The 55,362-nt window shown below is 68.4% G+C and carries 59 protein-coding genes and 1 pseudogene (1 of these 60 only partly in view); 26 read left to right on the top strand and 34 right to left on the bottom strand.

Going from position 1 to position 55,362, the window contains the following annotated elements; genetic code table 11:
• Window positions 1-295: 295 nt before the first annotated feature.
• Together ACFLIM_RS32780 and ACFLIM_RS32785 are read left to right on the top strand one after the other, a co-directional pair.
• On the top strand, window positions 296-751 hold the full coding sequence (locus ACFLIM_RS32780) for a hypothetical protein (RefSeq protein ID WP_393172129.1): 456 nt from the start codon (window positions 296-298) through the stop codon (window positions 749-751).
• A gap of 192 nt (window positions 752-943) precedes the next feature.
• Window positions 944-1,687: an SDR family NAD(P)-dependent oxidoreductase gene (locus tag ACFLIM_RS32785; RefSeq protein WP_393172131.1), complete on the top strand. Its 744-nt coding sequence runs from the start codon at window positions 944-946 to the stop codon at window positions 1,685-1,687.
• Window positions 1,688-1,776: 89 nt separating this feature from the next.
• On the opposite strand, the gene ACFLIM_RS32790 is transcribed toward ACFLIM_RS32785, so the two are convergent.
• The 3 genes from ACFLIM_RS32790 to ACFLIM_RS32800 all read right to left on the bottom strand — a co-directional run bounded on the left by ACFLIM_RS32790 (window position 1,777) and on the right by ACFLIM_RS32800 (window position 4,155).
• Window positions 1,777-2,205, bottom strand: a complete 429-nt coding sequence (locus ACFLIM_RS32790) for a hypothetical protein (protein WP_393172132.1) — start codon at window positions 2,203-2,205, stop codon at window positions 1,777-1,779.
• A gap of 118 nt (window positions 2,206-2,323) precedes the next feature.
• Entirely contained in the window at window positions 2,324-2,968 is a 645-nt protein-coding gene (locus ACFLIM_RS32795; RefSeq protein WP_393172134.1) for a class I SAM-dependent methyltransferase, read from the bottom strand.
• 5 nt (window positions 2,969-2,973) lie between these two features.
• Window positions 2,974-4,155: a cytochrome P450 gene (locus ACFLIM_RS32800; protein WP_393172136.1), complete on the bottom strand. Its 1,182-nt coding sequence runs from the start codon at window positions 4,153-4,155 to the stop codon at window positions 2,974-2,976.
• A gap of 92 nt (window positions 4,156-4,247) precedes the next feature.
• Between ACFLIM_RS32800 and ACFLIM_RS32805 the strand changes: the two genes are divergently transcribed.
• Window positions 4,248-4,871 carry a TetR/AcrR family transcriptional regulator gene (locus ACFLIM_RS32805; protein ID WP_393172138.1) on the top strand — a complete coding sequence of 208 codons (624 nt, stop codon included), beginning with the start codon at window positions 4,248-4,250 and terminating at the stop codon, window positions 4,869-4,871.
• Between the two features lie 163 nt (window positions 4,872-5,034).
• On the opposite strand, the gene ACFLIM_RS32810 is transcribed toward ACFLIM_RS32805, so the two are convergent.
• From ACFLIM_RS32810 to ACFLIM_RS32825, 4 genes are all read right to left on the bottom strand, one after another.
• On the bottom strand, window positions 5,035-5,190 hold the full coding sequence (locus ACFLIM_RS32810; protein ID WP_393172140.1) for a hypothetical protein: 156 nt from the start codon (window positions 5,188-5,190) through the stop codon (window positions 5,035-5,037).
• 403 nt (window positions 5,191-5,593) lie between these two features.
• Complete coding sequence (rph, locus tag ACFLIM_RS32815; RefSeq protein ID WP_393172142.1) at window positions 5,594-8,191, bottom strand: rifamycin-inactivating phosphotransferase; 2,598 nt, start codon at window positions 8,189-8,191, stop codon at window positions 5,594-5,596.
• Between the two features lie 405 nt (window positions 8,192-8,596).
• Entirely contained in the window at window positions 8,597-8,833 is a 237-nt protein-coding gene (locus ACFLIM_RS32820) for a hypothetical protein (protein ID WP_393172144.1), read from the bottom strand.
• 59 nt (window positions 8,834-8,892) lie between these two features.
• The gene (locus ACFLIM_RS32825; RefSeq protein ID WP_393172146.1) at window positions 8,893-10,338 is read right to left on the bottom strand and encodes an MDR family MFS transporter; all 1,446 of its coding nucleotides are present in this window, start codon (window positions 10,336-10,338) and stop codon (window positions 8,893-8,895) included.
• 206 nt (window positions 10,339-10,544) lie between these two features.
• Between ACFLIM_RS32825 and ACFLIM_RS32830 the strand changes: the two genes are divergently transcribed.
• Window positions 10,545-10,838 (top strand): hypothetical protein, encoded by a 294-nt coding sequence (locus ACFLIM_RS32830; RefSeq protein ID WP_393172148.1) that lies wholly within the window; start codon window positions 10,545-10,547, stop codon window positions 10,836-10,838.
• Between the two features lie 381 nt (window positions 10,839-11,219).
• On the opposite strand, the gene ACFLIM_RS32835 is transcribed toward ACFLIM_RS32830, so the two are convergent.
• From ACFLIM_RS32835 to ACFLIM_RS32865, 7 genes are all read right to left on the bottom strand, one after another.
• Entirely contained in the window at window positions 11,220-12,695 is a 1,476-nt protein-coding gene (locus ACFLIM_RS32835) for a glycoside hydrolase family 130 protein (RefSeq protein WP_393172150.1), read from the bottom strand.
• Window positions 12,692-13,696: a glycosyltransferase gene (locus ACFLIM_RS32840; RefSeq protein ID WP_393172151.1), complete on the bottom strand. Its 1,005-nt coding sequence runs from the start codon at window positions 13,694-13,696 to the stop codon at window positions 12,692-12,694. Before ACFLIM_RS32840 ends, ACFLIM_RS32835 begins: the two co-directional genes overlap by 4 nt.
• On the bottom strand, window positions 13,693-14,832 hold the full coding sequence (locus ACFLIM_RS32845) for a glycosyltransferase (protein WP_393172153.1): 1,140 nt from the start codon (window positions 14,830-14,832) through the stop codon (window positions 13,693-13,695). Before ACFLIM_RS32845 ends, ACFLIM_RS32840 begins: the two co-directional genes overlap by 4 nt.
• A gap of 193 nt (window positions 14,833-15,025) precedes the next feature.
• Window positions 15,026-16,033, bottom strand: coding sequence for a glycosyltransferase family 4 protein (locus ACFLIM_RS32850; RefSeq protein ID WP_393172155.1), 1,008 nt, complete (start codon window positions 16,031-16,033; stop codon window positions 15,026-15,028).
• A 58-nt stretch (window positions 16,034-16,091) separates the two neighbouring features.
• Window positions 16,092-16,358 (bottom strand): hypothetical protein, encoded by a 267-nt coding sequence (locus tag ACFLIM_RS32855; RefSeq protein ID WP_393172156.1) that lies wholly within the window; start codon window positions 16,356-16,358, stop codon window positions 16,092-16,094.
• Between the two features lie 304 nt (window positions 16,359-16,662).
• Window positions 16,663-17,586: a UBP-type zinc finger domain-containing protein gene (locus tag ACFLIM_RS32860; RefSeq protein ID WP_393172158.1), complete on the bottom strand. Its 924-nt coding sequence runs from the start codon at window positions 17,584-17,586 to the stop codon at window positions 16,663-16,665.
• A 177-nt stretch (window positions 17,587-17,763) separates the two neighbouring features.
• Window positions 17,764-18,003, bottom strand: coding sequence for a DUF5994 family protein (locus ACFLIM_RS32865; protein WP_393172159.1), 240 nt, complete (start codon window positions 18,001-18,003; stop codon window positions 17,764-17,766).
• Between ACFLIM_RS32865 and ACFLIM_RS32870 the strand changes: the two genes are divergently transcribed.
• The 10 genes and pseudogenes from ACFLIM_RS32870 (at window position 17,942) to ACFLIM_RS32915 (ending at window position 24,202) form a co-directional block, all read left to right on the top strand.
• Window positions 17,942-18,205, top strand: coding sequence for a hypothetical protein (locus ACFLIM_RS32870; protein ID WP_393172379.1), 264 nt, complete (start codon window positions 17,942-17,944; stop codon window positions 18,203-18,205). The two genes, ACFLIM_RS32865 and ACFLIM_RS32870, sit on opposite strands and share 62 nt — an antisense overlap.
• A 170-nt stretch (window positions 18,206-18,375) precedes the next feature.
• A complete protein-coding gene (locus ACFLIM_RS32875; protein WP_393172161.1) occupies window positions 18,376-18,783 on the top strand; it encodes a histidine kinase in 408 nt (135 codons plus the stop codon).
• A gap of 244 nt (window positions 18,784-19,027) precedes the next feature.
• Window positions 19,028-19,288: pseudogene (locus ACFLIM_RS32880) on the top strand (DUF5994 family protein); the annotation flags it as partial.
• A gap of 165 nt (window positions 19,289-19,453) precedes the next feature.
• Window positions 19,454-19,777, top strand: coding sequence for an STAS domain-containing protein (locus ACFLIM_RS32885; protein ID WP_393172163.1), 324 nt, complete (start codon window positions 19,454-19,456; stop codon window positions 19,775-19,777).
• Between the two features lie 4 nt (window positions 19,778-19,781).
• Window positions 19,782-20,858 carry an acyl-CoA desaturase gene (locus tag ACFLIM_RS32890; protein ID WP_393172165.1) on the top strand — a complete coding sequence of 359 codons (1,077 nt, stop codon included), beginning with the start codon at window positions 19,782-19,784 and terminating at the stop codon, window positions 20,856-20,858.
• A 286-nt stretch (window positions 20,859-21,144) separates the two neighbouring features.
• Window positions 21,145-22,164: an NAD(P)-dependent alcohol dehydrogenase gene (locus tag ACFLIM_RS32895; protein ID WP_393172167.1), complete on the top strand. Its 1,020-nt coding sequence runs from the start codon at window positions 21,145-21,147 to the stop codon at window positions 22,162-22,164.
• Window positions 22,165-22,237: 73 nt separating this feature from the next.
• A complete protein-coding gene (locus tag ACFLIM_RS32900; protein ID WP_393172169.1) occupies window positions 22,238-22,408 on the top strand; it encodes a hypothetical protein in 171 nt (56 codons plus the stop codon).
• 582 nt (window positions 22,409-22,990) lie between these two features.
• Window positions 22,991-23,179: a hypothetical protein gene (locus tag ACFLIM_RS32905; RefSeq protein ID WP_393172380.1), complete on the top strand. Its 189-nt coding sequence runs from the start codon at window positions 22,991-22,993 to the stop codon at window positions 23,177-23,179.
• Window positions 23,172-23,423: a universal stress protein gene (locus ACFLIM_RS32910; protein ID WP_393172376.1), complete on the top strand. Its 252-nt coding sequence runs from the start codon at window positions 23,172-23,174 to the stop codon at window positions 23,421-23,423. The genes ACFLIM_RS32905 and ACFLIM_RS32910 overlap by 8 nt, the downstream gene beginning before the upstream one ends.
• A 617-nt stretch (window positions 23,424-24,040) precedes the next feature.
• A complete protein-coding gene (locus ACFLIM_RS32915; RefSeq protein WP_393172170.1) occupies window positions 24,041-24,202 on the top strand; it encodes a hypothetical protein in 162 nt (53 codons plus the stop codon).
• Between the two features lie 24 nt (window positions 24,203-24,226).
• Here the strand turns inward: ACFLIM_RS32915 and ACFLIM_RS32920 are convergent, their stop codons facing one another.
• Window positions 24,227-24,607 (bottom strand): STAS domain-containing protein, encoded by a 381-nt coding sequence (locus ACFLIM_RS32920; RefSeq protein ID WP_393172172.1) that lies wholly within the window; start codon window positions 24,605-24,607, stop codon window positions 24,227-24,229.
• Between the two features lie 1,243 nt (window positions 24,608-25,850).
• On the opposite strand from ACFLIM_RS32920, the gene ACFLIM_RS32925 reads away from it, so the two are divergent.
• Window positions 25,851-26,276 (top strand): group II intron reverse transcriptase/maturase, encoded by a 426-nt coding sequence (locus ACFLIM_RS32925; protein ID WP_393172377.1) that lies wholly within the window; start codon window positions 25,851-25,853, stop codon window positions 26,274-26,276.
• 33 nt (window positions 26,277-26,309) lie between these two features.
• Here ACFLIM_RS32925 and ACFLIM_RS32930 read toward each other — a convergent pair whose 3' ends face one another.
• On the bottom strand, window positions 26,310-26,570 hold the full coding sequence (locus ACFLIM_RS32930; RefSeq protein WP_393172174.1) for a hypothetical protein: 261 nt from the start codon (window positions 26,568-26,570) through the stop codon (window positions 26,310-26,312).
• 565 nt (window positions 26,571-27,135) lie between these two features.
• Window positions 27,136-27,582, bottom strand: coding sequence for a LysR family transcriptional regulator (locus ACFLIM_RS32935; RefSeq protein WP_393172176.1), 447 nt, complete (start codon window positions 27,580-27,582; stop codon window positions 27,136-27,138).
• Between the two features lie 329 nt (window positions 27,583-27,911).
• Between ACFLIM_RS32935 and ACFLIM_RS32940 the strand changes: the two genes are divergently transcribed.
• Window positions 27,912-29,693: a SpoIIE family protein phosphatase gene (locus tag ACFLIM_RS32940; protein WP_393172178.1), complete on the top strand. Its 1,782-nt coding sequence runs from the start codon at window positions 27,912-27,914 to the stop codon at window positions 29,691-29,693.
• Between the two features lie 512 nt (window positions 29,694-30,205).
• Here ACFLIM_RS32940 and ilvA read toward each other — a convergent pair.
• Window positions 30,206-31,417 (bottom strand): threonine ammonia-lyase, encoded by a 1,212-nt coding sequence (gene ilvA, locus ACFLIM_RS32945; RefSeq protein ID WP_393172179.1) that lies wholly within the window; start codon window positions 31,415-31,417, stop codon window positions 30,206-30,208.
• 206 nt (window positions 31,418-31,623) lie between these two features.
• Here ilvA and ACFLIM_RS32950 point away from each other — a divergent pair, with 206 nt between their 5' ends.
• Window positions 31,624-31,935: a hypothetical protein gene (locus ACFLIM_RS32950; RefSeq protein ID WP_393172181.1), complete on the top strand. Its 312-nt coding sequence runs from the start codon at window positions 31,624-31,626 to the stop codon at window positions 31,933-31,935.
• 458 nt (window positions 31,936-32,393) lie between these two features.
• Here ACFLIM_RS32950 and ACFLIM_RS32955 read toward each other — a convergent pair whose 3' ends face one another.
• The 4 genes from ACFLIM_RS32955 to ACFLIM_RS32970 form a co-directional block, all read right to left on the bottom strand.
• Window positions 32,394-32,660, bottom strand: coding sequence for a hypothetical protein (locus tag ACFLIM_RS32955; RefSeq protein WP_393172183.1), 267 nt, complete (start codon window positions 32,658-32,660; stop codon window positions 32,394-32,396).
• Window positions 32,661-32,997: 337 nt separating this feature from the next.
• Window positions 32,998-33,354, bottom strand: coding sequence for a hypothetical protein (locus tag ACFLIM_RS32960; RefSeq protein ID WP_393172185.1), 357 nt, complete (start codon window positions 33,352-33,354; stop codon window positions 32,998-33,000).
• Between the two features lie 560 nt (window positions 33,355-33,914).
• Entirely contained in the window at window positions 33,915-34,670 is a 756-nt protein-coding gene (locus ACFLIM_RS32965) for a DUF4389 domain-containing protein (RefSeq protein ID WP_393172187.1), read from the bottom strand.
• 275 nt (window positions 34,671-34,945) lie between these two features.
• Window positions 34,946-35,506 (bottom strand): DUF5994 family protein, encoded by a 561-nt coding sequence (locus ACFLIM_RS32970; protein ID WP_393172189.1) that lies wholly within the window; start codon window positions 35,504-35,506, stop codon window positions 34,946-34,948.
• Window positions 35,507-36,135: 629 nt separating this feature from the next.
• Between ACFLIM_RS32970 and ACFLIM_RS32975 the strand changes: the two genes are divergently transcribed.
• Window positions 36,136-36,987: a universal stress protein gene (locus tag ACFLIM_RS32975; protein WP_393172190.1), complete on the top strand. Its 852-nt coding sequence runs from the start codon at window positions 36,136-36,138 to the stop codon at window positions 36,985-36,987.
• Here ACFLIM_RS32975 and ACFLIM_RS32980 read toward each other — a convergent pair.
• The 9 genes from ACFLIM_RS32980 to ACFLIM_RS33020 form a co-directional block, all read right to left on the bottom strand.
• Complete coding sequence (locus ACFLIM_RS32980; RefSeq protein ID WP_393172192.1) at window positions 36,951-37,241, bottom strand: hypothetical protein; 291 nt, start codon at window positions 37,239-37,241, stop codon at window positions 36,951-36,953. The genes ACFLIM_RS32975 and ACFLIM_RS32980 overlap by 37 nt on opposite strands.
• A gap of 38 nt (window positions 37,242-37,279) precedes the next feature.
• Window positions 37,280-37,858 carry a hypothetical protein gene (locus tag ACFLIM_RS32985; protein ID WP_393172194.1) on the bottom strand — a complete coding sequence of 193 codons (579 nt, stop codon included), beginning with the start codon at window positions 37,856-37,858 and terminating at the stop codon, window positions 37,280-37,282.
• Window positions 37,859-38,079: 221 nt separating this feature from the next.
• The gene (locus ACFLIM_RS32990) at window positions 38,080-38,391 is read right to left on the bottom strand and encodes a hypothetical protein (protein ID WP_393172196.1); all 312 of its coding nucleotides are present in this window, start codon (window positions 38,389-38,391) and stop codon (window positions 38,080-38,082) included.
• Between the two features lie 276 nt (window positions 38,392-38,667).
• Window positions 38,668-39,639, bottom strand: coding sequence for a LysR family transcriptional regulator (locus tag ACFLIM_RS32995; RefSeq protein ID WP_393172197.1), 972 nt, complete (start codon window positions 39,637-39,639; stop codon window positions 38,668-38,670).
• Window positions 39,640-39,893: 254 nt separating this feature from the next.
• Window positions 39,894-40,067, bottom strand: coding sequence for a hypothetical protein (locus ACFLIM_RS33000; RefSeq protein ID WP_393172199.1), 174 nt, complete (start codon window positions 40,065-40,067; stop codon window positions 39,894-39,896).
• 407 nt (window positions 40,068-40,474) lie between these two features.
• Complete coding sequence (locus tag ACFLIM_RS33005) at window positions 40,475-41,476, bottom strand: acyl-CoA desaturase (RefSeq protein ID WP_393172200.1); 1,002 nt, start codon at window positions 41,474-41,476, stop codon at window positions 40,475-40,477.
• Window positions 41,477-41,495: 19 nt separating this feature from the next.
• Window positions 41,496-41,780, bottom strand: coding sequence for a UBP-type zinc finger domain-containing protein (locus ACFLIM_RS33010; RefSeq protein ID WP_393172202.1), 285 nt, complete (start codon window positions 41,778-41,780; stop codon window positions 41,496-41,498).
• A 277-nt stretch (window positions 41,781-42,057) separates the two neighbouring features.
• A complete protein-coding gene (locus ACFLIM_RS33015; protein WP_393172204.1) occupies window positions 42,058-42,378 on the bottom strand; it encodes an integrase core domain-containing protein in 321 nt (106 codons plus the stop codon).
• A gap of 168 nt (window positions 42,379-42,546) precedes the next feature.
• Entirely contained in the window at window positions 42,547-43,185 is a 639-nt protein-coding gene (locus ACFLIM_RS33020) for a GNAT family N-acetyltransferase (RefSeq protein WP_393172206.1), read from the bottom strand.
• A 333-nt stretch (window positions 43,186-43,518) separates the two neighbouring features.
• On the opposite strand from ACFLIM_RS33020, the gene ACFLIM_RS33025 reads away from it, so the two are divergent.
• Window positions 43,519-43,728, top strand: coding sequence for an ATP-binding protein (locus ACFLIM_RS33025; protein ID WP_393172208.1), 210 nt, complete (start codon window positions 43,519-43,521; stop codon window positions 43,726-43,728).
• Between the two features lie 217 nt (window positions 43,729-43,945).
• Window positions 43,946-45,850: a CocE/NonD family hydrolase gene (locus tag ACFLIM_RS33030; RefSeq protein WP_393172210.1), complete on the top strand. Its 1,905-nt coding sequence runs from the start codon at window positions 43,946-43,948 to the stop codon at window positions 45,848-45,850.
• Window positions 45,851-46,327: 477 nt separating this feature from the next.
• Here ACFLIM_RS33030 and ACFLIM_RS33035 read toward each other — a convergent pair whose 3' ends face one another.
• Genes ACFLIM_RS33035 through ACFLIM_RS33045 form a run of 3 tightly spaced genes read right to left on the bottom strand, consistent with a single transcriptional unit; the run spans window position 46,328 to window position 50,246 of the window.
• A complete protein-coding gene (locus ACFLIM_RS33035; RefSeq protein WP_393172212.1) occupies window positions 46,328-47,623 on the bottom strand; it encodes a glycosyltransferase in 1,296 nt (431 codons plus the stop codon).
• The gene (locus ACFLIM_RS33040; RefSeq protein ID WP_393172214.1) at window positions 47,620-48,636 is read right to left on the bottom strand and encodes an NAD-dependent epimerase/dehydratase family protein; all 1,017 of its coding nucleotides are present in this window, start codon (window positions 48,634-48,636) and stop codon (window positions 47,620-47,622) included. The genes ACFLIM_RS33035 and ACFLIM_RS33040 overlap by 4 nt, the downstream gene beginning before the upstream one ends.
• Window positions 48,633-50,246 carry a CocE/NonD family hydrolase gene (locus ACFLIM_RS33045; protein ID WP_393172216.1) on the bottom strand — a complete coding sequence of 538 codons (1,614 nt, stop codon included), beginning with the start codon at window positions 50,244-50,246 and terminating at the stop codon, window positions 48,633-48,635. The genes ACFLIM_RS33040 and ACFLIM_RS33045 overlap by 4 nt, the downstream gene beginning before the upstream one ends.
• A 155-nt stretch (window positions 50,247-50,401) precedes the next feature.
• Here ACFLIM_RS33045 and ACFLIM_RS33050 point away from each other — a divergent pair, with 155 nt between their 5' ends.
• The 6 genes from ACFLIM_RS33050 to ACFLIM_RS33080 form a co-directional block, all read left to right on the top strand.
• Window positions 50,402-50,872, top strand: a complete 471-nt coding sequence (locus ACFLIM_RS33050; RefSeq protein WP_393172218.1) for a GbsR/MarR family transcriptional regulator — start codon at window positions 50,402-50,404, stop codon at window positions 50,870-50,872.
• A 137-nt stretch (window positions 50,873-51,009) separates the two neighbouring features.
• Entirely contained in the window at window positions 51,010-51,504 is a 495-nt protein-coding gene (locus ACFLIM_RS33055; RefSeq protein WP_393172220.1) for a GbsR/MarR family transcriptional regulator, read from the top strand.
• Window positions 51,498-52,370, top strand: coding sequence for a class I SAM-dependent methyltransferase (locus ACFLIM_RS33060; RefSeq protein WP_393172221.1), 873 nt, complete (start codon window positions 51,498-51,500; stop codon window positions 52,368-52,370). Before ACFLIM_RS33055 ends, ACFLIM_RS33060 begins: the two co-directional genes overlap by 7 nt.
• A 917-nt stretch (window positions 52,371-53,287) precedes the next feature.
• Window positions 53,288-53,650 (top strand): hypothetical protein, encoded by a 363-nt coding sequence (locus ACFLIM_RS33070; protein WP_393172225.1) that lies wholly within the window; start codon window positions 53,288-53,290, stop codon window positions 53,648-53,650.
• A 71-nt stretch (window positions 53,651-53,721) separates the two neighbouring features.
• Window positions 53,722-54,759: a PLP-dependent cysteine synthase family protein gene (locus ACFLIM_RS33075; protein WP_393172227.1), complete on the top strand. Its 1,038-nt coding sequence runs from the start codon at window positions 53,722-53,724 to the stop codon at window positions 54,757-54,759.
• A protein-coding gene (locus ACFLIM_RS33080; RefSeq protein ID WP_393172229.1) for an MDR family MFS transporter crosses the window boundary here: on the top strand, window positions 54,759-55,362 show its start. It continues 629 nt past the right edge of the window; the window shows 604 of its 1,233 coding nt (coding positions 1-604); its start codon is at window positions 54,759-54,761; the stop codon falls past the right edge of the window. The genes ACFLIM_RS33075 and ACFLIM_RS33080 overlap by 1 nt, the downstream gene beginning before the upstream one ends.

Below are 55,362 nucleotides of genomic sequence, written 5' to 3' on the forward strand. Positions count from 1 at the left end.
GATCCTGACGCCCGCTTCGACGATCTCGGCCCTGACTTCTACGACCTGCACATCGACCCTCAACGCAGAACCCGCAGCCTCATCCGCGAACTCGAACGCCTCGGACACAAGGTCACCGTGGAACCGAACCAGAGCACCTGACTCATATCGCACCCCATAAGCCCGACCATGATCACCAGGTCGAGGTTCGCTGCCGCCTGCCCAGTGACCGACCGATCTTCGAGTCAGTCCCGGGATCCCCGACGGGTGGCTGTACGCCGTCGGGGACGTCAACGGGCGTAACCTGCTCACGCACATGGGCAAATACCAGGCCCGTATCTGCGGCGACGTGATCGCGGCCCGCGCCAAGGGCCTGCCGGGCGACGGGCCGGCGCATCGCGACACCGCCAATGATCGGGGCGCACCTCAGGTCATCTTCACCGACCCGCAGGTCTGCGCGGTCGGGCGCACCGAGGCCCAGGCCCGCGCCGACGGCTTCGCAGTACGCGCAGTGGAGTACGACCTGGGCGCCGTGATCGGTGCAAAGCTCCAAGCCGAGGGCTACACCGGCTGGGCGAAACTGGTCGTCGACGAGGACCGCCGGGTGCTCCTGGGCGCCACCTTCGTCGGCCCGGCAGTGGTCGATCTCCTCCACTCGGCCACCATTGCGGTGACCTCCGAGGTACCCCTGGACGAACTCTGGCACGCCGTCCCCGTCTTCCCCACCACCAGCGAGATCTGGCTCAGCCTCCTCCTGGAATACGGCCTGTAGCTTGGCACGGCCGTAGGTAGGTCAGGGAAATGCAAGGAGGTCCCGCAGAATCGCGGCGCTTATCGCGGCCATAAATTCCTTCAATAGATCAATGGGAAGTCTCAAACCCGTGGACGGCTTTACATCCCTGTGCGGTCGGAACACGTCCGTCCGAGCCGCGATTTCGCGGAACAGAGATTCAAGGTGCAGAAAATGATGAAACTGCAGGAAAAGTCGGCACTGGTGACCGGTGGCACCAGCGGCATCGGGCGGGCGGCCGCCATCGCGCTCGCCGAGCTCGGTGCGCACGTGGTGATCTCCGGCCGTGACACGGTGCGCGGTGAGCGAGTGGTCCAGGAGATCCGTTCGGCCGGGGGGCAGGCGGACTTCGTGGCCGCCGACCTGCGCGACGAGTCCTCCGCCCGATCCCTGGCCGCACAGGCCAGAGACCTGGTCGGACACGTCGACGTCCTGGTCAACAACGCGGGCATCTACCCGTTCGGCCCCACCCACGAGACCAGCGAGCAGGACTTCGACGCGGTCTTCGCGCTCAATGTGAAGGCGCCGTACTTCCTGGTCGCCGAGCTCGCGCCGGACATGGCCAAGCGCGGCCATGGCGCGATCATCAACCTGAGCACGATGGCCGCCGAGTTCGGGGTCGCCGGGATGAGCCTGTACGGCGCGAGCAAGGCCGCGCTGGTGTTGATGACCAAGTCCTGGGCCGCCGAGTACGGGCCGTACGGGGTCCGCGTCAACGTGGTCAGCCCCGGCCCTACGCGTACCGAAGGAACCTCCGGGATGGGCGACGACCTCGACCAGTTGGCCGCTCAGGCGCCGGCCGGACGGCCTGCCACCGCTGAGGAGATCGCCGACGCGATCGCCTTCTTGGCCACCGACAGCTCCAGCTTCGTGCATGGCGCGGTCCTGCCGGTGGACGGCGGACGCACCGCCGTCTGAACGTGCCTGAGGCCGCTTGACGGTTCAAGGGCGGCGAAGAAGCAGGTGAAAGGTGCGGCGCCGCCCCGTATCTGACCAGTTTTAGCTGATCAGACACGGGGAGGACCATTCCAGCCACCGCGCCCGGGCATGAGGCATTGGACATGTTGCTGGATCTGGACTTCCATCCCGATGAGGACCAGGTGCGCGTCTTTTCCATCCCGCACGCCGGGGTGCTGCGCGCCGACGCCGACGCGCTGGTCTACCAGGTCCGCTACGGGATGGTCGTGCTGCGGCACTACGCCTTCGCCGACCACTGGTTCAAGATCAACCTCACCGTTGATGCCGGAGGCGCTCTGATCGAGAGTCCCAGCCCAGGGCCGGGTCGGCCGCCGTTCGCGGTCAACTGCGACATCGCCACCCCGCTGCGCTGGCACCAGGGCGCCGCCGTTGCGGCCGATCTGTTCCTGGATGTGCTCATCGGCGCCGACACCACCACCCATGTGGTGTGTGACCAGGAGGAGTTCGTCCGCGCCCATGCCGACGGGCTGATCTCGACGGGTGCACGCGTGGGAGGAGGGCGAACTGCCCCGCAGGCTGTGGCGCGTCACCCAGCGCCGCCCGGCCTCCACCGGAGAGAGGGCCTGGTAGGGGTGGTCAGGGGCGGACGGCGGTGCCGCGGGTGTGGAAGGAGAGCGGGGTGCGCACCCCAGGGAACAGGTAACGCTCCAGCGCGACGATGGTGAACCCGGCTCGCTCGATCGCCGCAGGCGTGTCGCGGCCGGTATGGCAGCCGCCCATCAGCCGCGGCCAGATGGTGGCGTCCAGAAGCCGCTGCACGCGCACCATGCCGGCCGAGTCGGCGCGGCCGTGTTCCAGGAAGCGCAGCCGCCCGCCGGGCTTGAGCACCCGCAACGCCTCGGCGAGCGCGGCGTCGACGTCGGGTAGAGAGCACAGCACCAGGCAGAACACCGCGGCGTCCATGCTCGCGTCGGCTGCGGGCAGGTGTTCGGCCGTCCCGGCGCTGACCTCGACGGGCACCGGCGCGGCGGCCGCCGCGGCACTCGCGCGCTCGCGCAGCCGGGGTTCGGGTTCCACCGCCAGCACACGGGTGACCGCGGGCGGGTAGTGCGCGAAGTTGACGCCGTCCCCCGCGCCGATCTCGACGACCTGCCCGCTCAGATCGGCCAGCAGCGCCTGGCGGTGCTCGTCCATGCCAGCGCGCTCCAGGGCCCGGCTCATCCAGGGCCAGGTGCGGGCGAAGATCGGATGTTTCACTTCGCGGGTAACAGTCATTGGCATGTCGATCACCACATCACCGGGAGCTCGGCCGGCCCGCCGGTCAGCGTAGCGGTGTTGAACCGCAGCTCCTCGATGGGCCCGGCCAGGCGCAGCGCCGGGAAACGCGCGATGAGCTGGGAGAACACCGTCTTCAGTTCGATTCGCGCCAACGGCGCACCTACACAGTAACGCGCGCCGTACCCGAAGGTCAGATGCGCCACGGCGGAACGGGCGATGTCGAAGCGGTCCGGATCGGGGAACACCGCGGCGTCGTGGTTGCCCGCCCCGGTGTCCAGCAGCACCAGCTCACCAACGCGCACGGTGACACCGGCGATGTCCAGGTCGACGCGGGCGTAGCGGGGGATGCCGCCCCCGCCCAGGCTGGGCGCGCGCAGGATCTCCTCCACCGCCGCGTCGATCCGCGACGGGTCGGCCACCAGCGCCTGCCACTGCTCCGGATGGGCCAGCAGCCACAGCACGCCCATGCCGATCGCCACCACCGTCGTCTCGTGCCCGGCGAACAGCAGGAACATCCCCGTCGCCGCGGCCTCGTCGTCGCTGACCCCCTCGGTGGCGGCCAGCCGGGAGATCACATCAGCGTCCGCATCGCCGTCGGCCCGCTTGCGCGCCACCAGCTGCTGACCGTAGCCGAACAGCTCGGCCAGCCCCTGCTCGGAGCGTGCCCGATCGGTGATGTCGGCGGCAGCCTGCGTCCAGGCGCGAAACTGCGCCCGGTCCTCGTACGGTACGCCGAGCAGCTCGCAGATGACCGCGATCGGCAGCGGCAGCGCCAGCGCGGCGTGCAGGTCGGCGGGCGGCCCGGCGGCGACCAGCTCGTCCAGGAGGTTCGCGGTGAGGATTTCGACGCGACCGCGCAGGGCGCGCATCCGCTTCGGGGAGAAGTGCGGCTGCAGCAGCGCACGCATCCGCCGGTGGTCGGCCTGCTCGGTGTCGAAGTCGCCCAACGGCCCACCGAACATCGCCGACTTCCCCGTGCGCGAGGCGCGTTCGGGTTCGCGGTGCGCGCGGCCGAGCCGGTCGTCGTCCAGCAGCCGGCGGACCTGCTCGTATCCGGTCACCAGCCAGGCGGGGTCGCCGACCGCGGTGCGGATGGCATGGATGGGGCCTCGCAGCTGCAGCTCGCGTAGCAGCGGCGCGGGCTGCAGCGGGCCGGCCTGCTCGAACGGCAGCTGGACGGGAACGGACATGATCCCTCCCAAAGTAAGACGCGTAGTTGTATACTCTGATGTATATAAAACTACTTGTATACTTCAAGTTCTACAAGTGGAGGGTTGCGGGCATGAAGCACACCGAGCCGGATGCCCCTGCGTCACGCGCCGCCGTCACGGGTGCGCCGGCGCCGGTGCGCCGGCTACGCCGGGCCGAGCGACGCGAACAGATCCTGGACGCCGCCACCCGCGCCTTCGCCGGCGCCGGCTATGCCGCCACCAGCCTGGACGACGTCGCCGCAGAGGCCGGGTTGACCCGCGCCATGCTGTACCGGCACTTCGACTCCAAAGCCGACCTGTACCGCGCCGTGCTCGATACCGCCTGCGCCCGGCTGGCCGAAGCCACCGGCACCGACGACTTCGACGACAATGCCATCCCCGCCCTGACCCGCGCCGCCGCAGCCGACCCCGACGGCTTCCGGCTGCTGTTCCGCTACGCCGCCCGCGAGCCAGAGTTCCGCGACCTGATCGACACCATCACCACCGCCTCGCACGAGATCGCCCACCGCAACCTGGCCAGGACCATCCCCACAGGCCCCTGGCTGGACTGGGCCGCCCGCCTGATTCCCACCCTCACCATCGAAGCCGTCATCGCCTGGCTGGATGCCGGCCAACCCGACCCCGACCAGGTCGCCGAACGCGTGGGCCAGGCCGTCCACGGCGTCATGGCCGCTGCCCAGCCGACCAGCCCCTGACCTGCCTTTCCGCCCGCACCCCGAGGCCAGGGAGGCCGCCCCAGCGCCGCATCGTCACGACGGTCGCACAGCGAACGGGTCAGGCGCATCACAGGCCGACGTAGGAGTGCAGCGAGGTGAACAGGAGGTTGACGCCGGTCTTCCGGCGACTGCTGGCCATCGGCTACACCGACGCGGCGGCGGCCACCGGGCAGGGCCTGGCGCCTACCTGGCGACGGGCCGGGGACTTCCGCCGCTGGTGGCCATCGACCACGTGCTCACCGACGCTCGTGCCGGGGTGGTCGCCGTGCAGGTGCATGACGTTCCCGAGTCCGATCATCGGGCGCTCTTCGCCTACTTGCGGGTCAGGTCATAGCCGAAGCCTGACAGCCAGTCGCGTTTGCGGAAGGCCAGGTAGAAGCCTGCCGAGGGTGGTGGTGGCGGAGGTCCCGAAGCCGACCGGCTGTGGGGAGCCCGAATAGGGAACAGTCTGCCCACCAAGGGAGAACGGCTGTGCGATATCTTGAGCGTGTTCTTCCGGGTTCGCCGGGGAGACCTATCGTCATCGCGGCCGGCTGGCTGACGTCGTCACGCCCCACGTCCATGCCACTCGTTCGCCACCGACCTCATCCGCACACCGGCACCGACATCGTCACTGTCGCCGAGCTGCTCGGCCATGCCTCGCTGGACTCCACCCGGATATTTGGCCGAAAGCTTCGGATGGGCCTTCTCGGTGTGGTCGGTCAAGGCAGGATCTCGACGTACCCGTCGGTTCCGTGCACGCGGATCCGCTGCCCGTCCCGGATCAGCCGGGTGGCCTGCTCCACGCCCACGACGGCCGGCAAGCCGTATTCCCGGGCGATCACTGCGCCGTGGGTCATCAGGCCGCCCACCTCCGTCACCAGGCCCGTGATCGCGACGAACAGGGGCGACCAGCTGGGGTCTGTGTAGGCCGTGACCAGGATGTCGCCCGCCTCAAGATCTGCCTCCGCCATGTCAAGGATGACGCGGGCCCTCCCCTCGATGGTCCCGGCGGAGACCGGCAAGCCGATCAGGGCACCAGCCGGCACGTCGTCGCGCCGGTACGCCCCGGCGATGGCCTCGCCATCCGACGTGAGCACCCGCGGTGGCGTGAGCGCCCGGTACGACCGGAACGCGTCCTTGCGCTGCTGGATGAGCTGGTCATCCACCTGGTTGGTGCGCACGACGTCGTGGAGCTCCTGGAACGTAAGGTAGAAGATGTCTTCCTTCTCAGGAAGCACGTTGGCCTGCACGAGGCGCTCGGCCTCCTCCAGCAAGGCCTGCTTGTAGACGAAGTAGCGGCTGACGATGCTGTACTTCGGGTACTCCCGGTACCCGATGAAGGTCCGGACCCGGTCGATCATCCGCTTGGTCTCGTCGGCTTTCTGCTCCCCGTCCGGCAGGGCCCGCAAGCGTGACAGCACGTCCTGTTCCTTCCTCTGCGCCTCCTGCCGCCCTTGCTCGAAGCGCCGCTCGGCGGCACCCGGCTCGAAGAGCTTGATGTTGTCGAGGATCACGGGCACGAGCGTGGTGGGCCGCTCGCGCCAACGCGGCCTCGTGATGTCGATCTCGCCGACGCAGCGCATGCCGTACCGGTCGAGATAGGCCTCGATGGCGTCGCGTGCTTCGGTCCCGCCCGCGAGCTTCGGCAGCTCGTCCAGGAAGCCCTCGTCCTCGACGTCCTGCAGAAACGCCACCACCTGCGGACGCGGACGGATCACGTCCGCGACATCGAGCAGCGCCAGCCCCATCTCCGACGTGACGTTGTCGGGGGCGGACAGCGTGAGCGTGTCGGCCGCGTTCTTCTCGCCCAGCCACTCCCGCAGCTTGTCGTTGAGCCACCACGTGGCCTCCATCCCCGCCATGATCGCCTGCATGCTCAGCGGATCACTGAGGACGCGCTTGTGCTCCTGGAAGGCCTCCAGCAGGAAGTCGAACAGCGCCGGCCCGGTCTTCGTCCGGATGTCGCGCCGCAGGGCGGCGATGGACGCCTGGCTGCGCTCGATCAGCCCGGTGACGATAGCCGGATCGGTCTCGATCGGGGCGGACGCGCCGCCGACCGGCGGCCCGCCGGGACCCCCGTCCGGGAGCGACGGGACGAAGTCGCCGCGGTCGAGGACCGTCTCCAGCGCGTCCCTGATCAGCGGATCGGACCTCCCCGCCATCTCCAGGAGGCCGGCGCGGCTCGCGGGCGAGGCCAGGAGCCGGGTGGCGTCGACGAACAGCCGCCCGCCGGCCTCGTGCATCGGCGCCATGGCCGTCAGCTGCCACACAGAAACGCCCAGCGGCTTCATGGGGTCGGTCATCATCTGCTGATGACCGACCGAGAGGTAGACGTGATTCTCCTGGTCGCCGATCTCGGGGATGGGGAACAGCGTGGTGATCTGCCGGCTCTGGACGATCTGGAAGCCATCATCGGCCAGGCACCATTCGATGTCCTGCGGGCGGCCGAAGTGCGCTTCGATCCGCCGGCCGAGCTGCACGAGCCGCACGACCTGCGCATCCGTCAGCGCCGGCAGCTCCTGCCGCTGCGGGTCGATCGGCAGTACCTGCGTCCCGCCAGCCGGCGAAGCGTGGATGGCACGCTTCTTGGCGGCAACCGCCTTGGTGACGATCTCGCCGTCTCGCACCTTGTAGACGTCCGGGTTCACCAGGCCGGAGGCCAGGGCCTCGCCGAGGCCGAAGCTGGCGTCCACGGTGGCGACCTTCCGGTTGCCCGTGACGGGGTCGGCCGTGAACACGATGCCGGCCGCATGCGGGAAGACCATCTGCTGCACGACCACGGCCATGCGGACCTTCCGGTGGTCGAAGCCGTTCCGCAGGCGGTAGGTCACGGCCCGCTCGGTGAACAGCGACGCCCAGCACCGGCCGACGTGCTGGAGGATCGCCGCCGGACCCACGACGTTCAGGTAGGTGTCCTGCTGGCCGGCGAAGGATGCCGTCGGCAGGTCCTCTGCCGTCGCGCTGGATCGCACGGCGTAGGCGGCGTGCTCGCCGAGCTGCGCGAGCGCGCGGGTGATCGCCGCCGCGAGATCGTCAGGGATGGCGATCCCTTCGATGGTTTGGCGGATCTCCGCGCTGAGCGTGCGGATCACCTCCCGGTCATCCGGGTTCAGGCGCGACAGCTGATCGAGCCGATCGTCGATTGACGGCGCTTCCGCCATGATCCGCCGGAAGGCGTACGTCGTCACGCAAAAGCCAGCCGGCACCCGGATGCCTTCGATCCGCGACAACTCCCCCAGGTGCGCGCCCTTGCCGCCAACGACCGCGACCTGCATCTCGTCAACCTCTTGAAGATCCAACACGTGCTGCTCGATCATTGCGACACCTCCGAGGCAGCCGTACTCCGTCGCACTGCACCGGCCGATCGAATCACCGGCGCCTCACGCTCTGTCGAACCTCTTGTTGGGCACGTCCCCGCCTGCCGGTGAAGGTCCACTTCCGCGCCACGAGGCTACGATGCCAGACCGGGAACACTTCCACCCACCGGCGACGGTGGAGCAGCCGCGACAAACGCCGCAAGCCAGAGCCGGTCGGCGTGACCCCATCGCGGCCATCCACCGAGCTGACGGCGGAGCACCTGATTCTCATGACGAAGCACCAGCAGCTCAATGTCCTTCGACAGATCAGAACGGACCAGCACCGCCAGCAAGCCGCACCAGCCCCTCACCAACCGGTAGACAAACGACAACAACACCCCGCAATGGTCGCAGCCACCGCCCTGATCATGCCGCAAAACCCCAGCTCACAGCACGAAATCGTGTTTCCGAGCGGGACAGGGTGGCGTACACGTGGCGGGCGAGGTCGAAGCGGCCGTCCTGCCCGCCGCCGGCGTGGATGTTGTACGTGGCCACCCGGAGCCGCACCTCCCGGCCGTCCGCGTCCGACAGCGCGGGCGGCGCGGTCAGCATGGTCCCGAGTGCGGCGGCCACCAGCGCGGCGTTGATCGTGGATCGTCTCATCGGCTGCCGCCCCTGTTCGTGATCTCCGCATTCACCAGCGGACAGCTTCAACGACCAGGTCACTCGTGCTCGCCGGCGTTGTCCGCCCGGGCCGGTAGGAGCAGTGCGGTGACGACCACAGCCACGGACAGCACCGCGCCGATGATGAAGGCCAGCCGCATGCCGTCGAGGTTGGCGAGCGCCTCGGTGGCTCCCGCGGATTTCAGGGCATCGGCTCGCGCGCTCATCACGGTGATCACGAGCGCGGTGCCGAAAGCCGCGGCGACCTGCTGCAGCGTGCTCAGGATCGAGCTGCCGTGGGAGTAGAGGTGCGAGGGAACCGCTCCGAGCCCGAGGGTGAATACCGGGGTGAAGGTGGCGGCCAGACCGACCATCAGCAGCGCGTGCAGACCGAGGAGCTGCCAGAACGGCGTGGTCATCGTGACCTGGGTGAAGCCGGCAAGCGCGAGCATGATCCCGATCGCACCGGGGATGACCAGAACCCGGCCGCCGAACTGGTCGAACAGGCGGCCGACGGTCGGACCGAGGAGCCCCATCGCGAGGCCGCCCGGCATCACGAGGAGTCCGGCCTGCAGGGCGCTGAGTTCGCGGACGTTCTGCAGGTACAGCGGCAGCAAGATCATCGAGCCGAGCATCGCCATGAAGGCCACCGACATCAGGATCAGCGCGACCGTGAAGGTGCGGTGGCGCAGGGTACGCAGGTCCATCAGCGGCACGCCGCGCTTCTGCAACGACAGCTGGCGGACGACGAAGACGGCGATGGTGACCAGGCCGGCCGCCACGATCGCGGCGGCAACGCGGACGTCACCGCCCTGGAACCGGCTGAGCCCGTAGACCAGGCCGCCGAAGCCGGCAGCGGCGGTTGCCACGCTGAACCAGTCGATGGTGCTGAACTGGGGCTCGCCGATGTTCTCGAGCCGCTTCAGGCCGCGCCAAGTGATCACGGCGGCGATGGGGAGCACCACGACGAACAGCAGGCGCCATGACCCGAATTGGAGGATCACCCCCGAGATCGCCGGGCCCATCGCGGGCGCGACCGAGATGGCCAGGGTGACGTTGCCCATCACCCGGCCCCGGTCCGCCTCAGGCACCACCTGCATCAGCGTGGTCATCAGCAGTGGCATCATCACGGCCGTCCCGCACGCCTGGATGATGCGGGCGCCCAGCAGCACCTCGAATGTCGGCGCGACGGTGGCCAACGCCGTGCCGAGCAGGAACAAACCCATCGCGGTGGCGTACGCGCTGCGGGTGGACACCCGCTGCAGGAACCACCCGCTGATCGGGATGACAGCGGCCATGGTCAGCATGAAGGCGGTCGAGAGCCACTGCGCGGTCTGCTCGGTGATGTGCAGCGCGCCCATCAGCCGCGGGATCGCATTGATCATGATCGTCTCGTTGAGGATGACCACGAACGTGGCGAGCACCAGCAACCGGACCACGGCCGGGGTGCGACCTGAAACGGCGGTCGCGGATTTGGCAGGCGAGTTGAGCTGTGGGCTGGACACGGCACCTCGATCGGGGTCGCCAGACATGACGTGGTCATGGCTGGCGTCCCAGCCTGCGGTCTCAGAAGAAGTTGTCATCATGCGAAGACTGACCTGCACCACCGACAAAACTCATCGACCGCGCCCAACATTCCGGCAATTGATGCGAAGTCTCCCTTCATGACGTGTGCCCCGGGCTGACCCTGACACCCGGCACAACGAGCGGCATGAAACGGGAAGCTATGGCAGCGGAGTTCGCAATCGGCGAGTACATCCTGGTGCAGGACGGCAGGACCTTCGAAATCTTCCATCGCCTGACGGATCCCAGGCGATATCATGTGGCGTTCCTCGGAGTGGACGCGAAACCACACGGCGACGGCTTCAGGGTGACGATCGGCACCAGGTACAACGACCGAATCGCCAACGGCGTGCCGCTGAAGATGGATCAGCAGCAGTTCGCGCGTTTTCAGGAATTCATGGACCCGGTGATCGAGGCGCGCGATGGCACGAACGCCCAGTAGCCGCACGGGATAGCTCTCGGATCCTCCACAACCACGGCACTCCCGTTTCGTCAGTGTGCCGCCGAGGGTGACAGGCCTCGATCGGATCGGCCGAAGCGGCGCTCGTTCACGCGGGCGTGCGATCGTGCGCCCGCACCGGATCGTCACTGGAGGTTCGTCCTGCACCTGGTCGGCGCTGCCGCGAGGGCCAGCGAGCTTGCTGCCCGTCACCGGAGACGAGCTCTGGTACGCCATCGTCACCACCACCGGGCCGCTGCGCCTGCATTGGGCCGACGTATGGACGTGGGTGCGAGCGCCTCGCTCAATGTTCGAATCCGAAACCGGGAAGTGACGCGTGTCTGACAGCCTTCTCCATCACCCAGAAAGAAAGGGTCGTCCTGCTCAGTGTGGTGGACGCATTGCCCCGATGAGGGTGGTGACCGGCACACGAGCGAATCCGATGCGAGTGTCGCTCGCCCCGTAGGGCAGCCACACGGCGTCGTCATGCAGCAGGCCGCCGCAGGAATACACGACGTTGGGCACGTAGCCTTCACGTTCGGTGTCACCGGCGGTGAGAAGCGCGCCCGGGAGTTCGGCGATGACGCGGTGCGGCTCGTGGGAGTCGAGCAGCAGGGCGCCCATGGCGTAGTCGCGCATGGGGCCGACGCCATGTATCAGGACGAGCCAGCCGAACCTTGTCTCGATGGGGGATCCGCAGTTGCCTACCTGGATCAGTTCCCAGCCGCGGCGGGGGGTGTGCAGCGGTACCGGCCGTTGCCATCTGTTGTGCCCGTCGAGGGTCGTGAGACCGATGGTCTCGCCGTCGGAGCGGCACAGCGCCAGGCTGCGTCCCCCGACCGATCGCGGGAACAGCGCCATGCCCTTGTTGACGGCGGCGGGGCCGCGCATGGGGGCGATCTCGAAATGCCGCAGATCGTCGCTTTCGATCAAGTGGGAACGGATGTGCCGCCCGTCGTAGGCGGTGTAGGTCGCGCGATACGACGGCCGGCCGTCCTCGTCGACGACCTGTACGAACCGAGCGTCCTCCATGCCGTTGCTCTCGGCCGCGGTCCCCGGCCAGAGCACCCGCCGGTGAAGGGGGAGATCGGCGGGGAAGGCCACGGCGTAGTCGGAGCGCGTCGCGCGGCGCATCTCTTCCACGGTTCGCTGCGTGGTGGTGCGGGTGAGCAGGTCGGCGGGCAACTGGCCGATCGCCTGCTCGAAGTCGTCGTCGTCGAAGCGTTCCGGCAGGGACTCCAACATGGTGGCCGTCACCTCGTTGTCCCAGGCGTCGTCGGAGAGCCCCGCGGCGAGCAGGTCGCGCCGATGGTGGGTCCGGTGCCGGCGTCCGACGGACAGGGCCCCGGAGCGATCGGGGATGACCAGGTCGGAGTGGGGGCCGAGCAGCGCCGTGGTGAAGCCGATGGAGGACAGGTGTCCCTCGCCGATCTGCCGCAGGCTGATCGCCGCGCGGAGCTGTCCAGGGCCCAGACCGGACTGGTCGGGATGGGGGACCATCGAGGGGTTGCACACCGCCGCAGCCTCCACGGCGTACTCGTGGCTGAAGTAGGCGCCCACGAGGAGGCGGGCCGGCAGGGACAGGTCGACGTCGCGCGGGATGCGATGGCGGACCAGGTCGTGGTGATGGGCGAAGGTCGCTTCGAGGTCGTGGTGCCGGCCGCCGAATCGCTGCAGCGTCTCCTGGAGCATTTCGGTCGTCTCGTCGTCGTCAAGGAGCATGATGCGGTCGATCAGCGCAGCGGCCCTAGTACGGGTGAGCGCGGCGTCCTCGCCGGGCACGAAGAGCTTGATGATCACTCTTCGCGGGTCGGGAGTGAGCGTCGGGCCGAGTCGCGTGGCCAGATCCCCGCTGGTCATGGGAGCCGCCTGGCGTGCTGCATGGTGGAGATCAGCGCGATGGTCGACTCCGCGCCCTGGTTGAGGTTCGGACCGTGCTCGGTCAGGCCGTCGTAGCCTCCGCCGGTCGCCGGGTCCCACATCAGAGCATCAGCGTCGTTGGCGCCCTGGAACCACGCCACCGACTGCCGTACCTTCTCCTGCCACGCTTGGTCGCCGGTCACGCGGGCGGCGGTGGCGCAGGCGTCGGCGAGTGCGGCCACCTCGATCGGCTGCTGGTCGTAGCGGGATCGCGGCGCGTCCAAGCGCCAGCCGGCGGCGGGCACGACCGCGAGCCGGCCGTCCCTCGTCTGGATGCCACACAGCCAGGCGAGCATGCGCAGACCGGTGGCGAGCAGTTGCCGGTCATCGCTCAGCTCCCCGGCGGCGATGACCACCTCGGCAAGAGCGGCGTTGGCGTAGGTCAGGTGCGGTTGCGGCCACGGCCAGGAGGGGTTCTCCGAAGGAGCGCCGATCGCCTCCGCGGCGTCCATCAGCAGGCTGGCGGCCACGGTGCTGTCCGGGCTGGCGCGTAGGACCTCCGCCGCGCCGAGCCCGGCGAAGACCATGGCGCGCGGATGCGGGGAGCGCTGTTCGGCGCCGAGAGCGAAGGCGAGCAGCGCTTCGTCCCGGATCCACGGAGCGGAGTTGCGGGCCGCCGCGGTGCCCAGGCCCCACATCGCCCGTCCCCACCAGTCGCCGACGCCTGGCTGGTCGCTCCAGCGCCGGTCGAAGGAGAGCCGGTTGCGGAACGCGCCGGAACGATCCTGAGCGTGCGTGAGAAAGGCCAGGTAGCACTCCGCCAGCCGGGTCAGCCGGTGGGCAGGGCGCGGTTCGCGGGTGGCGACGACGAGCCCGCGGGCGACGTCGTCGGTGCAGTAACCGTGATGGCGGCGGACGAGGGCGTGCCGGGCATGCTCGAACAGGCCGGTGTCGTCGCTCAGCCGGAGCAGGTGCTTGAAGCCGGGAGTGGCGGTGCTCATGGCAGCACTGCGGCCGCTGCGGCCGGCCGCTCGGCGACGAGCGAGCGGACGAGGCCGTCGTATCGGGCCGCGACCGCGGGCCACAGCAGGGTCGGGATCAGGGCGCGGGTACGCCCGGTGAGATCGTCGGACAGCCCGGGTTGTGTGAGGACACGGCGTACGGCGGAGGCGAGCGCGACGGGGTCGCCGTGGGGAACGAGCAGTCCTGGACCGCAGGTGAGCAGCTCCACGGCGTGCGGGAAGGAGGTGGCGACGACCGGCACGCCTGCGGCCACGGCCTCGATGAGGACACCGGAGGTGACCTGCTCCGCAGAGTCATAGGGCAGGACGACGACGTCTGCCGAGCGGACCAGCCGGCTCAGCGAGTCCTGATCCCGGTAAACAGGGTCGTGTCGGACGGCCGTGGACACCCCGAGCCGGGCAGCGAGATCGTACAGGCCGTCACGATAGGCCTCGCCCTGGAGCTCCAGCACTTTGGGGTGGGTCTTTCCGGCGATCGTGTAGATCGGTGAGGGGTCGAGGCCACCCAGGAGCGCCAGCGCGCGCAACGCCCACTCGATGCCTTTGCCCGGTCCGAGCAGTCCCCAGGTGAGCAGGTGCGGACGGGAGCGGCGCCGAGCCGGGACCCGCATGTGGTCGGCGGCCCCGTGCGGAATGACGAACACCTTGCCGGCATCCACCCGGTAGCCGGCCATCAACCGGTCACGAGCGGTGCCGGTCATGGTCACGATCGCGTCGGCGGCGGCCCCGATCTCCTCGAGCAGGGCTTTCTGCTGGAGAGTGGGCCTGGCCAGGACGGTGTGCAGGACCACGATGCTCGGCACGGTGAGGCAACGTAGCAGCGGTAGGACGTCCTGTCCGTCCAAACCGGGGTAGATACCGTACTCGTGCTGCACGATGGCCACATCGAAGTCCTCCAGAGCGGAGGCCGCGGCCTTCCAGCCGCCGAGCCCGCCGGGAGTCCAGGTGTGCACGACCCCGGGCTGCGGCCGTTCGTCGTCGCCTTCCGCGGTGACACGGACGATGCCGCCGAACACGCCGCCCCTGGTGAGATGGGCGGCCAGGGCGGAGTTGAAGGTCGCGAGCCCGCATTGCGTGGGCGGATGCGTGCTGAGAAAGCCGTATGTGAGGGCCAACTGCCATGCCTTTCGGTCATTCGGCCGCACCAGAATGGATGCCGATGCGGCTCGTTCGGTGAAGACGGCCAACCCCGTCTGCCTGTGCGGTGGAACCCGGAGCCTTCACCGGGGGCCCGCCCTCATACGGGGGCCCGGCTGTCGCGACCCTCAGCCAATGGCGTGGTCTACGTCCACCTGACACTATCAGTCGCTAACTTTGTCCTAACATTTCGCGGTAGATGCGCAAGTAACTCGCCACCATCCGATCTGCACTGAACCTGCGTTCGGCCTGCGCGCGGCAGCCCGCGCGATCGACCGTCGTGATGCGCGCCAGCGCGGTGACAGCCTCGTCGAGGGAGTCCACCAGGAAACCCGTCACGCCCTGGTCCACGACTTCGGCCATGGATCCACGCCGGTAGGCGACGACAGGCGTGCCGCAGGCCATCGACTCGACCACCGACAGGCCGAAGGGCTCGTCGAACGCGATGGGATGCAGCAGGGCGGCGGCGGCGCCGAGGATCTCGCCACGCCGCCCGGGCCCCACCGACCCGAGGAACCGGACCTGCTCTCCGTCGACCTTCGGAGCGACCTCCTCCTCGAAGTACCGCTCGTCCTGGACGATCCCGCAGATGGTCAGCGGCATCCCGGCCCGCCGAGCGATCTCGATGGCCGTGTGCGTTCCCTTGTCGGGATGAATGCGGCCGAACGCGATCAGCCGCCGGCCGCCCACCGCGTCGAAGGGAAACGCGTCGAGATCTATGCCGTGGTGCACCGTGGCGACGTAGTCCAGCTCCGGGGCACGGTCCGCGTCCGAGATGGACACGTAGGCGGACCGGGCATGGGTGTAGGCAGGCAGGATTCCCATTCCGGAGAATCCGTGAACCGTGGTGAGCAACGGGGCCCGGCAATGATCGGCGAAGGCCAATGGCAGCCAGTCGAGATGGTTGTGGACGAGATCGAACTCACCCGAACGGCTCAACGCGTGCGCGACATGCATCGCCTCCCACACCCGCCCGTCGAGCGATGGATCGTCGGCGTACCCGCGCGGGCACACTCCGTCCAGCGATCCGGAAGTGACGGAGTCCAGCGTGGCGAACAGCGTCACATCGATACCGGCAGCGGTGAGTCCCTCGGCGAGCAGGCTCGTGACCTGCTCCCACGGGCCGTAATGGCGCGGAGGCGTACGCCAGGCGACCGGTCCCAGCAGCGCCACCCTCACGAAACGGAGGTTGCGGTCTGCCGTACAGGAACATGACCGTCGTCTGGCATCGGCGCCATCACTCCTTTGGGTTACGTTCCGTCGGAAGGCTTCGCGAGGATGGCGGTCCGCCGTCGACGCCGTCCTGGCGGCTGCGGGAAGTTGACCGGTTCCCTCGCGGCCGGGTGCGCTGCAACAGGGCGAGCAGGACGGTAAGGGCGCCGCCGAGTATCAGGATGACACCCATGACCTGCAGGTCGAAGCCACCAGGCGGGCGGGTCGTCAGGACGAAGGTGAGGATGGCCCCGACGGCGATGGCAGCCAGACCATAGCCGATGAATCCCATGCTCCACCTCCTCACGCTCGTTCATCCCGAGCCAACGCCACGGCGGGCCGGACGGAAACAGCCGATTTCGCAAGGAGCCATCACCACAACTGATCACCAGGGAGTATGACCGCCTCCTCCGCAACAGGAAGATCGCGGCGCCGAGTGCGACGAACGGCAGCACCACGATCGCCGCTGTCAGCCCCACCTGAACTCTGCGGACCGGAGCGTGCTCCTTTGCCCCGGGGAATGGCGATGCGCCGTCGTAGTCCTGCCGGCTTTCTCCTGTTGTTCGGAGATGGTCATGAAGTATCTTTCGGCTCGCTCATAGGGTCCGCCGGTGCACGTAGCACCATCGCCAGGTCGAGCGTGGTTCCAGGGCGGTGACGACCGGGTGGTCGGTTTCCTGGTGGTGGGCGCGGGCGTGGCCGCCGTGCGAATCGTCGGAGCAGGCTGCCCATCCGCAGGCCAGGTACATCAGCACCCGCGTCCAGGCACGCCGGCGACCACACATCGCTGGCATTGGGGGTTGCTCCGCTCGATCGCGAGCTGTCAGTGGTCCCCGGCGGCCCGCACCTAACGGCTTCCGCGTACCGCCCACGCGGGCCTGCGACTGTTTGGGATCCTGCTGTGGTCCTGCCACCCGCTCCAACCTCTTCCAACGGATGATCAAACTACCCGCCAGGACACGAAGGAGGCCTCGTCGAGCCCACTCTTCAGGCGATCGGTACAAGCCTGGCCGATCCCCGTGGCGGCGCCTATCGCCTGTCTCCGCCGGTTCTTCTGGCGTGTCTCGCGGTGTGCCGCTCAGCCCAGTGGACGACGTGGTCGGCGACTCGCTCCCACCGGGGAGCGCCGAGGGCGAAGTGCGGCGTGGAGTTGGCGGAGCCCCATCAGCGCGCAGGCGTCGGCGGCACATGGAGTGCCGTCGGCGTGAGAGCGCCGTGAAAACGCATCGGGCCCGCCCTGCCCGGCACCGCCCGCGATCATCGGCGGACGGCCCTGAAACGGCTGGTGAGCCGGCCGGATCGGCCTCGGGGCAGTCTCCGGTCACAGCGCCGGTGAGAGACTGCGCGCGCATCCCGGTCACGCTGCCATCGGCAGGCTGCGGTCCAGGCCGGTGACGCGTAGCAGCCTGGACACGTGCGGGCGCGGTGCCGTGAGGGCGAGGGTGATCCCCATCGCTTCGGCGCCGCGCGGTCACGCGATCTGTGACCCCTCGTTCTCCCAACCGAGTCGACCTCTTCATCGGGGGTGCTGCCGCCTGGTGCGGTGGCGGGGAGAAGGTCGATCAGACCGAGGCGGATCGCGCCCTCGGCAGCGAATGCGAGCGCGGCCTCAGCGGAGTCGCCGGTCGTATCCGGCGGAATGATCAGCCCACCCTGATCTGACGGCCAGGGGCTGGGATGCGGCGCGGGATATGGTCTCAAGCGTCCCGGTACAGGCCGATGCGGAGCGTGGTCCGGCCGAGCCGTTGGTCGACGGCGGCGACGAGGCCGGGCAACGCGACTGCGGCGCCACGGGAGTGAGGCCACCACGCCCGGTCCACTGTGCCTCGCCGGTCGAGTCCGGGACTCACGCTTAACCTGATCGCGGAGCCGGTTGTGGAAACCGCGCCGGCAGCGGTGCTCAGCGGCGCGGAGCCGGCAAGGAGGATTGGCATCATGTCGCCTGACCAGGCCCTCGAAAAGGGGCCCAAATCGTCGATCGCCGCAGGCGACGTCAACCTCAATGCCAACGCTCGAAATATCCTCGGTGTTTTTACTATAGCTCATCCCACGGATCAAGGGCCTGATCAGGCCGACGCGATATGCTCGGTCGCTGTTATGGCCGCTCAATCGATCAACGGTGATAAACCGGTCCAGTGATTGCTTCTTTCCGTGGTACGGCCAAAGTGGATTCAGGCCGGTTCGCGATCCGGATATGCGTCGGCATGGGTGCCTCAGGAGGCGGATTGGCGGCTATCGAGGCGGCTTGATATCCGTGATCTGGCGGGCAGAGCCGAGATCTGCATGCTGTAGCTGTCTCCGGCCTTGATATGTGGGCCGCTGTTCTGCGGGCAGACCGACGGAGCATCGCCGCCCTGCACCACGACCCTGCGCTCGGCAACCAGGCCGAACTGCTCGCCGCGGTCGCCATTACGCTGGAGACCGGTCGGCGGCTGGCGGAACTACGGGCCAACGTCGACGAACTGCGCGCATCGCGTGCACGGGTCATCGAGGCCGGCCAGAAGGAGCGCCAGCGACTGGAGCGCGACTTCCACGACGGAGCGCAACAGCGACTCGTCGCCCTGTCCCTCAGCTTGGGCCTCCCGCAAGCCACGCTCAGCGATGACGCCAGCGCCGAGGCGATGCTCGCTCAGGCGAGAGACGAGATCTCCATCTCCTGGTGGGGCTGCGTGACGTCGCGGCCACGGCGGACAGACTCGGCAGCTCACCCGCCGTGATTCCGCCTCGGGACCACGCCGGAGGGTATGGCGAGACGGGCAGCGTACCTCCGAAATTGGGTAATTCCTGAAGTGCGTTTCGAATGAGGTAGCCTCAAATCACCGAGGACATTTCGTGCGTTGACAGTCAGGTCGGCGTCGCCCACGGAGATACACCTCTTTCGCCCCTCGTGGGCCCGGGCAGGCCAGGCAGCCATGACGCCGACCATTCTTTCCCACCTCAAGCCGCTGCGCGGTCCCTTCGCATGGGCACCAGGTCAGAGTCGGCTGGTTCCGCTATGCCGACCCTCGCGTGATCGCCTTGACCTTCGCCGGCGGCGAGCCGATCGTCATGCTCATCATCGAGCCGGGCACCGCCAGCGGTCCTGCTGAGGCCGCGCTCAAGATCGCCGCCCAGGACACGGCCGGCTTCAGCTCCGCTGAAATCCTCGCCATCGCGCACCTTCCCGCCGCCCCCCCAGCCCGCCCGGCAGGCGCCGACGGCTCGGTCGGCTCGGAGGAGTAGGGCGGGCCCATCACCGATCACGCTGGCCGCCCCAGCCGCCGTGTCAGGGTGACCACGCGCTGCCTGCCGGTCGGATTGAGCGGTGCCGATACCGCCTTCTAGCGGCGGACCGATCTCCGGCCGGCAGGCGTCTCAATTCCTTCTCTTCTCCGATCGGAGAACCGCATGAACGTCATCGACGCCGCCCCGCTCGCCAGGGCCGGCCCATCGGCTCCCACCATCGTCCACCTATCCGGCGAGATCGACATCTTCACCAGCAAGGCGCTGCGCCAGCAGTTGCTTGACACGCTGAGCCGCAGCACGCCCTTGCTCATCCTCAACCTGTCGCGGGTGTCGTTCTGCGATGCCTCCGGCCTGGCCGTTCTGGTCGGCATTCAGCACCGCGCGCGAGCCCAAGGCATCACCCTTGCCCTGGCGGCGCCCCGTCCGGACATGTCCCGCAACCTGTACATGACCGGCCTGGATCGTGGCTTGCCGATGGTGGCATGAGCGGATGCGCACTCAAAGACACGCCCAGGCATACGACGGACGATCACCGTTCCCGCACGCCACGCAACAGCCCACCGTCCATCCCGGGCAGGCGGCGCTCACGACCGCGATCGTGGTGGCGCCGTTTCTTGTGCTGGGAGCCGGCATCTGGCTCGCGTGGGGAACCGGGATCTCCCTCACCGACCTGCTGCTGGCCGCGATCTTCTACATCCTGACCGGGTTCGGGGTGACAGTCGGCTTCCACCGCCTGCTCACTCACCGGTCCTTCACCGCCCGGCCGTGGCTGCGCACCCTACTGGCCATCGCGGGGTCGATGAGTTTTCAGGGCAACCTCATCGACTGGGTGGCCATCCACCGCCGCCACCACGCCTTCACCGACCGCCCTGGCGATCCGCACTCTCCCTACCGCCACGGCGCCCAGCTCGGCGGGCAACTGCGCGGCCTGGGACACGCGCACCTGGGCTGGCTGTTCATCGATGAGCGCACTCCCGCCTCCCGCTACGCCCCCGACCTGCTCGCCGATCCGACGATGGTGCGCATCGCGCGCGCCTTTCCCGCCCTGTGCGCCGCCTCCCTACTGCTGCCGTTCACGGTGGGGTGGGCGATCAGCGGCAGCCTGTACGGCGCCATGACGGCCTTCCTATGGGCCGGCCTGGTCCGCATCGCCCTGCTGCAGCACGTCACCTGGAGCGTCAACTCCCTGTGCCACATGATCGGCAACCGGCCACACCCCACCCGCCAGCACGACCGCTCCACCAACCTGTGGCCGCTGGCTGTCCTCTCCTTCGGAGAGAGCTGGCACAACGGCCACCACAGCCGGCCCGGCTGCGCCCGGCACGGCCATGGTCCCCGCCGGCCCGATCCCTCAGCCGCGCTCATCCGTCTGTTCGAACGCCTGCACTGGGCTACCGACGTGCACTGGCATGTCGCGGACGCCCTCCAGCATCGTCGCGCCGTAGCCAGCAAGCGCACCCTGCGCACTAAAGCGATCTCGGCTGGCACCGCCGTTGGTACGGTGGATCATCCACGGGGCACTTCCAACGGCGACCGGCGCCGGCCCTCTCGTGGGCCCCGGCCGTAGACCCGGACTACTTCGTAGTTCTGAGCCTGGACGCCGTACAACGCCCGCAGGCAGATGCGCCGTTCGGCCCGCTATCACCGCTGGTGATGGGGCTTGCTGGTATTGGATGCTTCCGTTGGCCAGCCGATCGCGTTGACTCATGAGAAAGCCGATCTGACGGACCGTGACGGCGTGCTCCGCCAGACCATCATCGCCACTGAACAGGACTACCACACGCCATCCCCGGAGACACGCCATGAAGGCAATTACCCAAGACAGATACGGTTCCACTGCCGTCCTGAAATTCATGGACATCGACCGTCCGGTGACCGGGGATGACGACGTCCTCGTACACGTACACGCGGCCGGCCTGGACCAGGGCGCCATTCACCTCATGACCGGCATGCCGTACCTTATGCGGCTGGGCTCCGGGTTCCGCGCGCCCAAGCGCCGCGTTCGAGGTCGCGAACTTGCCGGGCGGGTCGAAGCGGTCGGCAAGAACGTGACCCGCTTCAAACCGGGCGACGAGGTGTTCGGCATCGGCGAGGGCTCCTGCGCCGAATACGCGTGCGCCCGCCAGAGCAAACTCGCTCCCAAGCCGGCGAGCCTCACCTTCGAGCAGACGGCGGCCGTCGCCGTCTCCGCTCTCACCGCCCTCCAAGCCCTACGTGATGCGGGCAAGGTCCGAGCCGGGCAGAAGGTGCTCATCATCGGCGCGGGAGGAGGCGTCGGAACGTTCGCAGTGCAATTGGCCAAGGCCTTCGGAGCCGACGTCACCGGGGTGTGCAGCACCACGAAGACCGACCTGGTCCGATCCATCGGTGCGGACGACGTCATCGACTACACAAGCGAGGACTTCGCGGACGGCAAACACCGCTACGACCTCATCCTCGACATCGCCGGGAACCGCTCGCTGTCGCATCTGCGACGTGCCCTCACTCCCCGCGGAACCCTCGTCCTGTGTGGTGGTGAAGGCGGCGGACGGTGGCTCGGCGGTATGGACCGCAGCCTCCGCGCGATCATGCTGTCACCGTTGGTGAGCCAGCACCTTCGCATGCTGCTGGCGAACGAACGCGAGCAGGACATCCAACACTTGAGCGAGCTCATCGAGACCGGCAAGATCACGCCAGTCATCGACAGAACGTATCCACTGAGCGAGACCTCTGCGGCCATGCGGCATCTGGCCGACGGCCACGCATCGCGGGAAGGTGGTCATCGTTGTTTAGGTGCGGGCCGGGCACACTTTTCCTGCCCGCAACGCAGACTCTGCCTGCCTCCTCCACGCCATCCACGCCCTGTCACGCGCGGGTCGGCTCAGCAGACCTGATCACCGATACCAGCACGGACGCCATACCCCATCCGGCCAGGGAACTCGCGCCCATGCTTGTTAACGCCGTCCTGTGGCACGTCCCAAACGCACCCACACCATGACACCGGCCCACGGCGCCTGCAACCAGGCCACATCGGGATGGCGCCGCGCGATCCTAGCTACCCCGGTCGTCATGCTGATCGCCGTCATCCTGGCCATCGTCGGCATCGCCAGCTTGCTGCATTGGGTCGGCCCCGATTGATCAAGCGCCAATGCGGCGTGCGGAGCCGAGCCCCAAGGACGGAGACCTCGCCTCTTAAGATCCACCGATCTTCGACGGTCGACCGGCCGACGCTTGCACAAGACGCTCTTGCACGGATGCCTGCTCAGCACGCCGACTCTTGGCTTGCGCGCGGCGGTTCCATGGCCCACCCACTCGTGCCCACACGGAACCCCACCCGATAGCCGCCAAGCTCTCCAAGCACCTGCCAGCCTGTCTACACGGCGGAGCCGGGGCGTCCCCGCCGATCATCAATCTGAACGATCGCCGGATCTAGGATCGCCGGTTTCCGACCATCCTGGGAAGTTGTTGGCTGATAAGTAGCCGAACTCCACGCAAGGAGACGAGGCATTTCGATGTCGCACGCAATTGGCGGCAAGCGCTGTCAATGCCCGCAAAGCGTCTGCCCAACGTGGTTCGAAGGCGGCTGTTGTCCGGTTGACGACATCGGATGATCAGTTCGGGGGCAGGGTGCCGACGCCCCGGTCATCGGGCGCCTCAGACACCACGCGATGGCCGGAGAGGGATCGGCCATTACGACGACACGCAGTAAAGGTGATCAACGTGGCCATTCTCATCGGCGCGGCGCGCGCCCAGGCCGACCCGCTGAGCGAGGCGTACTTCGTGAGAGCCGCCGGTGCCCTCGACACACACTGCGCAGGACCCTGGCACGTCTGCATCTCCTGCGCCGCAACCTGGCCGTGCGAGCCGGCACTGGCCGCCGCGTTCATGCTCGAACTGCACGCTGACTGAAACTCGGGGAACTACGAAACGGCCCGCTCAGCAGAAACAACATCAGGGCCACGATCGCCATGGCGTAGACGAGGACGTCCGCCGCGCCCATCCCGTCGCCGCGCTCGCCGACCCTTCGGAGAAGGCGGATCTGATCGTCGTGGCTTCCCAGCACCGAGGGGCGATCGGCGCCGTGATACTCGGATCGATCAGCCTCGGTGTTCTGCGTCACGCGGGCAACCGCGTCGCGGTGGTCCGGTCATAGGGGAGCCGTGAGCGTCCTGTTCGCTCTGGCCGGACAGACGCGATCACCAGCGTGTCATGCCTTCGTCAGCCGTGGGGGCTGTCGCGCCGGTTCCCCGGCAACTTGCCCGCGTCCATGCAGGCTAACCGGTCTTTCGAGACCGGCCGGTACGGCCGCGGCAGTCAGCCAGGGCTTGCCGTGCCCAGCCGAGGGCAGCCGGTTCCATCCTGGTAGGGGCGCGGTCGGCGGGGTGGTAACTGAGCCACTGGTCGATCAGGCGCCCCAGTCGCTCAGGAACGCCTGGGAGGAGGTGGTCGGTGCGCTTCGGCCGTGTCTCGGCTTCCATCAGGGCGAGGATCTCCAGCATGTCGCCGGCGGCGTCGGTGCCGATCTCTCGCTGGAGTGGTGTCATGCCGGTCAGCAGCCAGTAGGCAGGGCGGCCACGCCATACAGGTCGGAGAGGCTGCTGGGTGCGATGGTGGTGTAGCCGAGTTGTTCCGGGCTGGCGAACCATTTGGTTCCGCCGGGGAACACCGGGAGACGCTCATGCCAGCCTGGTGCAGTTGTGACATCCCCCAGTCGATGATCCTTATGTTGCTGGGGCCGTCCAGGACGATGTTCTGTGGCTTGATGTCGAGGTGGATGATGTTGCTCATGGCGGCGGCGCGGGCCTGGAGGAGGATCGCGGCGGCGTGGATCCGGGCGTCGTGCAGCACTTGGCGGCGCAGCCTGCCCAGCTCGGCTGCTGTCGCGTCGGGATGGCCGAGTGGGGTGTCATCTGCCGCTGCGTTGCCGGCTGAGAGGGGAGACATCTGCACGAGGGGTCAGCGCGGTGCCGCGGTGCCGGACGCGGCCCTGCCTGTGGGCGTCGGGGTGGTGCCGTACACCGGGAAGACGAGGTCCAGGCCGGTGGCGCACAACACCTTGGCCACGTGTGGGCGGGGCGCGGCCAGGCCAAGGGTGATGTTCAGGGATCGGGCCTGGCGTTGTGCGTCGACCATGACGCCCAGCCCGGCGGCGGCGCAGATCGACACCCCGGAAAGGTCGAGGATGAGCAGGGCGGTGCTGTGCCGCAACGCGCGCAGCAGGCGTTCGCGGAGCGGGCGGCCGGTGGCGAGGTCCAGTTCGCCACTGAGGCGAACGACGGTGGCCGTGGCAGGGACGAGCCACAGACCTGCCTCAGAGCGGGAATCGAGGGTCGTCATGAGTTGCTCCGATCGGGCGTTCGTCTTGATCCGTGCGCGTCGTGGCGGTGATGAGGTCGGTCAGAGTGTTTCGGAGGTGCCCGGCGATGCCGCGCGTACACCATGCCAGGCCCACTGATACGGCGCGTTCACTGATCGCAGGAAGGCATCCATTGGTCGGTGATTCATGGGCTCGGTCGGGGTGGGTCAGGCGACGCGTGCGACGGCGTATGCAGACGAAGGCCGGCCGTCTCGTGCCAGACGGTGAGCTCGGGCAGGCGTCGTACCTGCGGAGAGGACGACCGCAAGGTAAGGACGTGGCCGCCGCGGAACTCAGCGGCGGCGGTGACCAGGGCGCGTAGCCCGCCGATGTCGCAGAACACCAGGCCGCTCCGGTCGACGTGGAAGCTGCCACGGCGCTGCCGAATACCTCGTCCGTGCAGTTCAAGCGGCATGTGAGTATTCGTGCAGGACGCCGCCGAGCCGGTCTCGTCGGCGTACGTTCAGGTTGACGATTGTGGCCGGATCGGTGAGCGGATCCGGGACGGGACGTAGCGGAGCCGCCTGAGCCAAGGCTTGATGGGCTCGGTGCTCGTTGTAGAACTCCTCGTAGTCGTGCAGGGCATGCCGTAGGTGGCATTCGTTCCAGGAGTTCGCGGCAGGACTGCACCCACCGCTCCATGACCGCGTTCATCCGCGGCATCCGGACACCGGTGAGCACGGTCTCCGGACACCAGTCCCGGACGCTACCGGCCGCCCGACACCCTGCTCACGTTCCTCAACAACCTCTAGCTACCACCAGGACCGACCGGGTTATGCCGATCCAGGAACGGCGAACCGCTTGCCGACCAGGGCAACCGCCGACCGGGTCGGCATAACCCGGACCTCGGCATAATGCGACGATTTCCTGCTGGGGTTCGCCGGACCCAAACGCGAGGCCGAGCAGATCAAGCAGCGGATCGGTGACTTCCTGCGCCAGGACCTGGCACTGGAGCTGTCGCCGGACAAGACGCTGATCACGCACGCCCGGACCGGGCGGGCGCGGTTCCTTGGCTATGACCTGCTGGCCCAGCACTCTGACACCAAGATCACCCGGCGTCGCCGGATGGCCAACGGTGTCATCGGGCTGCGTGTGCCCAAAGATGTCATCGACGCCAAGTGCGCCTGTACTGCAAGGGCGGAGAACCCGCCTCCCGGCACCCGATGATCCGAGACGACGACTTCACCATCGTCGCGAAGTTCGGGGCCGAGTATCGGGGGATACATCCAGTACTACCTGCTGGCCGGGAACCTGTTCCGGCTCCAGCGGCTGCGTTGGGTCATGGAGACCTCCATGCTCAAGACGCTGGCCAACAAGCACCCTTCCACGGTCTCCAAGATGGCGGCCCGTTATAAGGCCACCATCTCCACACCCCGTGGACCGCGTACGTGCTTTCAGGTCACCGTCAACCGCAGCGGCGGCAGGAATCCACTGATCGCACGGTTCGGCGACATCTGGCTCGTCCGTCAGCGCCACCCCGTCCTCAACGATCAAGCGCCGATCCTGGCCACCACCCGAGGTAACGAGCTGATCCACCGACACCTGGCCGATGGGTGCGAGATGTGCGGGGCCCGCTCGAACGTGGAAGTCCACCACGTCCGGCACCTCGCCGACCTCAACAAGCCCGGACGACGCGGTGCGGGACACTAAGTGTCTGTCAGGGCATGTCGGGGTAGCCCGCCGCTACAGATACTGGCCCGCCTCGGCGCTGTCCGTCTTCGACACCCGCACCGACACCACGTTGGCCAGGTTGATGACCACGCCATTCACGTCGGCCTCACGGTCATATCTCGCCCGGGTCAACACCAGGCTGCGCCGCTCGTCCACGGCACGAGCGATCGCCACCAACGCCTCCGGCTCCCCGTCGAAGTCCCCGCTCATCACGGAGACGTCTTCACCGCCCACCGGGTGGAATCGAATGATCAGTGCGACATTGTCAGGCACGGCCGGCTCCTTTCGCCAGAATCCGCCCAGGATCCGCCCAGGATCCGCCCAGGATCCGCAAGGAGTACCTGCCCAGCATCGAACGCTGTAGGCAGTTGCCCTCCGCATCCGCCTGCCGCACCATGGATGCGGCCTCCGGGTCAAGCCGAGATACGGGAGTAAGAGTCGCGTCACCCACCGCCCGGGTGTGTCCAGCCGTCCCAGTAGCGACCCCATCGTGATCTGCCGGCTACCGATGGTAGCCGGGCCGGGGCGCCACACCGCAAACGTCCTCGATGCAGGCACCCAAGCGCCGAGCACGAAGACGGCCAGGGCGGCGTCAGAATGCGTCCGCAGGAGGCGGGTTTTCCGGAGGTGGGTCTTGTGCGTAGGGGTGCACGCGCCGGTGTTGGTTGAAGGGGATGAACCAGGAGGCGAATCCCATGGGGGGCGATGCGCAGGGAGGCTGTCTCCGGGGCTTGGTCGATGCCGTCCAGCTCGGGGTTGTAGAGCATTTCATGATCGACGTCGTCGAAGGCGCTGTCGGTGAAGATGTCATAGATCGCGTTAGCTTCGCCCATGTCCATCAGGACGTGAAGGTCGGCCGATCCCGATGTCCAGCCGTCCGTCGGCCAGCTGCTGGTACTGCTCGGGGTGCCCGCCTCGACCTGATGGATGGTGAGGTCCGGATGGTGAAGCTGAACGTGGCGCAGGATCTGTGGCATGGAGTCGTAGCCGGCGTCGATGATGCCGACGCGCAGCGTGGGCGACGATGTGGCGCTGTTGCGTGCGGCGTGCTTGGCCCGGCTGACGTGGTCGAGGATCTGGCGGGCGTCGGTGAGGAAGGCAGCGCCTGCCTGGGTGAGTTGACGTGGTGGGTGCTGCGATCCAGCAGCCGCACTCCCAACTCGCGCTCCAACCGCTGGATCTGCTGGCTCAGTGCGGACTGCACGATGTGCTCACGGGCCGCCGCCCGGCCGAAATGCAGCTCCTCGGCCAACGTAACGAAATAACGAAGCTGACGTGACTCCATGTCCGCCACCCCTTCCAAACCGGGCGGCGCTGATGCGAACCGTCTTCCTCTACTCTAGGTCGTAAGGAGTCGGGAGCCTGTCGGCCGGCTGCCCGGGCTTCACCGGCCACTTGATCCACCGCACCGGCTCGAGCCCGTGCCGGTCGACGCCGCGCTTGGTGTCCCGGTTCGCGTGACGGCCCCATGACAGCTCGCAACCAGCACAACCCAATTACCGGGGCATCGCCGCGTCGCCGGGCACGGCGGCTCCCCATTGGGGATCATTGCCGGTAGCCGACTGGCCCGCCGCTGTCTCCTGTTGGCAGCGGTACTACAGCGGGAGGAACGGCGTGGTCCGGAATACGGCCGGTGGCCAGGACCCACGGTGGGCGACGCAGCCAGAGTTCTGGCGGGAGGTGTTCGACCACCTGGGTGCCGGCCTGGCCGTGCTGGACTCCACCGGCCGGATCATCGCGGTCAACCCCGCTGCTGAAGAACTGCTGGGCCGCACTGCGTCAGCGATGACGGGGGAGGACTTTCACGGCCTGCTGCACCGCCACGCCGACGGCGCAACCGTTCTGGATGAGCGGTGCCGGCTGCTCATGGCTCTCACTCACCGCATTGCGGCCCGCGGCGAGAAAGACAGCTTCCTGAACGCCGACGGACGTCTCATCCCGGTCACCTGGTTCAGCGCTCCCCTGACCAGGAACGGCCACGTGCTCGGCATGACCGTGCTGTTCGCCGGCGAGGCGACCGACCGGGAAACAGCGGAGGGCCTGGCAGCGCATGTGATCGCCCTGGAAGACCTCGCGGGCCGGCTGGCCTTGGCCACGGAGATCGCCACAGCCCTGGCCCAGACCCTGGACACCGAGGAGGCCGTCGCTCGGCTTGGTCGCTTGCTGGTGCCCCGCCTGGCCGACTGGGCCGCCATCGACCTACGTACGGACGAGGGCGTCCGAAGAGTGGCGGTGGTCGGACCCGAAGGCCGTGACGTCGATCAGGAAGCGTGGCGGGGTCCCCTCCCCGCGGTGGACGAACACTCCCGTTCCTCTCTGATACAGGTGTTGCATGGCGGCGAGCCGGTCCTGCTGGGGCCAACGGAAATCGCCACCCCGCCCGATTCGCCCCTGGCCGCCGTCCAAACAGGCTTCCTCCAGGCACTGGGTGCCGCCTCCGCGGTCATCGTGCCGTTGGGTACCGCCCGGCGGGTCACGGGCGCCCTCACTCTGGTCCGTACCGACGCCGCCCGTCCCTTCGACGCCACGGAGGTGTCCCTGATCGGCGACATCGGCCGGCGCGTCGGCCTGGCCATCGACAACACCCTGCGGTTCGGTCGCCAACGCGAGATCGCCGAGGCCATGCAGCGCAACCTGCTCATCGCCCTGCCTCAACCCGGCCGACTGCGCCTGGCCGCCCGTTACCAGCCCGCCCCCGCAGGCTCCCAGGTAGGCGGCGACTGGTACGACGCCTTCCTCCTGCGTGACGGCGCCACCGCGCTGGTCATCGGCGACGTCATCGGCCACGACTTGGCCGCCGCCGCAGGCATGGCCCAACTGCACGGCATGCTGCGTGCCCTGGCCTGGGATCGGACGGAACCGCCCAGCGCCATCATCGACCGCCTCGACGAGGCCGTCCCCGCCATCACCAACGTCCCTCTGGCCACGGTGCTCCTCGCCCGCGTTGAGGGTCCAGCAAACGGTCCCTGGCAACTCCGATGGACCAACGCCGGCCACCCTCCGCCCCTCCTGGTCACCCCCGACGGACGCGCTGAATACCTCGAACAGGGACAGAGCCTGCTATTGGGCACCGGCCTGGCGGACGTCAGCCGACCGGACGCCACGGTACCCCTGCCTCCCGGCTCCACCCTTCTGCTCTACACCGACGGCCTGATCGAAGTCCCCGGCACCGATCTGGACACCGGCCTGGCCCGTCTCCGCCGCCACGCCGCCGCCCTGGCCTGCCATCCCCTGGACGACTTCTGCAACCAGATCCTCGCCCGCATGCCTCCTGGCAACACCGACGACATCGCCCTCTTGGCCCTGCGCATCCCGACCACCCCGAGTCCTGCCCACCCGAACACGCGTACGGAGCTGGAGCAGAACCCCTCCGTCTCGGAAGTCTCCGCAGGATAGGACGGCAGCACGCCGTGGCGGGTGGTATAGGGGGCATGCCGCAGTTCTCGGGATGGATGCGGCCACCTACAGGCTCAGCGCGTCCACGGCGCGGGGTCGCCATCGGGGGGTCAGCAGTCGCCGCCTCACCCATGCTCCTCTGCGCCGGGGAACGGCGATGAGCCGTTGTAGCGGAAACGTCCATTCCCAGCAAGCCCCATCACCAGCAGCGATAGCGAGCCTGATGGCGCGTTGCCGACGCGCCGTATCCGGCTCGATCCCACGTCTGCACAGCCCTACACCAAGCGATGGACCAGGATCCCAGTGCACTTCGTGGGCTCCCTCGGTCTCGCGGTGAGTGAGTGCCGATCAGCTGGTGACCGTGGCCAGGGCCGAGCGCGGATATCCCGGTACGCCTGTAGATCGCGTCATCGTTCCGCAGATCGTGGTCCTACTCCCTTGCCGCGACGTATGCCACCGCCGCTGTCACTCTCCCGCGACCGCGGAACGCGGTGACCTGTTCGGAGCGGTACTCAGCCGACAACGAGCTCGTAGCCGTCCCCTCGCAGTGCCTCCAGCGCTTCGTCGCAATGCTCCGGACCTCTCGATTCGAGTTGCAACTGCACCTCGACCTCGTCCACGTGCAGTCTCGATCCGAATCGCTCGTGCACGATGTCCAGCACGTTCACCCGGAGGGCGGCAAGATCCGCCAGCAACCCCGCCAACGCCCCTGGACGGTCCGGCAGCCGCACCCGCAAGGCCAGGTAGCGCTCCGCGGCCGCCAGGCCGTGACGGAGCACCCGTGCCAGCAGCATGGGGTCGATGTTGCCGCCAGACAGCACCACGACCACCGGCGGTTCGAACGCCTGCGGATGGGCCGCCAGCGCGGCGACTCCCACGGCTCCAGCCGGCTCGACGACCTGCTTGGCGCGTTCGAGGCACAGCACAAGCGCCCGGGAGATCTCCTCCTCGGTCACCGTGACCACCCGGTCGAGTAGGTAGTGGATCAACTCGAAGGGCTGCTCCCCCGGACGGCCCACCGCGATGCCGTCGGCCATCGTCGTAGACGGCTCGACCATCACCGGACGCCCCGCAGCCAAAGAGGCGGGATAGGCCGCAGCCCGCTCGGCCTGAACGCCCACGATCCTGACTCCCGGCCGCAGCGTCTTGGCCGCCAGGGCGAGCCCGGCTGCCAGCCCACCACCACCTATCGGCACCACGATCGTGGCGGTGGCCGGGAGCTGTTCCAGGATCTCCAGTCCGATCGTGCCCTGCCCGGCGATCACATCCGGATGGTCGAAAGGATGGATGATCATCGCACCGGTCTGCTCCGCATGCTCCCTCGCCGCGGCCAGCGCCTGGTCCACGGTACGCCCGGCGAAGATCACCTCCGCGCCGTAACCGAGGGTAGCCTCCACCTTGGGTAGCGCCGCGCCCTCAGGCATGTAGACCGTCGCCTTGGCTCCGACCAGCCGCGCGCTCAGCGCCACCCCCTGAGCTTGATTGCCGGCGCTGGCCGCCACTACCCCCCTTTCCCGCTCCTCCTCGGCCAGGCGGGCGATCCTGACGTAGGCCCCGCAAACCTTGAACGACCCGGACCTCTGCAGGTTCTCGCATTTGAGGTGGACCGGCCCGCCTGTCACGTCAGAAAGCACCCGCGAGTCCAGCATGGGCGTGCGGACCACCACGTCGGCGAGGAGTTCTCGTGCGGCGATGACATCGTCGTAGGTCACCTGAGGGCTCATCGCAGAAGTCTCCCACTCCGGCACCCAGCGAGCCGGAGCACGTCGCCCGATCGAGCGGTGATCGGCCGCGACGATGAGCCTTGCTCGGATCGCCCATAACCCTCCGCCCACGGAGGGCGTTGACTGGAGAGCATCCGGCCGCCTGCCTTCGGCGGGTGTGTCGATACGTCCGGGGCCACGTGGCCGTTCACAGCACCCTCAGCCACGTGCCTCCGGACCCCAGCGGACACCATGGCGAGCAATGGGCGCCGCTGGCCGACGGCGGCCGGCACGAGCGCAAGGCCGTCTACGGCTGCGAGCTGCAGCCCGGCCACCCGGGCGCCCATGCGGCGCACGTCCGGCTGCTGCCCGGGCCCGACCGGTTCATCTGGATCCGCTGGGACATCCGCGCCCGCGAACTCGGCACGCTGCCGCCGTGCCCGGCCGAACGCGCCGACCCCGACCCGCGCTCCCCCTACGGCGACGAGCCGGCGCCGTGCCTGCTGTTCGAGGGGCACGTCGGACCTCACCGCTACTAGCCCAGATTGAGCCGATGCACGAAGCGGCCATAGCCCCCGGTTTCCAACCTCGGTCGGTAGCTGCGCGGCATGTGAGTACTCGTGGAGGACTCCGCCGACCCGGCATCGCCGACGCTCGAGGAAGCAACCGCGACAGGGCGGCCGGCCCGACGCGATCCCGGCAACGGCGATCTCGCCACTTAACTTGACGACGCAGCACGGCATCGTGATGTCGAAGACCAGGAACTGATAGACATGCCCATAGGATCAGGTAGAGCGAAGAGCACCGCACCACCAGCAGGATGCCTGAGACCAGACGATGTGCTCGAGTCGTGAACCTACAGGTCACCCCCTACGACCGAAGCGCCGCACCCCACAGGATGACGAGTTCGTTGATCCAGGGCCGGGCTGGTGCCGGGAGCGGGAAGCGGTTGGGGCGGAACGGTGCGCGGGGGTGAGCCGCGCCTTTCGTACCGATGTCAGTCCGTGGGCCCCAGCCCGGCGATGCGTTGCTCGCGCACGTCCTGCAGGGCCCGCAGGTAGCCGATCTCCAAGGCACGACAGATCAGGTTGTTCATCTCGGCAGAGCCGTCGAGTCGTCCCCAGCTGGAGAACTCGTTGGACACGGCCTCATCGGCCAACCGCTCGTCGCCGGCATCACCAGGACGTGGCCCGTCGTAACGGACCCGGCCGATGAACTCGCTCCATTCCTCCAACTCGGCACGCGCGCCTTCATCGTTGCTCATATTGGCCATCAGTGACCCGTGATCGCTATCTTCGTGAGCCCATCCGACATGCTCGGCAATGAAGCACCCTCTTCGGGGAGGCAGTGGCCGAGAGGATCGAACAGCGTCTCGCCCGGCCCCTTCGTGAGGATCTCAAGCTGGAGCTGTCGGTTTTGATCGCTGGCTTCCGGGTTCGAGCCCAGACGCCCTACCGTGTCCGACCAGGCACGATGTCTTGCCGCAGGAGCGACCCGATCATCGCGAGTTGGTCCTGAGAACAAATGAGCCACAGCCAGCGACCCCCCGCCGCCGAAGCCGCGTCTACACCATCGCCGGGAAATCGCTGCCTTTGTGGCGCTCAGTCACCCGCTCCCTCATCGGGCTGCCTACCACCCACGCTGGTGTCGAGGAGATAGGCCCCGGCATCGTGCAGGGTGATGCCATAGCCCGGCGTCTGGCCAGGAGGCGACCACTCGTTTGTCCCGCTGATCGCCTTGAAGCGGGTGTCGCGGGTCGGGCCGTCGCCGACGAGGTGGCCGCGCAGATGGCCGGCACGGTCGTACACGGCCCACCGACCGGCGCCCACCTGCGGCATGGCGACCGGGTTGTCCTTGAGCCACTGCGCGTTGGCCGCGTGGTCGGGCCCCTCGTCGGCCCCATTCGGCTGGAAGGGGCCCCCTGTGGCATGATCTTCGGTTTTGCGAGGACTACTCATGTCGCGTCTCGCTCTCTGATTGTGGCTGTCGCCCCCGAGACATCGGAGAAGCACTCTCAGCCTAGGAGCACAAGGTATGGCACAGATCGCACGGAGCCCGACACCGTTGGGATGCGCCTCCAGGAGGTTGATCCGACTCGAGCTGCCCATCGAGGGCATCAGATGCGAGGTCAGTGCCGGACAGGAGCTGGGACGCACCGCCGATCCGATGTTCGGTCGGCCTGCCCGCCGCGAGCGACGAACACGTCGCCTGCCCACCGCCGGCTGCGCGGACCTGGCGGGTCCGCGCTCGCGGCGGCGGTACTGGGCGATGATCACGAGGTGCACGGCCATCGTGGCCAGGCCCCAGGGCGGTGGCCCTGCCGATGCCTGCGGTGCCACCGGTGATCAGCACTGTCCTGCCGGTCATCGGCCCGTTGTGGATCCGCTCCATGTTCTGCTCCCTCAGCGTACGCTGGCGCCAGTTGAGTCGCTGAGGGGGTCATCACCGCGTGACGCCGGGCAGACCCGCGCCGGTAAGCGGGCACTCCCCCGCGATCTCCTGCGCGATCCAGAAGTGATCAGCCGCTGTCAGCGCCGGAGCGGACGGCAGGTCCTCTGCTCGGGGCGGCGGCGCCGCCGGGGTCGTCTCCGCCGAGATCGAGGCGGAAGGGCGGGTATCGGTCGGTCATCAGGGCTGCGTAGCCGGCGACCCGCAGCCCCCAGCGGTTCAGGCCGAGGATGAAGTCGAACAGTGGTCGGGGGTACTGCCCGGTGACGGCGAGCACGATACCGGCGACCAGGACGAGCAGTGCGACCAGACCGCCGCCGCCCCAGCTCCATACCTCGCCACCGGCCTGCCAACTGAACCAGGCGCTGCCGCTGAACAGGATCCCGATGATCAGGAGGTGCGGGATGGCCAGGAGCCACTTCACCAGGACGAGAGCGCGGTGCAGCCGCGCTGGGTACTCGACGTTCAGTCCGGCCGGGTAGTCGGGAATCTCCCGCAGCGCGAACGGCGGGTAGCGGTCGGTGCCGAGCGCGTTGTAGGCGTAGTAGCCCACTCGCCAGCTCCATCGGAGCACGCCGACGTTGAAGTCGAAGATCGACCGCGGGTACCGGCCGGTGATCACGATCGCGACCAGCGCGACGATGCTGAGCAGGCAGAAGGCGATCCACAACGGGATCAGTATCAGCACGTGTGGCACGATCAGCAGCCATTTCACCAGCCACAGCCAGCGTGACAGGGAGCCGTCCTGCTGGGCCTGCACCTGGATCGGGTACGGCCGGACCTCGGGTGAGGGGGCGCGCGTGCTGAACGGGGTTGTCGAGCTCATGGTCGTTTCCTCTCTTGTCAGAGTCGGAAGGGGGCGGAGGTCGCACGACCTCTGCCCTGGCGCGCCACATGGTGCTGGCGCCTTTCCGGCATGGCCTTTTTACGTGTGCGGGGATGGCTGCGGAGCCGGGACCCGGCCAGACGAGCAGACCTGCTCGTTCTCCGAGCGGAGGAGCGCGCCCGGCGACGGGCGCCCCGGATCCGCGCCGAGAGATCGGGCCGTGTCCGTCTTCATTGGAAGTCGGTGACCGCCGGGAACGGCGCTCAGCGCGGGGGTCAGGTGGCGGCGGGCCGTGCGGGCACGAGATCGGTGACGCGGCCGCCCTCGTTCTCCCAGGAGGCTGAGCCGTCCCGGCCGGGTATGCCCTCGTCCGGGCCCGCGGGGTGGAGGATGTCAGCAGGACGGACGCCGACCGTGCCTGTGGCGGCGAGCGTGAGAGCTGCCGTGGCCGGGCCGTTCGCCGTGCCGGGGGGAATGACCAGCAGAGTTATGGGCGCGGTTCCCGCGATGCTCAGGGTGATCAGGTGTGGCTCGGCGCTGCGGAACCAGCCCACTCTGACCTGGCGACCGGGGGCCGGGATGCGGCGCGGAATGTGATCCCATGCGTCCAGATACAGACCGACACGCAGAACGGCCCTGCCGAGTCGCTGGTCGACGGCCGAGATGAGGGCGGGCAGTTCGGCGGCGGCGTCGCGGGTGCGGGGCCACCACGCCCCGTCAACGGTGCCTCTCCGGTCCAGCAGCGGATTCAGGCTGAGCCTGAACGCGGAATGCGCCGTGGCGGCAGCGGTAACGGGGCTTGACGGTGTGGACGGAGAAAGGAGTGCTGTCATCATCGTTGCCTGGCCTGTCAGGCCCTCACCATGGGCCGGAAGTGGTCTACCGCCGCGGGCGACGCCAACCCGTATGCCAACGCACGAAATGTCCTCGGTATTTTTATTGTACCTCGTTTCGCGAGGCAAGGAGTGACATTAAGTCGCCATCGGCGAAATCGGTGCTGTTATCGCTTGCGGTGATAACCAGGTCGGCGATTCCTTGTTTCCTGTTCTCGGTCCAGATGAGCACCCTTGGGCCAGGTCGCGTTGCGACCGTATACGCCGGCCGGGCATGGTGCCCCGGCGACGGCGGATCCACGGTTCTCCGGGATGGGCGCCCGAGAACCGCTGAAGGGAAACGCTGTGAGTCTGACAAGGAAGATCAAGTCCAAGACGCGGGCCATCCAGGGTTGGATCATGCTCTACTTCGGTCGCGCCACCGGAAACCAGCACCTGGAGTCGAAAGGCCAGTCCAGCAGGGCTGGAAATAATCCGAGGCAGCGCAGCGCGAAAATCAGAGGGATTTTCAAGCGCTAACCACAGCCGCCGTCAACGGCATCGACGGCAAAACGCTCCAATTACCGACCCCATGGGCCGGAATTTCCGGGCTCGGGCAATGAGCTAATAGCTGATAGAAATCTGGAGGAGCCATGAATCCTGTCGTTGTTGTGGGCACTGACGGTTCGGCCGCTGCGACCGCGGCCGTCGAGTGGGCGGCCGACGACGCCGCGCGCTTGGCCGCCCCACTCCGCATCGTCCATGCCGTGGACCGTTCACCGTACGAGATCGCGAAGTTCTCCAACCCGGGCCCGGGTGATGCCGTCGCCCTCAGCGCGGAGAGCGTTCTGGCCGACGCCGAGGTGGTCGCGCGCAAGCGACAACCTGACATCGATGTCACCAGCGAACTGTTGCAGGGCGCTGCCGCGGCGGTGCTCCGCGGCCAAGTCGGCAACGCCGCCGAGGTCGTGATCGGCGGCAGAGGCCTTGGCGGCTTCTCGGGGGCCGTGCTGGGTTCGGTGAGCACCCAAGTAGCCGGACACGCGCACGGCCCGGTGGTCGTCGTCCGCTCCGACCCCGACACCGCCTACGGTGAGATCGTCGTCGGGCTCGACGACTATCACGCCGGCGAACCCGCCCTCGCCTACGCTTTCGAGCAGGCGATGCTTCGCGCGAGCACGCTGCGCGCCGTCTACGCGTGGCAACCACCGGCGCACGCGCACATCCCCGAGAGCGCCCATGACCTGGACGAGATCCACGCCGCCCAGTGCAAGATCGCGGCCGGCGTCCTCCCGGGATGGCGGCAGCAATATCCGCAGGTTCAGGTGATCGAGGACGTCCGGCGCGCCCACCCTGTCGACGCCCTCGCCAGCGTTTCCGCCAAGGCGGATCTGGTCGTCGTCGGCTCCCAGGGCCGAGGGGCGATCGGCACCGTGATGCTTGGATCCGTCACCCTCGGCGTTCTGTATCACGCGCGCTGCTCCGTCGCGGTGGTGCGGCCATAGAGGACGTCCTGCTCGCCCTGGCCGGAGCTGCGAAAGCAAGCCGGGTGACCCTGCAGTCGGAAGGATCGCTCTTGAGCAGCGGCTCGGACGGCACCGACGGTGCGGGGAACTGCGACCGGGCCGAAAACGAGCTTGTCTGACGGCGGTGACAGCGGGACCTTGCCGTCGTTGTGGTGCTTCAGAACGGTCTCAGGCCAGAGCGGCGGCAGGTCGGCGGTTTCGTCGAGGCGTTCGTCGTCGTTGTGCATGTTCATGTCGCGTCGACTTTTCGCGAGCCGTCCCGGGAGTCTCCCTAGGAGGTCGGCTGGTCGTCGCGGGTGCGGTCGGCGGGCTGACGGTGGTGGTGTTCGTCAGTGTTATCGAGGAGTTCCTGGAACAGAACGTGGTAGTGCACCATGGCCTGCCGCAGGTCCTCGGTGGAGGCCTTGCCTTGGGCGGCGTACTCGCTGATCTCGTGGGCCTGGTGGTAGCGGTGCAGCGTGCGGCCGTGCACCACCGGCAATTCCGGTTGCCGCTGCTCGAAGTCTTCGGTGGGATATCCCCGCTCGGCCATGGCGGCCGTGGCCAGCCGATCGGCCGCACTTACCGCGAGGCCCGGCGCGATGGCGAACTGCTTCTGGATCGCTGTCCAGCGTTCGGCGTAGGCTTGCTGCGACTTGGGGGTTAGCGGCTTGATGCCGAGGCTGGCGACCCACCCTTGCCGGGCACGCGGTACCTGATCGGCCCCGCCGCGGTTGTCTCCTTCGTTCGAGGCGGCTTGTTTTCGGCGGCCGGCGTGCCGGTGAATGCTTTCCCAGCGCTGCTGCACCATGACGAAGCCGATGGCCGCGACCAGGATCGCCACCACAGCGACGGCGACGATTGTGGTCATAGCGGGCATGTCTGCCTCCAGGAGTAGCTTCTGCCCTCACCGCCTTGCCAAAGTCTGGAAGGTGAGAGCAGCGGGTTGGCTCGGGTCGGCCCTTCGCTGACAGGCCGAGGGATGTCAGCTCCCGCGTACGGGCGACAGCGGCGCGCCCAGCCTTGCGTGAGGAACGGTGTGACGGTCGCAGCCGTTCAGCCGTCCCGCCTTGGCTGACCGTCCGGCGGTGGTCAGGGTCGGCGGTCGCGGGGAGGTCGGTTGCGGGGAGGTCTGCGCCCGCGGCGTTGCCTGGTGTCATGGCCGGGCGGATCTGCCGGGCTGGGCGGTGGCCGGTCGTCGATGGCGTCCTGGCGGCTGCGGGCGGTTGACTGGTTCCAGCGTGACCTGGTGCGCAGCAGCGGCAGCAGGAGCCCGAGGGCACCGCCGAGCATCAGGATGACGCCCGCGATGCGCAGGTCGAATCCGCCCACCGACCCGTCGGCCAGGGCGAAGCTGAGGATGGCGCCGAAGGCGACGACCGCGATGGCTCCGGCGATGGCCATCACACCACCCCGGCGACCGGTCCGAGGATGATCCAAGCGATGATGCCCATGGTCGAACTCCTTTGGCGGCGCATCGATGTCTGCACGGGAGCGGTCTTCCGGACCGGTCGAAGCAGCGGGCCGGCCGCCGCATGAGTGCCGGCGCCGACGGTCGAACTCGTTCGCCTTGAGCCGACACCCACGCGTGCCGTACCGAAACAGGCGATCCGGAAAGGATCCATCTCCAGAACCGATCACCAGGCTTTCGTGGTGCACCCGGCGTTCAGAGCCTGCGCATCAGACAGTCTCATCGCTGTGGCTGGTGGTACTCGGAGCACCTTCGCCGGGCGCTGGTCCGGTGGCCGGGGCGACGGGCTCCAGCCAGCCGAGCCGCTCGGCGAGTCGTCGGGCGCTGTCGATGACGGTGGCGATGTGGGGCGAGGGGTTGGCGTCGTGCCACAGCAGTGACCAGGGGTAGTGCGTAGCAGGTTCGGTCAGGGGCCGCCAGGTGGTGCCGGGGCGGTTGGAGGTGCGGAAGGAGGAGGGCACCCAGTGCACGCAGCGGTGCTGGAGTACGAGGTCGGCGGCGGCGCGGGAGCTCTCGACAGTGCCCTCGTAGATGGTGGGCGCGAATCCGGCCGCGCGGCACAGCGCGATGACGAACCGGTTGAGCTCCGGAGTCTGTGCTTCTTCGCCGAGTAGCAGGGGTTCGTCGGCGAGGGCGGCGACGGGTACGTCGTCGAGGGCGGCGAGGCGGTGGTCGTCGGGCACCAGTACGCCGAGCGGATCGAGTCTGATGAGCTTGGAGCTCACCTCGGCCGGGGCCTGGGAGGCGTGTCCGATGGCGATGTCCAGGCGGCCGTCGGCCAGCTGCCGATACTGCTCGGGGGTGCCCGCTTCGACCTGGTGGATCGTAATATCGGGATGGCTGCGTTGAAGTTCACGCAGGATCTGCGGCATCGAGTCGTAACCGGCATCGATGATGCCGGCACGCAGGGTGGGCGCCGAGGCGACGGCGTTGCGTGCGGCCTGCCCGGCTCGGCCCACGTGGTCGAGAATCTGACGCGCCTCGATGAGGAAAGCCGCACCCGCCGGGGTCAGATCGACGTGGTGGGTGCTGCGATCCAGCAGTCGCACCCCCAGCTCACGCTCCAGCCGCTGGATCTGCTGACTCAGCGCGGACTGCACGATGTGCTCACGGGCCGCCGCCCGGCCGAAATGCAACTCTTCGGCCAGCGTCACGAAATAGCGCAGCTGACGTAACTCCATGCCCGCCACCCCTCCCTCAACCCGGGCGGCGCCGATCCGAACCGTCTCCCCCACTCTATGTGCCTCGTGGAGGTGTGGGCCCGTGGAGGAGGCTTGGCGCTACTCGCGGGGACTGGAGTGTCCGGCAAGCGATCTTCGCGTTCATGCCGGGGCAGTCCAGGAGCTCTCCATCGGTCCTGCGAAGTAGTCGCGTTGGCCTGCGGCGATCAGCACTGTCGATCACGGTCTGGAGCCGCCGATCTGCCGGAGGGGGATCAGTGCTTGGGGGCGTCCTTGGCCTTCCTACCGGACCGCTCCAGATTGCCCACGACCCGATCGGTCTTGCCCGCAACCGGGTGACGCTGGGTGGCGGCGGCGCGGCCAAGGCGCTGCCTGACCCAGCCCTTGAGGGCCTGTACCTTGTTGTCGATCTCCCATCGCACAGTCATCGCGATTTCCTTTCGCCGCTCAGCTCGGTCATCGGCCCAGAGGCGGACCTCGTTGATCCGTCTCCGCCATCAGCCATGACCTCGGGCTGGCGGACATGCGCCGCGGTCAGGCGGCTTGGAGCTCCAGTGTGGTCCCTGGCCTACGACTCGGAAACGAGCAATCACCGTTCCGGTTATCACTGGAATCGATGAGCCGGCGAAGAACTGCACCGCCGAGTCCACACCGGCGACCAGTCCCAATCCGACGCCGAAGGCGACCGCCAGGGTGAGATAGACGCCCACCCACACGCCGGCCCGCAGAGGGCTAGGGCGACGGCCTCGCCCGGCCAGGAGGTCGATGACGATCACCACAACTACCGCCGCACCGGTGAGCAGCCACTCCGGCAGCGACACTGAAAGGGCATCGGTCAGTCTCCGGACGGGGCGCGGGCTTGTGATGGCGGGCCGGCGCGGCGGCGCTGGATGCGCTCGTGGTCGGGCCAGTGCACGTCGCTCGCCCAGCCGAGCCGTTCGAACAGGCGGATCACGGCGGCGGACGGGTCGATCTGTCCGCGATCGAGGCCGTGACGGGCGCAGGTGGGATCACTGTGGTGACCGTTGTGCCAGCTCTCGCCGAACGACAGCAGGGCCAGCGGCCACACGTTGGTCGAGCGGTCGTGGCGGCGGGTCTTGAACGGCCTGCTGCCGATCACGTGACATAGGGAGTTGACGCTCCAGGTGACGTGCTGCAGCAGCGCGACGCGGATCAGCCCGGCCCACAGGAAGGCGGTCAGGCCGCCGTACAGGGTGCCGGTGATCGCCCAGCCGGCCACGAACGGCAGCGACAGCGACAGCCCGCACAGCACGGGGAAAGCGCGTGCGACGCGCGTCATAGCCGGATCGGCCAGCAGGTCCGGGGCGTAGCGCTCGGCCGGGGTCCGGTCGTCGGCGAACATCCAGCCCAGGTGGGCGTGGGCAAGCCCCCGAAGCTGCCCGCGCAGACCGGTGCCGTACCGGTAGGGAGAGTGCGGATCGCCCGGCCGGTCGGTGAACGCGTGATGGCGGCGATGCACCGCCACCCAGTCGATCACGTTGCCCTGGAACCCCATCGACCCGGCGACCGCCAGAGCCACACGCAGCCACGGCCGCGCGGTGAAGGAGCCATGGGTGAGCAGCCGATGGAACCCGACCGTCACCCCCAGCCCGGTCACCACATACAAGCCCGCCCCCAGCAGCAGATCCGTCAACGCGACCCCCTGCCCCCACGACAGGAAGATCGCGACTCCGAACGCGATGAACGGCAGCACGACGATCGCCGCCGTCAGCCCCACCTGAGCTCCGCCAACCGGCGCGTGTTCTGCTGCCTCGGGGAACGGCGATGCGCCATCGTAGTACTGCCGATCCTTCACCGGCTGCTCAGAAACAGTCATGAAGTAACTTTCGTCTCGTCTATACGGTCCGCCGGTGCGCGTAGCACCAGCGCCATGTCGACCTTGGTTCCAGGGTGGCGACCACCGGGTGGTCGGTCTCCTGGTAGTGGGCGCAGGCGTGACCGCCGCGCGAATCGTCGGAACAGGCCACCCACCCGCAGGTCAGGCACACCAGCAACCGTGTCCAGGTCCGGCCGAGGCCCAGACATTCCTTGCATTCGGGTAACCCGGGCTCCACCATCGGGAGGTGGTCGACGTGATCGCAGCGCGGGGCCTGACCGTTCAGGCCTGCGCGGGCGGTCACGTTCGTTCCTTGTGCGTCCAGGGTCATGACGACCCCCTCACGGTGACAGCGACGCAAGCTGCGCCGACTGATCACCAACAGTCAAGGTGATCGGCGAGCCGGCGGAAACACGCAATCCCAGCTAGCCTCATCAGCTGCGGTGATAGCGAGCCTTGCGGAGTGCCGATTAATCATCCGGCCAGGTCAAGCCGCATGTCGGTACCCCTTCATGACACCACCGAGTCGATCATGTCGGCGGATGTCGAGCGGTGAATCCCGGGCTGGAGCATCGCTGGGATCAAGGAAGAGGTCGAAGCGGAGCTGCTTGCCGGAGAGCCCGATGCGGCCGGTGTTCGTTATAGAACGTCTCGAATTCACGAAGGACGTGGAGGCGGTGGTGCTGATTCCAGATCAAGGTCCGGTCCAGCAGCTCGCGCCTCCATCCACGCACCGCCCGATCCACCCACGACGGCCGCGGCCTCGCCACCTGCCGACGCAACACTGCAAGCTGATGACGCAGAACCAGAATCTCCACCTCCTTCGACCTCTGCGAGCGGCCCAGGAGCACCAGCCAACCCGCGAGACGGACGAAGATCAGATAGAGCAGACGCAACGCCATAACAGCGATCATGCTCAACCAGAACACAAGCAGCCAACCGCAGGTCAACCCCCTCGCCGAGTTTCTGGCACACACACGCTGCGCGCCACCCTTGAGCTGCGAGCCTCCGCGGCCCGGTGGGGCAGGCCGCGCAGGCCAGCGGGCTTACCCCCACGCGGGGCGTCCTGCTCACCTCCGCGGGCTGGTGGCCTGCGAGCTGGTGACCTGGGTTGGCTCGAGGAGGGGCTGGCTGGGTTGGTCAACCTCAGCGTGGGTGCGTACATGCAGGTGCCCGTCGAGCGGATACATGGGCGGTGCCGCGGGCAGGACTACGTCGAGCTCGTAGCGGCTTTTCTGCGCCACGCGGCACGACGCCGGGTTGTCCACTTGGTGCAGTAGTTCAAGGCGTTCCAGCCCGTCAGCACCGAAGGTGTCGAAGGCCCATTGGGTTACAGCCTCCAATGCCCCGGCGGCGACACCCCGTCCTCGGGCGTGCGCCACCGTCCAGTAGCCGACCTCGGCGGACGGTTTCCCCGGTGCGACATCCCTGAGGACAATATTGCCCACCACCTGGCGGAAGGCCGGCCTGGGGTGCGCGTCGAGGATGGCGAAGCTGAACCGCTTCCCCGTCGCCCAGCCTCGCTGCTGGGCCCGTACCCACCGCAGCCCCTCGGCCTCGGTTTCCACCCGTGAACTCGTCCAGCGACGTAGAACAGGATCTCGATACGCCGCAACGACCGCGGCCACGTCCTCCACACCCCACGGGCGAAGCACAAGTGCGGGTCTGGCCGGCATCGCGGCGGTATTGAGCATCACGGAAGCTTTCACCGGGTGATGATATGCAGGATCACCGGGTGCTTTCCTCGTCGTCAACAGACACTGCCTGCCAGCGTGGCAGCGGCAGGCAAGTCGAGGGAAGATCCAGATATCGGACCAACCGGGCCAACTGCTGCACCGGTATGGCCGTTCCCGGCGCTGTCGCCAGCGGACGAAGGCCGGGTGGGTGTCAGCGCGGGGAATGTCATCGGCATCGCTGGTGTCCACCAGCCTCGACGACACCCACGCGTTGATCGAGCTGATCAACCTGCAGTTGGCCGGGCCTGCTCGCCATTTAAGACGCTGCCGCGTCCTGGCATCTAGACAGGTTCGGCACCGCCGCGGATGTCCTCGCCCAGCCCGTGCGCGATCCTGGAGGTCACCGACGACGGCCTCGGCATCGACCCGGCGAAGCGGGAGATCGCGTTCCAGCGGTTCACCCGGCTGGATCCCTCGCGCAGCGGGGACACCGGAGGCACCGGGCCGGGCCTTGCGATCGCCCGGCAGATCGCCGAGGCGAGCGGCAGGTCCCTGCAGCTCGAGGACAGCTCCTAGGGGGCGCGATTCGTCCTCCGCCCGCCGCTGATCACGCGCAGGTAGCCGGCACCCGGACCCGATCCGGTGCTCTGATCAGGCACCCGGCGGCGGGATTCGTCAACCGTCGGAATCGAGGGCGTGCGTTTGCGACTAACGACCAGTGCTCCACAGAACGGTCGTTTTGTACCGTTCGCCGCATGATATACCTTTTATCCGCATCATTGGCGGAACACGCATGAGCCCGGTACGTCGCAGGACAGCACTCGGCGTGGGACTGCTCGCCGCGTCACTGCTCGTATCGCAGGGTCAGACCACGTCCGCCGCGGCCGACAGCCGGCCCGGCATCGTAGTGGAGAACGGTGTCACGCAACCGGTGTTCGGCTACGCCGACGCGATCCGCGAACACGTCTGGGTGGACGCCCCCTTCGACAGCGACCATGACGGGGTCATGGACCAGATCTCGGTGGACATCATGCGTCCACGGGCCACCGAACGGGGCCTGAAGGTACCGGTCATCATGGACGCCAGCCCGTACTACTCCACACTCGGCCGGGGCAACGAGTCCGAGCTCAAGCAGGACACCGACGGCGACGGCCTGCTCGACAAGTGGCCGCTGTTCTACGACAACTACTTCGTGCCCCGTGGATACGCCGTCGTTCTGCTGGACATGGTGGGCACCCACAACTCCACCGGCTGCCCGACCACCAACGGCACGCCCGACAACCTGTCCGCCAAGGTGGCCATCGACTGGCTGAACGGCCGGGGCACCGCGCGGGACGCCGACGGTCACGTGGTCGCCTCCCCCGGTTGGCACAACGGCAAGACCGGGATGATCGGCAAGTCCTACGACGGCAACCTGGCGCTCGCGACGGCGGTGACCGGGGTCAGGGGCCTCAGCACGATCGTCGACATCGCCGGCCCGTCGAGCTACTACGACTACACCCGCAAGAACGGCGTCGTGACCCGCTCCAACCACTACGTGGCGAGCATCGCGAACACCGTGACCGACCCCGACCGGCGCGAGCACTGCGCTCCGGTGCGGGACGAGATCAGCGCGGCGGACGGCGACGCCACCGGCGACTACTCGGCGTTCTGGGAGGAGCGCAACTACGTCAAGGACGCCGCGAAGGTGCGGGCCAGCGTCTTCATGGTGCACGGCCTGAACGACGACAACGTACGGCCCGATCACTTCAGCCAGTTCTGGACCGAGCTCGCCAAGCACAACGTGCCGCGCAAGCTGCTGCTCTCGCAGGAAGGGCACGTCGACCCGTTCGACTTCCGCCGCACGGCATGGGTGGACACGTTGCACCGGTGGTTCGACAACTGGCTGCAGGGCGTGCCCAACGAGATCATGAAGGAGCCCCGGGTCGACATCGAGCGGGCGCCGGACGTCTTCGAGTCCTACCGCGACTGGCCGGTCCCCGGCGCGAAGGAGACCAGCCTGTGGTTCCAGCCCGGTGAGGTCGCCGGCGGCCCCACCGGCCTGTCGGTGAAGCACGCCAAGGGACACCCGGCCGACCTGACCTTCCAGGACAACCCCAGCCAGACCGAGACCCAGATGGTCAGCGACACCTCCAACGTCGGTCCGAACCGGCTGGTGTTCCTCTCCGAGCCGCTCACCGCGCCGCTGCACGTCTCCGGAACCCCGGTTGTACGGCTGAACGCGTCGGCGGACCAGACCGACACCAACCTCGGCGCCGTCCTGGTCGACTACGGCCCGCAGACCCGGGTCAGCTGGGAGACCTCCGGTGAGGGCATCAAGACGCTGACCACCGAGGACTGCTGGGGCGAGAGCAGCCCGAGCGACGACGCCTGCTACAAGCAGACGGCGAAGAACATCGTGACCGGCGACCGGGAGCGGGTCAGCAAAGGCGTCATGGACGCGCTCAACCGGAACTCGCTCACCACTCCGGAGCCGCTCGTCCCGGGTGAGAAGTACGACTTCAGCCTGCCGTTGCTGCCGGTCGACCACGTGTTCGCGCCGGGCCACCGGCTCGGCCTGATCGTGGTCGGCAGCTACCGCAGCTACTCCAGCGTCGCGGACCCGACCCGGGCGAACATCAGCGTGACGACCAAGATCAGCAACTTCCAGTTGCCGCTTGTCGGCGGTCACCAGGCCGCGAGCCGGGCCGGTCTCTGACCAGCCCTGCCGAATCACTCCCGAGATTCCCAACGTCCCGGCCGGTGGTGCTCCACCGGCCGGGACGGCCTTTTCCGGCCCCCAACCGGCCCGAGCCCGTACCGGGCCCGTACTGGCCTTTTGCTGGTAGCTGGCCAGCACGGCCGCCATGGCGTCCCAGCCAGGATGGTTGACTCTCCGGCCGGACCGGACATCGGCCAGCAGGGCGTCGAACCCCTCCCACGGCGTCTCCAGGGACGGGAGCTTGTCAGGCGGCGAGACCGCCGTATCAAGGACGGCGACCGCGTTGTTCAGGTCGCGCTCGTACACGTGGAGTGAGTCGACGTGGTGGTGGTAGTCGCCCAGCTCGGCACCCAGCCAGCCGGCCATCAGCTCGTGCAGGCCGTACGGCCGCCGCGCCGGGCCTTGGACAAGGCGGCCGCCGCGCGCCTGTGGGCCGAAGCCGAGCGCCTGACCGGCGTGTCGGTTCCCGCTATCTCACGTCCGTCTACCGCCAGATCGGGCTGTACCAACAGACTCCAGGATCTTGACCGCGGTCGTGACGCCGTCCTCGGCACGGATGCGCTGCCCGAGCGACTGCGCGCGTTCGGCCAGGGCGCGGTCGGTGACCGCCAGCTTGATCGCGGCGGCCAGCCCGTCCGGCGTCAGTCGACGCTGCGGCTGGGGCGGGACCGCGACCCCCGCAGCGTGCATGCGGGCGGCCCAGAACGGCTGGTCGCCGACGAACGGGCACACCACCTGAGGGCGCCCGGCGACCAGCGCCGCGCCCGTGGTGCCGCCGCCACCGTGGTGCACGATGGCGGCCATCCGCGGGAACAGCCAGTCGTGCGGCGCCTGGTCCAGCAGCAGCACGTTGCCGGGCAGGTCATCGACCTGAATGCCGCCCCAGCCGGAGACCAACACGGCCCGTACTCCGGCCCGGCTGACCGCCTCGCGCACGACGTGGCCGACGCGTCGCGGATCGGTACCGGCCATACTGCCGAACCCGATGTAGACCGGCGGCTCTCCATCCTCCAGGAAGGCGCTCAGCTCCGCGGGCGGCGTCCACCCCTCGGCTGCGGGCAGGTACCAGAACCCGGTCGTGTGCACCCACGACGGGTAGTCCAGCCCCGCGGGCAGGACGAGCCTGCTGAACCCGTGCAACATGGTGACCGGCCCGCCGTCCGAGGCCCGCAGGACATCGTGCCGCCCGCGCCGCCTGGGCAGGTGCAGAGTGTCGCGCCGCAGTTCGTCGGCGACCCCGGCGGCGGCGCTACGCAGCAACAGCTTGGTCGGCAGGTACGTCGCCCGGTTGAACGCCTGCGGCGCCTTGAGCCCCATCATCATCGGGTTGGGAAACGCACCGGTCGGCACCCACACCGGCTGCAGTCCGGCGGGCACGGCGGGCACGCCCAGGCGTTCGGCGATGTGGTGGGCGGGAATGCCGGGCGGGTGCACCACGACATCCGCCCCGCCCTCGGCCGCCGCCGCCATGTCGGCCATCACCCGGGCCATCAGCGGCTTGGTCCGCCGCATCACATCCAGCGCGACCTTCTTGCCGCGCAGCCCCCGGTAGTTGTTCTCGATCGCCTCGCGAATCTCGGAGTCGTCGATGAGCTTGTTCGGGCCGTCGTCCAGGGGAAAGTACGTCAGTCCGTACGGCTGCGCCACGGAGGCCGAGCCAGCCGGGGCGCCCAGCACCACCTCGTGCCCGGCCAGGCGCAAGGCGAGAGCCAGCGCCGCATACGGTTGCACGTCACCGCGGGTGCCGTGGGTGAGGATGAGCACTTTCATCGAGGTTCCTTGTTGTCGAGCCGCGCCAGCACGCGCTGTTCGGCGGCCGGGTCGAGCCAGGTGTCCGGGGCTGGGGCGTCGGGCCGCGGCGGCGGATCTCCTTCTGCCTGCAGCCAGGCCCAGGTGTCGGCGAGCGTCTGCCGCAGCGGGCGGCAGGTCAGGCCGGCGGCGAGCGCGGCGGTGACGTCGGCGTCGTGTATGCCGGTGGGCGCCGGATCGTGCGGGTAGCGGAGCCCGAACTCCATCCCCAGCGCGAAACCCTCCTCCTCCAGCACCTCCGGAGGAGCCCACACGAGTTCGGCGTCGAAGCCGGTCACCTCCAGGATGGTCTCCAGCAGCTCGCCGATCGTGGTCGCGCCGGGCCGTCCGGTCGCGGTGAAGGTGCCCCCGACGCCGTTCTCGGCGGCCGTCAGCATCCACGCGGCCAAATCCATCGCGTCGATGTACTGCAGCGGCGTGTCGGCCGGGCCCGGGGCGAGCACCCGGCCGCCCTTCTCCAGGCGGCGCAGCCACCAGGGGATGCGGCCGACGTCCTCGTACGGGCCGAGGATCATCCCGGCCCTGGCCAGCAGCGCGCGTTCGGCGAACACCTCGGTGACCGCCAGCTCGCCGCCCCTCTTGGCGGCGGCGTAGTCGGCACCGTCCTCGCTGCCGGGGTCGCCGTCCACCAGCGGGGCGTGCTCGTCCGCGCCGGGTGGCCAGGGCCAGCGGTGGACGCCGCGGCTGGAGATGTACCCGTAGTGCCCGGCCCGGCCGGCGAGCAGCCGGGCGCTGTCGTGAACCACGCGCGGCGCCCAGGCCCAGGTGTCGACGACGGCGTCCCACTCCCCCGGCCCCAGGGCGGCGCTGACCTCCGCGGTGTCGGTCCTGTCGGCGATCAGCGCTTGGACGCCGGGCGCCGGTGGGCGGCTCAGGCCACGGTTGAGCGTGGCCACGTCGTCGCCGCGGTCGAGCGCGGACTCCACGAGGGCGCGGCCGACGTGGTGGGTGCCGCCGAGGACGAGCAGTTTCATGACGCTCCTGAAGTGGTGGGCAGCCAGAGAGCCGAGGGCTGGTCGGCGTCGTGGAAGATCTCGTGGTTGGACTGGCGCAAAGTGTGGGCAGTGGCCACGGGTTCGCCGGTGCCCGGGTTGCGGCCGAAGCGGGGGTGGGCGCCGCTGGCGACCTGTAGCCGGATACGGTGACCGCGCCCGAAGCGGTGGGCGATCGGCCACAACTCGATGTCCGCGATCCGGATGTCGCCGGGGTCGCTCAGCCGGACGATGCCGTCGCAGAGGTTGGTCGAACGGCTCCGCGGCGACACCTCGCACAATCGCGCGAAATAGTCGACCTGCGGGACCGACGACCGCGTATGCAGGCGGACCCGGACCGGGCCGATCACCTCGACGTCCGCCGGCAATGGATCGCTGGTGAAGGTGAGGACGTCCGGCCTGACCTCGACGCGGCGGTTGTCCTTCCGCCCGGCGGACAGGCCCACCGCGGTGCCGCCGACCGTGGGGGTCGGGTCGCCGGGATCGTAGCGGTAGCGGCTGGGCGGCGCGCCGGCGGCGGCGGGTGCGGTGCTGAGTCCTCCGTCCGGGTGCAGGTGCCAGGCGGTCGGCTGGTGCGGCGGTGGCCAGTCCGGCAGGTCCGTCCACCGATCGGCCCCGGTGACGAACAGCCGCACCCCTGACGGGGCCTGCTTGCCGAGCAGGGCGGCGTCCAGCGCGGCCAGCGCGTCGTGCATGCCCTGCCGGGTGTAGAGCCCCTTGCCGTGCCCCCATGGCCCGACCAGCAGGCGGACCTGGCGTCCCGCCGCCCGCAAGGCTGCGTGGTCGGCCAGCATGCCGGGCAGGAAGAAATCGTCCCAGCCGCCCTGCAGGTGCACCGCGGGCGGCATCCGGGTGACGTTCGCCCGGTGGTCCATGGACGCCCAGTACTCCTCGTCCGGGCCGTGCGCGATCCACTCGCGGAACCAGGGCACCCGGTGCCCGGTCAGGGCCAGATCGGCCTCGTTCAGCGGGAGCGTCAGCGTGGCGCGGCGCAGCCTGCGGGCGGCGGTGGACATGGCGAGAAGCTGGCGGGTGGTGGAGTAACCGCCGGTGAACATCCGGTCCACGAGCTGAACCCAGCCGAGCGCGTTGCCCAGAGCGAAGGCGCCGCCCGGGTACATGAAGCCATGCGCGAACTCCGAGGGCGCGTCCTGGATGACGGCGATCTTCCACTCGGGAACGTCCCGGGCGGCCAGCTCCCACTGCGTGCAGCCAAGGTAGCTGGCTCCCCAGGTGGCCAGCTCGCCACCGAACCACGGCTGCCGGCGTAGCCAGGTGAGCGTGCCGTCGGCGTCGGCGGGGTCGATGGTGAACCCGTCGAAACGACCGCCCGACCCGGCCGTGCCGCGCACGCTCTGATACAGCACTTGGTAACCGCGTTCGGCCAGGAGCGCGGGCATGCGGTCGAGCGCGTTGCCCCGGCCGTACGGGCTGCGCAAAAGGATGAGCGGCGCTCGCTCCACATCGGCAGGGAAGTGGCGGTCGGCCAGCAGTTGTACGCCGTCTGCGGCCGGGATCACGATGTCGCGCTGCACACGCACCGGATGCCTGAGCTCGGGACGCACGCCGAACAGGCGACTGAGGAAGGTCATCGGGCTCAACTCCTGGGTCGGTGACGCTGCTCGCCGACCAGGCTTCCCGGCACACCATCGCCCTCCCAGCGGAGACCGATACGCTCAATATAGCGAAGTTTCAGAAATTTCTGAAGCCTCCCGTTGTTGGATATCCTGCCTCCTGGAGGTGGCGTGTGAACGACAGGCAAGAGCAGTGGCAGGCCGCGGAACAACTGGCCCTGGTGCTGACCGAGGGCGGGCTGCAGCGCATGTCCGCACGGACGCTGGCGATGTTCCTGTTCACCGACCAGGAAACGGTCACCATGGGCGACATCGCCGACCGGCTCGGCGTCAGCGCCGGCTCGGTCTCCGGTGCGGTCAAATCGCTGCTGTCAGTCGGCCTGATCGAACGCCTGCCCGCCCCCGGCAGCCGCCGCGAGCACTACCGCATGCGCGACGACGCCTGGGCCACCCTGTTCACCAGCCAGAACACGGTCATCCAGATCATGCTGCAGGCGGCCAGAAAGGGAATAGCCGCCACAGCTCCCGGCGACCCCGCCCATCAACGGCTGATCCAGATGCACGACTTCTACCAGTTCATGCTCGGCGAGATCCCTGCCCTGCTCGACCGCTGGCAACAGCAGCGCCTGCCACGCCCCGACTGACCAGCGCCCGCGGCGGCGGTCGCCTTCCCTCGAGCCAACCGGCACGTCAGGCGCACTTACGGACTTTGGGGTTTCCCACTCCCTGAATTTCAGTTAATAATGAAGCAGCCAGCGACTTACAGATACACCGAAAGGGCGTGCCGGTGGCCGAAGCGAGCCGGGAAGAGCTGCTGATCTGGGTCGAACGGATCGCGAAATACTGCGCGGACCAGGACAACCTCCCGCTGATCGCCGGCCGGATCCTCGGCTGGCTGGTCGTCTGCGAATCGCCGGAGCAGTCGGCGGACCAGATCGGTGCGGCCATCGGGGCCAGCCGCGCGTCGCTGTCCACCAACCTGCGACTGCTCGACTCCGTCGGCTTCCTGACCCAGATCACCAAGCCGGGCAACAGGACGGTGTTCTACCGGCTCGACGACGAGGCCTGGGAACGCGTCGTACGGCGGCAGATCGCCTCCATGACAGTGCTCGGCGAGATCATGAACGACGGCATCCGCTTGGTGGGCGAGGACCCCGGCCGCGGAGCCAGGATGCGGGCCGCGCGTGACGTCTTCTCCTGGATGGAGCAGGTGTTCGCCGAAGGTCCGCCACCACCGTCCGCCCGCCGCACCGCAAAGGAGGCGCAGCGATGGTGAAACGCCGGCCCGCGGCACAGACCGCGCTGGGCCCGATGGTGATCGCCGCAGTCGAACAGTTCCTGCCGCACGGTCAGCGGCTGGTCGACGACGACCTTGCGGTCCGCTTCCTGCCGCCCAGCGCGCGGCTCATGGTACGGGCGTGCAGGTGGCGGCCCCTGCGGCAGCTGATGATCAGCGCGTCGGAAACCCGGGCGGCCGGCATCTGGGGCAGTATCTTGTGCCGCAAACGCTATGCCGACGACCGGGTATCGGAGGCGCTGGCGGCGGGGATCGGGCAGGTCGTGGTGCTCGGTGCCGGACTGGACACACGGGCATGCCGGCTGGTCGCCCCGGCGGGCGGCCGGGCGTACGAGCTCGACCTGCCGGAGAACATCACCGACAAACAGCAGCGGCTCAAGGAGGTCTTCGACGGCGTGCCGGAAGGCATGACCTTGATCCCCGTCGACTTCGAACACGACGATCTCGCCCAGGCCCTGGCGACGCGCGGCTTCGAGGCCGATCGGCCGGCCATGTTCGTATGGGAGGCGGTGACCCAATACCTGACCGAGGACGCCGTCCGCCGGACCCTCACCTTCCTGGCCAAGGCCGCCCCCGGCAGCCGCCTGATCTTCACCTACGTCCGGCAGGACTTCCTCGACGGAACCAACTTCTACGGCGCCCCCAGCGCCCACCGCGACTTCGTGGTCAAGGACCGGATCTGGCACTTCGGCCTGGCCCCCGAGGCCGTCGGCGGCCTGCTGGCCGAGTACGGCTGGGCCGAACGCGGCCAGGTCGGCCCCGACGAATACCGCACCCGATACCTCCAGGGTCGCGACATCTCCCCCTCCGAGATCGAACGCTTCGTCTACGCGGAAAGACCGTGATCCGCCCACTGACCGCCATGCCGCGTCCCTCCTCGCCACCCTGGCCCTGATCATCGCCCCAGCCGCCGCGACCGGGCACGGTCTGACGGCGCGGACCGAATCCGGCCTGGTGAAGAGTGTGCGGACCGATGGCGTGGACAACTCTCTCGGCATCCCCTACGCCCGGCCACCGCTCGGCGAGCGCTGCGTATGCCGACCCGCAGCGGCCGGTCAGGGAACGTGTCGCTCAGTAGGTCGATCACGGCGTCGGTCGTGGTGGTCTTCCGGTCGGTCGCGGTAGATGGCGAGCCGCCGGCCGATATCCTCGCGGTGGCCGTGCCGCGCACCTCGACGTACTGGAGCGGATCGGCCGCGTCGAACACGGTCAGGCTCACCCGAGGCTCGCGGCGCAGATTGGCCACCTTGCGCCTGGGCGACCTCCGACGCAGCACCGCCACTCCATGCCGCGGGCTCGACGGCATCGGCGCCGAACTATGCGTCCGCATCGGAGTGTCCAAAGAGACGCTCTACCCGGCACGTGGAGGCCATGCTGGAGACCCGCAGCGAAGGTGTGACCAGATGGCTGGCCGCGGCCACCGCGGCAGCAGGGGACAACCCCGCCGACCAACTCACCGCGGTATTCGACGCCCTTCACGACCCGGTCTTCCGCCGCTGCGCGATGCTCGTGTCCAGATGCAGGTTACTCCGCACGGCGAGGTCGAGCTGAGCTTGAATCTCACCGACTTCATACCGAGGGCTGCTACGACATGGCCGATCCCGATGAGGTGGCCAAGGCGTAGAACAGCACCAGTCCGACGACCTTGACCCAAAGCTTCACCCGGCCCATCGTGCCGGGGCCCACATGCGACGAGCAAGGGGCCGGGTGCATCGGCACGAATCCCAACTGTTACCGTAAGTAGTCGATCATGTGCAGACTGTTGAGAAACCCATCACGGCCACGCAAGCACGCGTGGTTCGTCATCGTGCTCGGACTGCTCACGATCGCGCACATGTGGTCCCACGCCGTACAGGTCTCCGACCACGTGGCCGCGGACACGCTCATGGCGGCGAGCCACAGCGGACCCGATCACGACGGCCATGGCGAGCAGACCCATTCACACCCATTCACGACATCCTCGCTGACCGCCGCTCCGACCGGTCAGGGCGAGTGGACGGCCGTGACGGTCCTGCCCGCGGACGCCGAGCCGGACCTGGCCCCGCTCCCGATGGGTCGCGCGCCACCGGGTGACCACCGCGGACGAGCCGCGCTGACCCAGACGCTCGAGGTGCGCCGCTGCTGACGAGGACGCGTACGTCAACGTCCTCTGCAAGCAGCGACCTGGCGCAGCATGCGCCGAAACGAGCGTTCAACATGTCTTCATACGTCACCGAACTCACCATGACGCACCTGGTGGGACATACACCCGTCTGCCGGATCGCAGAGCCTTTCGCCCCGCATAGCCAGGGCTTCTGGGCCAAACTCGAAGGCGCCAATCCCGGCGGGCTGAAAGACCGGGCCGCCCTGCACATCGTCGAACAGGCCAGGACTCGCGGCGAGCTCGCTCCCGGCGCGAGGATCGTCGAGTCCACGTCGGGAACCTTCGGCCTCGGCCTCGCGCTGGCCGGCATCACGTACGGCCATCCGGTCACCGTGGTCACCGATCCCGGCATGGAATCGATCATTCAGACCCTGCTCGTGTCGTACGGCGTCCGCGTCGAGATCGTCAACCAGCCCCACTCGTGCGGCGGCTGGCAGCAGGCCCGCCTGGACCGGGTGGCACGCCTCCTGGCAGACGATCCCAGCGCCTACTGTCCCGACCAGTACAACAACCCGGACAACGTCGCGGCCTACGCGAGCCTCGCCGACGAGTTGCTCGCGCAGCTCGGGCGGGTGGACGTGCTGGTGTGCAGCGTCGGCACCGGCGGGCACTCAGCCGGGGTGGCCGGGCGCCTTCGTCTCCTCTGTCCGGCACCGCGCGTCGTCGGGGTGGATTCCGTGGGTTCCACGATCTTCGGCCAGCCCGACCGGCCTCGCCTGATGCGCGGCCTGGGCAGCAGCATCCATCCGCGCAACGTCGCCCACGACGCCTTCGACGAGGTGCACTGGGTGGCCCCGGGCGAAGCGGTCTGGGCGAGCCGGACTCTGGCCCAGACCCACTACGCGACCGGCGGCTGGAGCGTCGGGGCGGTCACAGTCGTGGCCTCCTGGTACGCCAGGACCCGCCCGCCCGGCACCCGCATCGCCGCCATCTTCCCGGACGGCCCGGCCCGCTACTACACGACCGTCTTCGATGACGCGTACTGCTCCCAGCACGACCTCCTCGACCGCCCACCGGCCGACGAACCCGACGAGATCAAGAACCCTGGCGAGGCCGAGGTCACCCGGTGGACCCGCATGGTGATGCGCTGATGTGGCGCCGATTGCGTTCCTTCGACCGCAGCGTCCAGTTGCTCATGGTCAACCAGCTCGCCATCAACGTCGGCTTCTACATGCTGATGCCGTACCTCGCCGGCCACCTGTCCGACGGGCTGCACCTGGCCGCCTGGTCCGTGGGGCTGGTGCTGGGCATGCGCAATCTCAGCCAGCAGGGACTGTTCCTGCTGGGCGGCACGCTTGCCGACCGCCTCGGCTACCGGCCCGTGATCATCGCTGGTTGCCTGCTGCGCACGGCAGGTTTCGGCTTGCTGGGGTTCGTGGACGCACTGCCCGCCCTGCTCGTCGCCTCCGCCATGACGGGGTTCGCCGGAGCGCTGTTCAACCCGGCGGTGCGCGCGTACGTCGCGCACGGTGCGGGAGAGCGCCGGGTGGAGGCGTTCGCCCTGTTCAACGTCTTCTACCAGGCGGGGATCCTGCTGGGACCGCTGATCGGCGTGGCCCTGCTCGCGGTCGACTTCCGGCTGGTGTGCGTCGTGGCCGCGACGATCTTCGCTGCTCTCACCCTGCTGCAGTTGTCCGCCCTGCCTCCCTGTCACAGCGAGGCACCGCAGCGTGGCGGCGTGCTGGCGGACTGGT

It is taken from the genome of Nonomuraea marmarensis, from assembly GCF_043197025.1.
Classification (GTDB): domain Bacteria; phylum Actinomycetota; class Actinomycetes; order Streptosporangiales; family Streptosporangiaceae; genus Nonomuraea; species Nonomuraea marmarensis.

Coding starts and splice junctions, on each gene's coding strand:
- ACFLIM_RS32780 (WP_393172129.1), top strand. CDS start 296: ATGGGCAAATACCAGGCCCGTATCTGCGGCGACGTGATCGCGGCCCGC.
- ACFLIM_RS32785 (WP_393172131.1), top strand. CDS start 944: ATGATGAAACTGCAGGAAAAGTCGGCACTGGTGACCGGTGGCACCAGC.
- ACFLIM_RS32790 (WP_393172132.1), bottom strand. CDS start 2,205: ATGGGCGCGGACGAACTCCTCCTGGTCACACACCACATGGGTGGTGGT.
- ACFLIM_RS32795 (WP_393172134.1), bottom strand. CDS start 2,968: ATGCCAATGACTGTTACCCGCGAAGTGAAACATCCGATCTTCGCCCGC.
- ACFLIM_RS32800 (WP_393172136.1), bottom strand. CDS start 4,155: ATGTCCGTTCCCGTCCAGCTGCCGTTCGAGCAGGCCGGCCCGCTGCAG.
- ACFLIM_RS32805 (WP_393172138.1), top strand. CDS start 4,248: ATGAAGCACACCGAGCCGGATGCCCCTGCGTCACGCGCCGCCGTCACG.
- ACFLIM_RS32810 (WP_393172140.1), bottom strand. CDS start 5,190: ATGATCGGACTCGGGAACGTCATGCACCTGCACGGCGACCACCCCGGC.
- rph (WP_393172142.1), bottom strand. CDS start 8,191: ATGATCGAGCAGCACGTGTTGGATCTTCAAGAGGTTGACGAGATGCAG.
- ACFLIM_RS32820 (WP_393172144.1), bottom strand. CDS start 8,833: ATGAGACGATCCACGATCAACGCCGCGCTGGTGGCCGCCGCACTCGGG.
- ACFLIM_RS32830 (WP_393172148.1), top strand. CDS start 10,545: ATGAAACGGGAAGCTATGGCAGCGGAGTTCGCAATCGGCGAGTACATC.
- ACFLIM_RS32835 (WP_393172150.1), bottom strand. CDS start 12,695: ATGACCAGCGGGGATCTGGCCACGCGACTCGGCCCGACGCTCACTCCC.
- ACFLIM_RS32840 (WP_393172151.1), bottom strand. CDS start 13,696: ATGAGCACCGCCACTCCCGGCTTCAAGCACCTGCTCCGGCTGAGCGAC.
- ACFLIM_RS32855 (WP_393172156.1), bottom strand. CDS start 16,358: ATGGGATTCATCGGCTATGGTCTGGCTGCCATCGCCGTCGGGGCCATC.
- ACFLIM_RS32860 (WP_393172158.1), bottom strand. CDS start 17,586: ATGAAGAGGTCGACTCGGTTGGGAGAACGAGGGGTCACAGATCGCGTG.
- ACFLIM_RS32865 (WP_393172159.1), bottom strand. CDS start 18,003: ATGATGCCAATCCTCCTTGCCGGCTCCGCGCCGCTGAGCACCGCTGCC.
- ACFLIM_RS32875 (WP_393172161.1), top strand. CDS start 18,376: ATGTGGGCCGCTGTTCTGCGGGCAGACCGACGGAGCATCGCCGCCCTG.
- ACFLIM_RS32885 (WP_393172163.1), top strand. CDS start 19,454: ATGAACGTCATCGACGCCGCCCCGCTCGCCAGGGCCGGCCCATCGGCT.
- ACFLIM_RS32890 (WP_393172165.1), top strand. CDS start 19,782: ATGCGCACTCAAAGACACGCCCAGGCATACGACGGACGATCACCGTTC.
- ACFLIM_RS32895 (WP_393172167.1), top strand. CDS start 21,145: ATGGACATCGACCGTCCGGTGACCGGGGATGACGACGTCCTCGTACAC.
- ACFLIM_RS32920 (WP_393172172.1), bottom strand. CDS start 24,607: ATGACGACCCTCGATTCCCGCTCTGAGGCAGGTCTGTGGCTCGTCCCT.
- ACFLIM_RS32935 (WP_393172176.1), bottom strand. CDS start 27,582: ATGGAGTCACGTCAGCTTCGTTATTTCGTTACGTTGGCCGAGGAGCTG.
- ilvA (WP_393172179.1), bottom strand. CDS start 31,417: ATGAGCCCTCAGGTGACCTACGACGATGTCATCGCCGCACGAGAACTC.
- ACFLIM_RS32955 (WP_393172183.1), bottom strand. CDS start 32,660: ATGAGCAACGATGAAGGCGCGCGTGCCGAGTTGGAGGAATGGAGCGAG.
- ACFLIM_RS32960 (WP_393172185.1), bottom strand. CDS start 33,354: ATGAGTAGTCCTCGCAAAACCGAAGATCATGCCACAGGGGGCCCCTTC.
- ACFLIM_RS32965 (WP_393172187.1), bottom strand. CDS start 34,670: ATGAGCTCGACAACCCCGTTCAGCACGCGCGCCCCCTCACCCGAGGTC.
- ACFLIM_RS32970 (WP_393172189.1), bottom strand. CDS start 35,506: ATGATGACAGCACTCCTTTCTCCGTCCACACCGTCAAGCCCCGTTACC.
- ACFLIM_RS32975 (WP_393172190.1), top strand. CDS start 36,136: ATGAATCCTGTCGTTGTTGTGGGCACTGACGGTTCGGCCGCTGCGACC.
- ACFLIM_RS32980 (WP_393172192.1), bottom strand. CDS start 37,241: ATGAACATGCACAACGACGACGAACGCCTCGACGAAACCGCCGACCTG.
- ACFLIM_RS32985 (WP_393172194.1), bottom strand. CDS start 37,858: ATGACCACAATCGTCGCCGTCGCTGTGGTGGCGATCCTGGTCGCGGCC.
- ACFLIM_RS32990 (WP_393172196.1), bottom strand. CDS start 38,391: ATGGCCATCGCCGGAGCCATCGCGGTCGTCGCCTTCGGCGCCATCCTC.
- ACFLIM_RS32995 (WP_393172197.1), bottom strand. CDS start 39,639: ATGGAGTTACGTCAGCTGCGCTATTTCGTGACGCTGGCCGAAGAGTTG.
- ACFLIM_RS33000 (WP_393172199.1), bottom strand. CDS start 40,067: ATGACTGTGCGATGGGAGATCGACAACAAGGTACAGGCCCTCAAGGGC.
- ACFLIM_RS33005 (WP_393172200.1), bottom strand. CDS start 41,476: ATGACTGTTTCTGAGCAGCCGGTGAAGGATCGGCAGTACTACGATGGC.
- ACFLIM_RS33015 (WP_393172204.1), bottom strand. CDS start 42,378: ATGGCGTTGCGTCTGCTCTATCTGATCTTCGTCCGTCTCGCGGGTTGG.
- ACFLIM_RS33025 (WP_393172208.1), top strand. CDS start 43,519: ATGTCCTCGCCCAGCCCGTGCGCGATCCTGGAGGTCACCGACGACGGC.
- ACFLIM_RS33030 (WP_393172210.1), top strand. CDS start 43,946: ATGAGCCCGGTACGTCGCAGGACAGCACTCGGCGTGGGACTGCTCGCC.
- ACFLIM_RS33035 (WP_393172212.1), bottom strand. CDS start 47,623: ATGAAAGTGCTCATCCTCACCCACGGCACCCGCGGTGACGTGCAACCG.
- ACFLIM_RS33040 (WP_393172214.1), bottom strand. CDS start 48,636: ATGAAACTGCTCGTCCTCGGCGGCACCCACCACGTCGGCCGCGCCCTC.
- ACFLIM_RS33045 (WP_393172216.1), bottom strand. CDS start 50,246: ATGACCTTCCTCAGTCGCCTGTTCGGCGTGCGTCCCGAGCTCAGGCAT.
- ACFLIM_RS33060 (WP_393172221.1), top strand. CDS start 51,498: ATGGTGAAACGCCGGCCCGCGGCACAGACCGCGCTGGGCCCGATGGTG.
- ACFLIM_RS33075 (WP_393172227.1), top strand. CDS start 53,722: ATGTCTTCATACGTCACCGAACTCACCATGACGCACCTGGTGGGACAT.